Origin of the sequence: Stenotrophomonas sp. CFBP 13724 (genome assembly GCF_014841975.1) — a bacterium.
Taxonomy (GTDB): domain Bacteria; phylum Pseudomonadota; class Gammaproteobacteria; order Xanthomonadales; family Xanthomonadaceae; genus Stenotrophomonas; species Stenotrophomonas lacuserhaii.
In genome coordinates, this window is sequence record NZ_JACYUW010000001.1 from 917,583 (window position 1) to 973,675 (window position 56,093).

The window sequence follows — 56,093 nt, forward strand, 5'->3', positions numbered from 1 at the left end:
CCCAGATGGTCCACCAGTGATTTGTCCATCTTGATGGTGGAAATCGGCAGCCGCGAGAGATAGCCGAAGTTGCTGTAACCGCTGCCGAAGTCATCGATCGCCACGCGTACGCCCACTCCGGCCAGGCGCGCCAGCTGGTCACCGGCGACGGTATTGGCACGCAGCCATTCGCCCTCGGTGATCTCGATTTCCAGCAGGGTCGGGGGCAGGTCACGCGCGGCCAGCTTCTGCAGCAGGCGCTCGGCCATGCCGTCGGTGGACAGATCGGACGCGGCCAGGTTGATCGACATGCCCAACGAAAGGCCGTCGCGCTGCCACGCCGCCAGCTGATCCAGCGCCGCGTCCACCACCCAGTCGCTGACCGCCGGCATCAGCGCAGTGCGTTCGAACACCGGAATGAACTCGCCCGGCCCGACGGGACCCAGCCGTGGATGGTTCCAGCGGATCAGCGCCTCGGCCGACACCACCGCGCCGGTCAGCGTGTCCACGCGCGGCTGGAACAGCAGGTAGAACTCTTCGCGGCGCAGGCCGCGTTCGGCATCGGCGGCCAGCCGGTAACCACGCCGAAGCAGTTCGTCGCGGCGCTCGGAGTACCAGCAGAAATCGCGGCGGCTGCTGATCGCCGCCTGCACGCCCACCAGCAGCTTGCGCAGCACGTCATTACTGCTGTCGGTGGTGGGATCGAAGGCGCAGATGCCGGCATGGAACTGCGGCGACATCGGCACCGCGGCGGCCATCACCGGGCGGATCACGCGCTGCTTCAATTCCAGCAGCAGCGCCTCCACGTCGTCGGGCGTGGGCAGGTCGATCAGGAACGCAAAACGGCTCACGCCGACGTGATAGACATCGGTGATGTCTTCGAGCGCCACGCGCAGGCGTACGCCGGAGCGATGCAGCATCGCTTCCAGTGGGGGCATCCCGAGCGCTTGGCCGGCTTCGTCCAGGCGCGGCACGTCCAGCACGTCCAGCATGACGGCGTACATCATTCCGGCGGTGGCGCGCGCTACCAGCCCGTCATAGTCGATATGGAACTGATGGCGGTTGGACAGGCCGCTGACCGGATCCTGGCGGCCGGACAGGCGCCGCAGTTCCAGCTGGCTCATCGCCATGGCGGCCAGCGTTTTCAGGTGCTGGCGTTCGTCTTCGCCGAGCTCGCGCGGTTCGGCGCCCATGACGCAGATGGCGCCGATTGCCACGCCGTTCTTGGCGATCAACGGCGCGCCTGCATAGAAGCGAAGATGCGGTGGACCGCAGACCAGGCCGTTTTCCGCGAATCGCGGATCGGCGCGCAGGTCGCTGACCACCATCACGTCAGGTGAGGTGATGGTATAGGAGCAGACAGAGGAACGGATGTCGGTTCCGCTGATCTCCAGCCCGACCCGTGAGATGAAGCGCTGATTATCCACGCCGACGATGGAGACGAAGGCGACCGGTGCGTTGAATGCGAAGGCCGCCAGCTGCGTGATGCGGTCCAATGACGCTCCCGCTGCCGCATCCAGCACCTGGAGGGCGCCTACGGCGGTCATCCTTTCCTGGACTTTCAATTCCTCTGACAGCTGCGGCATGGGAAGAGGTGCTCGGCGCACTCACGCGCTGGTAACGAATGACAGGATGCGCCCGACCGCATCAACGTGGTGTCCACGACCTGCACCGTCGCGCATTCAGCGAAAAGTCGCAGGTCGTGGGAGCAGGCGACCCGTAAACGCCATAGCCCGAAGGTGTAACGGTGTTTCACGTCATCCTCAGGTAAGGTACTTGCCTCGGCATCCCTGCCTACTACGCCATGGCGCGTCGTCGGCGGCTGCCGGATCCAATGCCCCTGCCGTGGGCTCAACCTGAGGGCCGTTTTCCCCCATGAGTATTTCCCAATCCACCGCGGCATCGCCCGTTTCGGAGCGCGCTGCGCTGAAACGTTCGGTGTCCAACACGCTGAAAGGCTCGGCCGGCAACCTGGTCGAGTGGTACGACGTCTACGTTTACTCGGTGTTCGCCAAGTACTTCGAATCGCAGTTCTTCTCGGCCGACGACAAGAACTCCACGATGTACATCTGGGGAATCTTCGCTGCCACCTTCCTGATGCGCCCGATCGGCGCATGGTACTTCGGCCGCTTTGCCGACCGTTACGGCCGTCGCCTGGCGCTCACCGTGTCGGTCAGCGTGATGGCCGCCTGTTCCTTCCTGATCGCCATCGCGCCCACCGCGGCGTCCATCGGCATATGGGCGGCGGTGATCCTGCTGTTCGCACGCCTGCTGCAGGGCTTTGCCACCGGCGGTGAGTACGGCGCCAGTGCCACCTACATGTCCGAAGCGGCCGTGCCCGGCTGGCGCGGTTTCCTGTCCTCGTTCCATTACGTCACCCTGGTGGGTGGGCACGTCCTGGCGCAGGCCGTGCTGCTGGTGATGCTGCTGTCCTGGGACACCTCGCACGTGTCCGAATGGGGCTGGCGCGTGGCCTTCGGCATCGGCGGCATCGGGGCGCTGGTGGTGTTCTGGCTGCGTCGGACGATGGATGAATCGCTGAGCGCGGAATCGATCGAAGCGGCGAAGGATGGCAAGGCCAAGGCCAGCGGGTCGATGCGCGAACTGTTCGTCAACCAGTGGCGCCCGCTGCTGCTGTGCTTCCTGATCACTGCCGGCGGTACGGTGGCGTTCTACACCTACACCATCAACGGCCCGAAGATGATCCAGACCGCCTTCGCCGGTGACGACGTGATCACCGGCACGCTGATCAACCTGGGTGTGTTGACCTTCCTGATGCTGTTGCAGCCGCTGGGTGGCCTGTTGTCCGACCGCATCGGCCGCAAGAGCCTGCTGGTGTTCTTCGGTGTCGGTGGCGTGCTGTACACCTGGTACCTGGTCACCGCATTACCGCAGCAGACCTCGGCGCTGTCGGCGTTCCTGATCCTGGCCACCGGTTTCGTCATCCTGACCGGTTATACGTCGATCAACGCGGTGGTGAAGGCTGAACTGTTCCCGGCGCACATCCGCGCACTGGGCGTCGGCCTGGGCTACGCGCTGGCCAACTCACTGTTCGGCGGCACCGCGCCGCTGCTGTACCAGGGCGCGCTGAAGGCTGGTCGCGTCAATGAGTTCGTCATCTACATCACCGCGGTGATTGCGGTGTCGTTGGTGGTCTATATCTTCTTCCTGAAGAACAAGGGACCGAACTGGCTGGACGGCACCCGCAGGTAACGCCGCACTGAGGCAGGAACGAGAGGCCCGCGCCGTGAAGCGCGGGCCTTTTTCGTGCAGGCCGGGGACGCATGATGCTGACGCGGCCTGCACGCGGCGTGCACTTCGCCGATGCCGGATGTAACGCACTCTGTGGGGGTAAGCCAACGCATTGGAGCACTACCCATGAATACCCCTGGAAAACCGAAACCCTCCTGGCGCCAGAGCCATTACCTGATGATCGCGTTGGCCGTGGTGCTGGTGATCGTAGGGGTCACCATGTTCGCACCGTGGTAAAGCCTGCCTGACGTGCTGATCCTCGTCGGTACGCTTAGTCGAAGTACGCGGAAATCCCGAGCCCGGCCTGCAGGTCCGGGCTGTGGGCGTCCAGACCGGCATCAAACGACGCATCCAACTGGACCCGATCGGTCCACATCCAGGTCACCCCGCCACCGGCCACCGTTTCCCGTGGCTCGCCGTGTTCCTTGGTCACCCCAGCCTCCACGAATGCAGACAGCCGGGGCGTGAGGGCCAGCGATACGCTGGGCGACCACACCGTGCTGCGCTCGCCGTCACCGCGGCTGTGGCTGGCATACAGTGCACCGGTCCACTGGTCGCTGAAGTCATGCTCATAACTGCCTGCCAGCGCGTACTGGCGCCCCTCGCTGAATGCTGCGTCGCCGCGTGCCACCGTGGCCGACCCCAGCAGTGCCCAGCGGTCGGTCTCGCTACCGGTCGGCGGTGCCCACTTCAGGGCGAGTTGTGCATCGCCGCCGCCTTGTGCGCGCGTGCTGGCCATGCCGGATAAACGGCTGCGCTGGCGCTGCCAGGGCGATCCGGAAAACTGCAGTTCCCAGCGTTCAAACAGGCCGGTGCGCAGCGTCACCTCGCCGGAGAGCTGTTCGGTGCGAAGACCATCGGCATCGCGATCGCGTTCATGGGAGGGAAGTCCCAGCTCCAGTGCCAGCGCGCCGCGCGGCACGATGCCGGTGCCCAGGCCGATGCCGGGGCGATCAAACGACGGCGGTTCGTCGGCCTGTTGTGCCTGCACGGCGCCACTGACGAAGAGCGTGGAACAAACCATCAGGGCCAGGCACGCGTTACGCATCGGGACATCCGCCGGGAGATGCACCGATCATGCGGCGGTGTCGGCCTGACGGTCAATCGTCGAGGCGGGCGAAACGCGGCTGGCTACCGTCCGCGCGGTCCACCTGTTCCACGAACATCGCATAGGGGCGCACCCACAGGCCGCCTTCGCCATACAGTGCGCGGTAAAGCACCATCGGCTGCAGGGTCTCGCTGCTGCGGACCACGTCCAGGACTTCGTACAGGCCGCCTTTGAAATGGCGGTAGCGGCCGGGTTGCAGGACGGGCAGGGCAGGCAGGTCGGACATGGAACACTCACGCAGGCATTGGAGCCAGTGATTGTTCAATGCGCCGGGCGCGGCGTCCACCGGCGTGTCAGAACAGCGATGCGCGGATCAGCTCCTCGACGAGGATCACATAGCTGGCGCCGAAGTAGAACTTGAGCAGGGAAGGACGCTGGTACAGAAAGGTGCGCATGTGGAAGGGGCCCCCTAAGGTGTACGTAGTGTGAAATGGTTAAAGCGCCGTGACAAGCATCACGGAATCGGGCTCGTGAACAGCGTCAGTCATGTGAGGGCAGGGCAATTCAGACCGGAACGATGGGTCTCCCAGGGGCGGCGACCTAGGCTGCATGCATGGCGCTGTCGCTTATGGCGCCCCCGCTGCAATCCGGAGAGCCCGTCCATGGTCATCGTCGTCCAGAACATCAGCCGCCACTGGCGTGTCGTGCATCCCAGCTGGGAGCGTTCCCGGAATTTCATCTGCGGAAAAGAGGCTTTCGATGCCGCCGCAGCGCTGGCCCTGGCTCATCACGGCCACACCGGCACAGCGGTGACGGTGCAGGTGGCTGCCTTTGGCACGGTCGTGGAGGCCCTCCGCTTCGGTTGAAATTTCAGAAAACCCTGATGCCGTGCGACTGGAATCTGCCCTAGCCTCCGTAACTGGCGGGGGCCATTGGTGTCATGGATCAGGCGAAGCACAGCGGTAGCAAGGTAGCTGCCCGCGATCGTCGGCCTTCATGGCAACCCGTCCGATCATGGAGAGAGACCTTATGTTGATCCGCGTCCAGAACGAGCAGCGCCATTGGCGCGTGCTGCATCCGCAGAAGCCGGAAGCCATTTCCTTCCACGAGGGCAGTGCGGCGTTCGATTTCGCCGATGCGCTGGCCCGTGAGCTGCACACCCGTACCGGGCAGGCCTGCTCGGTGCGCGTGGAGGTCAGCGACGCCTTCGTCGATACCGTCAGTTACGGCTGACACCGCGCGCCGGGTCCGAAATCGGATGAACTCGTTCAGCTTCCGCTCGCCTACTTGAATGGGCAGCGACCGAGGGTGTGCGGGCTGTCTTTGCGCGGCCTTCCGGTTGCGCCATGCTCGGCTCATTCCGCCACACCAGGACGCACCACGATGACCCAGGAACTGTCTGTTTCGCGCCGCCCTTCGATGCTGTGGGCCGTCTGTCTCCCCTTGCTGGTGGGCGCGGGCATTGCCGGCTCCGCGCAGGCGCAGTATCGCGACAACGATCGCTATGGCTACAGCGGGGGCAACACGATCCGCTGTGAGTCGATCAAGAACCGCAATCAGGAATGCCGTCTGGACGGCCGCGCACGGCTGGTCCGCCAGCTGTCAGGTGCCGCCTGCGTTGAAGGCCGCAGCTGGGGCCAGTCACGCGGCGGCGTGTGGGTCAGCAACGGCTGCCGCGCGGAGTTTGTCGGTGAACGTGGGCGTCCGTCGCGACCCGGCCACGGTGGGGGCAACTGGGGCGGCGGCAATGGCAACGGCAATGGCTGGGGTTCGTCCGGCCAGGTGATCGACTGCGATTCCAATGACCGTCGCCAGCGCCGCTGCAACGTCACCATCCGCCAGGATGCCCGCCTGGTGAAGCAGAAGTCCGGCACGGCCTGCATCGAGGGCCAGAGCTGGGGCTGGGATCGCAACGGCGTATGGGTCAGCAACGGCTGCCGTGGGCAGTTCATGGTGCGTTGACCGCGCGTGTCATCCGGCCGTGGGTAGCGCCGCAGGCAGCGGCAGGAGCCGCTGCCAACGTCGCTTGCGACGGCCCGGAGGGTGCCGGTCAGGACGACCGGCATAGCCATGCTCGGCGAGCGCAGCGGCCGGAGCGTGACGACCAACGGTCCTCACCCACGCCGGCAACAGCTGACGGCCAGCGGCCGTCACTACCGCGGTAGCGCCGAGCCATGCTCGGCGAGCGCAGCGGCCAGAGCGTGACGACCAACGGTCGTCCCCACCCCGGCAACAGCTGACGGCCAGCGGCCGTCAGTCCCGGGTTCAGCCCGCCGCGCTCAGCGGCGCGCTGCCGGCCTGCAAGGTCGGCCAGCGCTTCAGCACGGCTGCACGGATACCCGCCGCATCGATGCCTGCTTCGCCCAGCAGGTCTTCGCGGCTGGCATGATGCTGGAAGCTGTCGGGCAGGCCCAGGTGCAGGATCGACTTCAGCACGTCCTCGGCGCTCAGCAGTTCGGCCACGGCCGAGCCGGCACCGCCGGCCACCACGTTGTCTTCGATGGTGACGAAGCCGTCGTGGCGTGCGGCCAGCTGCAGCACCAGCTCGCGATCCAGCGGCTTGATGAAGCGCATGTTGACCACGGTCAAGCCGAGTGCACGGCCCACTTCCTCGGCCGCCGGCACGGTGCTGCCGAAGGCCAGCAGGACCACGCGACTGCCTTCCACACGGATCTCGCCCTTGCCGATCGGCAGGGTGGACAGATCGCTGCCAGCGTCCACGCCGGTGCCGCTGCCGCGCGGATAGCGCACCGCGGCCGGGCCGGCGTACTGCAGGCCGGTGCTCAGCATCTGCCGGCATTCGGCCTCGTTGGATGGGGCCATCACCACCATGTTCGGCACGCAGCGCAGGAAGCTCAGGTCCAGGTTGCCAGCATGGGTGGCGCCGTCCGGGCCGACCACGCCGGCGCGGTCGATGGCGAACAGCACGTCCAGCTTCTGGATCGCCACGTCGTGCACCAGCTGGTCATAGGCGCGCTGCAGGAAGGTGGAGTAGATCGCCACCACCGGCTTGGCACCCTGGGTCGCCATGCCGGCGGCCAGGGTCACGGCGTGTTGTTCGGCAATGGCCACGTCGAAGTAGCGTTCTGGATACTCGCGGCTGAAGCGCACCAGGCCGGAGCCCTCGCGCATTGCCGGGGTGATGGCGTGCATGCGTGGGTCGGCCGCAGCGGCGTCGCACAGCCAGTCACTGAACACATCGGTATAGGTCGGCTTCTTCGCCCCGCCCTTGGCCACCAGGCCCTTGACCGGATCGAACGGACCCACCGCGTGGTAGCCGATCTGGTCGCCTTCGGCCGGCTCGTAGCCCTTGCCCTTGGTGGTCAGCACGTGCAGCAGCTTCGGGCCTTTCAGCGTCCGCAGCGTCTTCAGCGTGGACAGCAGCGCAGGCATGTCATGGCCGTCGATCGGGCCGGTGTAGTGGAAGCCCATCTCTTCGAACATGGTGGAGGGCACGAACATGCCCTTCCAGTGTTCTTCCCAGCGCTTGACGAAGCGCGCCGGGTTGTTGCGCTTGTCACCGAGGATCTTCTTGCCGCCTTCGCGCAGCGCATTGAGCGTGCGGCTGCCGGTGGCGCGGCCGAGCACCTTGGTCAGCCCGCCGACGGCCTCGGAGATCGACATGTTGTTGTCGTTGAGAATCACCAGGAGGTTCGGCTCAGGTTCCATGCCGCCGGCGTGCATCAGCGCTTCGAACGCCATGCCGGCGGTCATCGCGCCATCGCCGATGACCGCCACCACGCGACGGTCATCGCCTTCGCGCTGGCGTGCGATCGCCATGCCCAGCGCGGCGGAAATGGAGGTCGACGAATGGCCGACGCCAAAGGTGTCGAACTCGCTTTCCTCGCGCTTCGGGAACGGCGCCACGCCGTCCTTCTGCTTGACCGTGTGGATCTGGTCGCGACGGCCGGTGAGGATCTTGTGCGGATAGGTCTGGTGGCCTACATCCCAGACCAGCTGGTCATGCGGCGTCTGGTACAGGTAGTGCAGCGCCACGGTGAGTTCGATGACGCCCAGGCCGGCAGCAAAGTGCCCCCCGCTGCGGCCAACCGATTCGATCAGGTAGGCGCGCAATTCGTCGGCGATGGCCCTCAGTTCGGATTCGTCGAACGTGCGCAGTTCTTCCGGTGTCTGGATGCGCGAGAGGCGGGGATAGCGGGCAGAGTCGATCATCATGTTCGTACTTGTGCTGACCGGCTATTTTCGCGCTCAAACCGGGGTGGAGCAAGCAGACCCCGACATGCGTGAGCGCGCAGTGAGTTTGGCCGCGCGTGGCTTCACGCGGAAAGCTTGGACTTCTTCGGCAGCTGTGCCTTCAGGAACGTCATCTGATCGGCCAGGATGTTGCGGTTGGAGAGGATCAGGTGTTCGATCCAGCTCGGCCGGAAAGGCACGGCCAGCAAGGGCATGCCCGCCTGCTGCGGGGTCCGGTTGCTCTTGCGCGAGTTGCAGTGGAAGCAGGCGGTGACCACGTTTTCCCAGACGTCCAGGCCGCCCTTGGACAGGGGCATCACATGGTCGCGGGTGAGAACGGGACGCGAATGCTGTTGGCCGCAGTACAGGCAAAGATGCGCATCGCGCGCGAAGAGCGCGGCATTGGTGAGGTTGGGGGTGGGGTCGGGGGCGCGGGAACGCGCATGGCCACGGGTGGCGATGATCGGATGCAGGTCCAGGCCGCTGCGCAGCCCGCTTAGCCGGTTGGTCCCGCCGTGGATGTGCAGGCAGGGGTCGCCGAGGGTCCAGGCCACCGCGCCACGTGCATACAGACACGAGGCATCCTGCCAGTTGATCCAGTCAAGGACACGACCGTGGGCATCAAGGGAGAGCAGGCGGACACTGCCGGGGCGGTGCAGGGGGCTGGGCCCGGGCGATGACCCGGCGTCCGGAGCGGGAAAGGCAGCTCCGGTAGTGATCAGACCCAAGCGTGTAGTGTCTGTCTCCATCGGGATAACAGCTTATACCCGAATGTTTGCATTTTGTGTATTCCCCTGAGCTTGCAGCGCGGGGGAGTACACAAAATGCCCGCGCATTCTTCCTCTACCCCCGCCTGTCGGCGCGCCCCCTTCAACAGAAGGGGGCTTTTCTCCAGAGGAATGCAGGCCACGGCCCGGTAGTGACGGCCGCTGGCCGTCATGCTTCGGCCGTTGCCCTGTCTCAGGCGCCGAAGCGCGCGTCGTCCATCGCCATCAGCGAATCCGCACCGGCCTGGATGGCGGCAGCATGGCCCAGCGTGCGCGGCAGCACGCGCGCGAAGTAGAACCGCGCGGTCTCCCGCTTGGCCAGTTTGAACGCCGCCGTCTGGCCGCTGGCATCGGCCGCGGCCACGCTGCGGGCCCACCAGTAAGCCAGCACCACATACCCGGAATAGAACAGGTAATCGTGGCTGGCGGCACCCAGCTCATCCGGGCTGGCAGCCGCGCGCTTCAGCACGTCCATCGTCAGCCCACCCCATTCGGCGGCCTTCGCCCGCAGCGGTGCGATGAACTCCGCCAGCGCCTCATCACCTTCATGCGCCTTGGCGAACGTCTCGATCTCAGCCAGGAACAGCTTCAGGCCCGCGCCCTGGCTGGAGGCGGTCTTTCGGCCGATCAGGTCCAGCGCCTGGATGCCGGTGGTGCCTTCATACAACGTGGTGATGCGCGCATCGCGGGCCAGCTGCTCCATGCCGTGTTCGCGGATGTACCCATGGCCACCAAAGCACTGCAGCGCGTTGTAGGTGTTCTCGATGCCCCATTCGGTCTGGCATGCCTTGGAAATCGGGGTCAGGAAGCTCACCAGGGTGTCTGCGCGTTCGCGCTCGGCCGGGTCCTGCGCGCTGTGCGCCACATCGATCAGGGTCGCCGCGTGCAGTGCCAGCAGGCGGCTGCCTTCCACCAACGATTTGATCGTCAGCAACATGCGGCGGACGTCCGGGTGCACCAGGATCGGGTCCGCCGGCTTGTCCGGGAACTTGGCCCCGCTCAGCGAACGCGACTGCAGGCGCTCGCGCGAATACTTCAGCGCGTTCTGGTAGGCACGCTCGGACAGGCCAATGCCCTGCAGGCCCACCCCCAGGCGTGCGGTGTTCATCATGGTGAACATTGCCTGCAGGCCCTTGTGCGGCTGGCCGACCAGGTAGCCTTCGGCGCCGTCGAAGTTCATCACGCAGGTGACCGATCCCTTGATGCCCATCTTGTGCTCGATGGAACCGCAGCGCAGTGCGTTGCGCTCGCCGACGTTCCCGTCGCGGTCGACCTTGAACTTCGGGGTGACGAACAGCGAAATGCCCTTCGCCCCCGGGGGCGCATCGGGCAGCTTGGCCAGCACCAGATGCACGATGTTGTCGGTCAGGTCGTGCTCGCCGGCGGTGATGAAGATCTTGGTGCCGGTGATGCGGTAGCTGCCGTCCGGGTTCGGCTCGGCCTTGGTCTTCAGCAGGCCCAGGTCGGTGCCGCAATGCGGTTCGGTCAGGCACATGGTGCCGGTCCAGCGGCCTTCGATCAGCGGCTTCAGGAAGGCGTCGTGCTGCCACGCTTCGCCATGCTGCTTCAGCGCCTCGATCGCACCGTGCGACAGCAACGGGAAGTTGCCCCACGCCAGGTTGGCGCCGTTGATCATCTCGTTGAGCGGCACGCCCAGGGTGTGCGGCAGGCCCTGTCCACCGACCTCCGGCGAGGCGGTCAGGCCGGTCCAGCCGCCTTCCACGAACTGGTCATAGGCCGCCTTGAAACCGGGCGGGGTGGTGACCTCGCCGCTGGCCTGGTCGAGCACGCAGCCCACTTCATCGCCCACGCTGTTCAGCGGTGCCAGCACCGAAGCGCTGAAGCGGCCGGCTTCTTCCAGCACGGCATCCACTACGTCGGCGGTGGCGTCGGTGAAGCCCAGGCGGGCGAACAGCGGCTCTACCTTGAGCACGTCATGCAGGGCGAAACGCAGGTCGGAAAGCGGGGCGGTATAGCTGCTCATCGTTGAAGCATCTCGATCAGGGGGCGGGGGCGTGGCGCGGCGATGAAAGTGCGTCGCCTCAGCGCAGCACGCCGGGCAGGCCCGGGGCGTGGTTGAGGGTGCTGCGGTTGTTGATCTGGAACGTGCGTTGTTTCTTTTCTTCCGGCGTGGCCGACACCGACCCTTCCAGCGTGTAGGCCAGCGTGTGGTTGCTGGCCAGCGCGTCGGCCACTATCAGGCGGGCCTGGGCGGCCGGCTGCAGCTGCAGTTCGATCACATCGGCCGATGCGCCGCCGATCGATACGCCGGGCTTGGCACTCAGGGTGCCGGCCTCGGCATCGCCGACCGAAAGCTTCAGGGCAACGTCATCGAAGCGCATGGGCATGGAGCTGAAGTTCTGCAGGCGCAGGGCCACCTTCCAGCTGCCATCGACGTTGACGGTCAGTTGCTGCAGGCTGCTGGCCGGTTCGGAAACGCGTTTGACCACCTTCTCGCCACAGGCGGCAAGGGCGAGGACGGACAGGACGATCAGGATGAAACGGAAGCGGTGGAGCATGGCGCAGGTCCTCGCGGAAGGGGTGCGTGGAGAGAAAGATACTACGGCGTATGGTGGCGTGCACAGGCACTCACCTGAACGCAAGAGATTAACGCGCACCGCTGCCAGTGGCAGCGGGCGGGCACGGGGGCGTCAGGTGGGGTTGGGCAGCACGCGGCGCGGCCGGCGGATCAGCGCAGTGGCGCGAGAACCTTCAACGGAGCCAGGTCGTAGCCCATCGCTTCGGCCCGGGCCTTGAGCGCTTCGAACTGCCCGCGTTCCATGCTCGGCGAGCGCGACAGGATCCACAGGTACTTGCGGTCCGGCTCGCCGACCACCGCCCATTGGTAGTCCGGATCCAGCGCGATCACCCAGTAATCGGCCCAGACCAGCGGCACCCAGGACAGCCAGTCGGGGGCAAAACGGACCTCCAGTTGACCCGGTTCGCCCTTGACCGGGCGTGCGACACCTTCGGCCTGTATTCGGGTGCCGTCCTCGACCCGGCAGCCGTTGAGTACCGAAATGCGGCCATCGCTGCGCAGCCCGTAGGTGGCCGTGATGTCCCCGACGCATTTCTTCTGGAAGGACACCGGCAGATGGGCGATTTCGTGCCACTGCCCGGCATAGCGGTCGATATCCAGCGTATCCACCGCGCGCACCGGTTCGGCGGCGTGTGCGAGGCTGGCCAGGGGCAGCAGCAGGGCAAGCGCACAGGCACGGCGCAGGGAAGGCAGGGTTGGCATCGGCATGGCTCGTGTGGCGACCGCCCGAGCTTAGCGGTTGCCGCGTCGAGGGTGACGTGAAGCACGTCGCGAAAGGCGTCCGACGCCTTGGCGGCTGGCAGATGTGGCATGCTCGCGCCGTCGCTACCGACAAAAGGATTACCGCAATGAGCAAGGGTCTGGACAAGAAGAAAGAGCAGAAGAAGAAACCTGCCAAGACCGCCAAGGAAAAGAAGGCGGAAAAGAGCGAAAAGAAGACCACCCGCGGGTTCGGTCCGGCCTGACCCAGGGCTGCTGCGTGTCGTCGCCTCGGGCGGGGACACGCGGGAAAACGGCGCGGGGCGGCGCTGTCTTGTACAGGAGTTACTTCGGCGCGCGCTCGCCCTTGCGCAACGTCAGCACGCGCACGCCGGCGGAAGTAACCGCCACCGTGTGTTCGAACTGGGCGGAGAGTTTGCCGTCGCGGGTATGCACCGGCCACGCGTCGGGCTGGTGGCGGATCGCCGCCTTGCCCTGGTTGAGCATCGGTTCGATGGTGAACACCATGCCTTCCTGCAGCTCCACGCCGGTGCCGCGATGGCCGTAATGCAGGATCTGCGGTTCTTCGTGCATTTCACGGCCAATGCCATGGCCGCAGTATTCCTTGACCACGGTATAGCCCTGTCCGCGCGCGAAGCGGGCGATGGCATGGCCGATGTCACCGGTATGCGCGCCGGGACGTACCGCAGCGATACCTTTCCACATGGCCTGATACGTGGCCTGCACCAGTCGCCGGGCCGGGTAGGGCACCTCGCCAACCAGATAGGTGGTGCTGGAATCGGTGATGAACCCGTTCTTCTCCAGTGTGATGTCCAGGTTGACGATCTGCCCTTCGCGCAGCACGTCGTCGGCGGAGGGCATGCCGTGGCAGACCACGTCATCGATCGAGGTATTGAGCACGAACGGGAAGTCGTACTGGCCCTTGCTGGCCGGACGCGCGTGCAGCTCTTCAACGATCATCCGCTCGACCAGATTGTTGATGTCCATCGTGCTGCGGCCGCGCAGGTCCAGCGTGTCCAGGTGGTCGAACACCTGGGCCAGCAGCGCGCCGGATTGCGCCATCAGTTCGATTTCCCGGGCGCTCTTGATCATGTGTGGCGCTCGGCCAACCGCGGTGTCTGCACGCCGGCGCTGCGCAGCTGCTCGGCGACGATCTGCTGGTAGCTCAGTTCCGGGTGCAGTTCGCAGAGCATGCCGATCTTGATCCAGAAGTTGGCTTGGGCGTTGATCGAGCGATGGCTGACGGTGCAGGCGCGGCGAAGCTGGTCGTGCAGTTCGTCGTCGATGTTGACGATGCCCATGGGGGGGACTCTTTGTGGAATATACGAATCGTATATGTTGCGTATAAGGCTTGCAAGGGCGACGCCTGCAGGCCTGAAGGGCGGTGTGCGGTGCTCGCATCACGACGCTTTTTCACAACTCGAACGACGGATGAGTTGATGCGAAAGCCCGCCCACCAACCGACACCGGGTGATGCATCTGTCGCTTACGTGGAAGATCGCCTGCAGATGATCCGCTGCGATGACGAATACGGACTGAGCGACGATGCCATGCGACGGCAGTTGATTGGCTCGCGCCCGTTGCACTACGACAACGTGCTGGGCGTGACGCGCGTGCTGGACATCCGGCCGCAGTTGGAGCCGATTCAACGCGGCTCTGCCTGGCGATCTGGCTGGGTAGGGCAGGTCGCGCGGCCCATCCGCGCAGACCCGCACAATAGGCGAAAAAAAAGGCCTGCATTTCTGCAGACCCTTCAAAAACAATGGTGGCCGAGGACGGAATCGAACCGCCGACACGGGGATTTTCAATCCCCTGCTCTACCAACTGAGCTACTCGGCCACTTGTTTCGTTGACAGCGATGTCGCTGCCGAGGAGGCGCATATTACGGAGGTCACGCGGTTTCGGCAAGCTTTTTGAATAAAAAACTTCACAATGGTGTCTCCGCATCGCTCATGCGCGCGCAAGTGCTTGATCCTTCGTCGCCGATAGCGTGCACGGCACTGGGATGCTGATTTTTCAGGCATCTCATCCCGTCTGGTTGCGCGTACCGTCGAAGGCCACTTCCACTACCGACGCTGGCCGTTACCGGAAATGACGGCCAGCGGCCGTCACTACCCTCAGATCTCGGCGTGGGCCACCGCGTGCAGTTTGCTTTCGCGCAGTTCCAGTGCTGGGCGACGGGCGCATCCCGTGCCGCGAAGACACCGTGGATGGACTGCCGCCGTTCTTCTGCTTGCCGCAGGGATACAACTTCTGCAAGCGGAAGGTCAAGCTGGAGTGAGCGCTTTCAGGGCGCGAAGCGGACCTGGCGCGGGTCGTTCAGCCGCAGCTGGGTCTGGTAGTAATACTTGTCGCTGGGGATGCCATCTGTGCTGAAGACGATCTTCTGGCGCCGCGCAGTGCCCTGTACCAGCAGGCGGCGGTTGACCAGGCGTTCCAGCGGCAGGTTGTCCAGCTGCGCGCGCAGCGTATCGGCCTGGCCGGGTGCCAGCCACACGGTGAGGTTGGCCTGGTGGCGGTAGTCGGCTTCGCTGTTGAGGTACAGCCCGTGCTCGGTGAGGTCCACATTGCGCACGGTGACCAGGAAGGTGCCACTGATGCCGTAGCGCGGGTCATCATTGGCGGCATGCACCGCTTCGGCCGGGGTGATCAGGCCGGCGGCCGTCATCGGCGGGGCGACGACGCTGCGGTGGGCACAGCCCACGCTGAGCAGCAGGGCAGGGAGCAGCAGGGCCAGGCGCATGGGACATCCTTGTTCCAGTGTGGGCCGCCATTGTGCCGCGCCCAGGTGACCGCGCCAACCGTGCTGAACGGTCGGTCGCCGCCTCGTGATCTGTACATCACGGCGGCGCCGATAGCGTGGAGTGCCCCGACACACTACAACGAGCAGGCACGCAGAATGGGTACCGAAAAGAACGAGCAGGAAGACCGGGCCGGCGTACAGGAAAGCCAGCAGGACCAGCGCCAGGACGACGTGGCGAAGCAGCGCCAGGGACAGCAGGACCAGAAGGTCCGTGATGACCACACCAAGAAGCCCGATCGGAAGGATGGCAGCGGTGAGCCGGCCTGAACGAGAAAAGCCCCGGGAGCGATCCCGGGGCTTTCCGTTTCAATTCGTGGTGGAGCCAAGGAGGATCGAACTCCTGACCTCGTCGATGCGAACGACGCGCTCTCCCAGCTGAGCTATGGCCCCACAGTGGAACTGAGTCTATCCAACTGCCGGATGCTTGCCAAGCCCGCACGTGCGGACAGAAAGTGGGACATCGACGCGCCTGTGCCGCCACCGTTGGAAGAAACCGATGGAACCTTACCGCCCGATTTCGTGTGACCTGCACGACCATCTGGAGATCGCCTGCCTGCGCCGCCTTCGCCTCCGGGTGGAGCTGGCCGATGGCACGCAGGTGGAGGGGCGCGCGCTGACCACCGTGAGTACAGCGGCCAAGGAAGAATTCCTACGTTTGGATTGCACCGATGGGGTGCGTGACTTCCGGTTGGATCAGCTGCACACGGTCAGCGCGCTGGACGACGAGAGCGGTTTTGGGCGGGTCGTACTCTCGGAGTGAGCTCGACCCCATGTAACCGATTCCAGCGCCCTTCCCGCGGCAAATCAATTGCTTGGATGCTGAACGGTGGCGGAAATTTGGTCGTTCGGGAGCTAAAGAGGACCAGAATGGTGCCGATAAAAGTGTGACGCCCAGCGCGACCCCCTTCCTATCAAGTGCCTCTCGATGACGACTTCTGCCGCCACCGGTTCCACGCTGTCCATTTCTTCCCGTCTGGCGATCCTGCTTGCAGCCATCACCGCCGCTGCCTTCGTGCTGCTTGCCCTGCTCATCTACCGGCAGACCGCCGCCAGCTACCAGACGCGCGTGCAGGCCGGGCTGGACACCTCGGCCAGCCTGATGCGGGATTCGGTGGCGCTGTACGACCGCAGCCTCAGCCAGAGCACCGCGCACATGGCCGAACTGTTCCGCGCCTCGCTGCCGGCCGGCGATGCCGCCGTGGATACCGCGCGCAGCGTGGAGGTGGCCGGCCAGGTCGCGCCCCAGCTGATGTTCGGTGGCAGCCCGCTGGCGCTGGATGACCCGGCGGTGGATCGTTTCGCCGCCTCCACCGACGGTGTGGCGACGGTGTTCGTGCGCGATGGCGACGACTTCGTGCGGGTGGCGACCTCGTTGCGCAATGCCGCCGGCGAACGCGTATTGGGCACCAAGCTGGACCATGCCCACCTGGCGTACCCGAAGATGATGGCCGGCGAAGCCTTCAGTGGCCCGGCGCATCTGTTCGGCACGGACTACATGACCCACTACATGCCGCTGAAGGATGCGGCCGGTGCGGTGGTCGGCATCGCCTTCGTCGGCCAGGACCAGTCCGCCGGCCTGGCCGCCCTGAAGGCCAGCCTGCGCGATTCCACGCTGGGCAAGGACGGCTACTTCATGGCCATCGACACGCGCCCGGGCGAGGGCTTCGGCAAGGTGATCGCCGCGCCCACCGGTGAAGGCGGCAAGATCAGCGAGCACGTAGTGGCCGAAGACCTGCCGCTGCTGCAGGCGCTGCTGGAAGGGCGCCAGGCATCGGCCACGCTGCAGGTGCGCAGCGCCGATGGCAAGGACACCCGCGGCTATTTCGTTTCCGCACAGGCGCATGCGCCGTGGCGCTGGATGGTGCTGGGCATGGAGCCGGTGTCGGTACTGCAGGATGTGCTGCACACGCTGCTGCTGCAGATCGCCGGCATCTCCGCGCTGGCCCTGCTGGCGGTGATCGGTGCGACCGTGCTGGCCATGCGCCGGTTGCTGGCTCGCCCCTTGCAGCAGGCCGAACAGGTGGCCCTGGACGTGGCAGCGGGCCGGCTGGACCGCGAGATCCCGCAGCGCCGCCCGGATGAAGTGGGGCGACTGTTGTCGTCCATGCGCCAGATGCAGTCCACCCTGCGCAGCGTCACTGCCGCACAGGACCGCATGGCCCAGCACCACGCCGAAGGCACCATCAGCCACCGCATCGATGCCGACGCGTTCCAGGGTGCATTCCGCGGCATGGTGGAAGGCACCAACGCGCTGGTGGATGCCCACGTGCGCACCACGCTGGAGATGGTCGAGCTGGTGCAGGAGTACGCCGCCGGTGACCTGTCCGCTTCGATGCAGGAACTGCCGGGCGAGAAGGCCCGGATCAGTGCGTCGGTCAACGGCGTGCGCGCCCGCCTGCAGGCCATCAACGGTGAGATCAAGCGGCTGGTCGCGGCCGCTGCGGCCGGTGACTTCAGCGCGCGCGGTGACGCTGAAGCGTTCGACAATGATTTCCGGGTCATGGTGGAAGGGCTGAACACCCTGATGACCACGGCCGACCACAACCTGGCGGCGCTGTCCGACCTGCTGCGCAACCTGGCGCGGGGCGACCTGCGCAGCCGTATCGAAGGTGATTTCCAGGGCGTGTTCGCCGAAATGCGCGACGACGCCAACCAGACCGTGACCAGCCTGGGCAGCATCATCGCCGGCATCCAGCGATCGGCCGATGGCGTGTCGGCGGCGGCGGCGGAAATCGCCTCGGCAAGCGAAGACCTGTCACGCCGGACCGAACAGCAGGCAGCGAACCTGGAAGAGTCGGCCGCATCGATGGAAGAAATGACCGCGGCGGTGCGCCAGAGCGCGGACCACGCGGTACGTGCGGACAAGCTGGCAGTGCAGGCCACCGGCGTGGCATCGCAGGGCGGTGAGGCGGTGGCCGAGGTGGAGCGCACCATGCGCCTGATCGAAGCGTCCTCGCGGCGCATCGCCGACATCACCACGGTGATCGACGGCATCGCTTTCCAGACCAATATCCTTGCGCTGAACGCGGCGGTGGAAGCGGCTCGTGCCGGTGAAGAAGGGCGCGGTTTTGCCGTGGTGGCCAGCGAGGTGCGCACGCTGGCGCAGCGCTCGGCGCAGGCGGCGCGCGAGATCAAGGGGCTGATCGACGAATCGGTGGAGCAGGTCGGCGCCGGCAGTGCGCTGGCCGCGCAGGCTGGCGAGACGATCCAGCAGGTGGTGACCGCGGTGGGTGAGCTGGGTGCGGCGATTGGCGGCATTGCGCTGGCATCGCGCGAGCAGGCCGCCGGCATCGAGCTGGTCAACCAGAGCATCGTGCAGATGGACGGAGTCACCCAGCAGAACGCGGCGCTGGTGGAGGAGACCTCCGCCTCGGCGCAGTCGATGACCGCACAGGCGGCGTCGCTGCGCGAAGCGGCGGCGCGCTTCGTGCTGGCGCGTGGGACGGTGGTAACGGCGTAATCGCGGCGGTAAGGAGCGGGGGCTGCCACGGGATTGAAACGTGGCCGCCATACTGTGCGCCTGCGCGCTTTGATTTCCTCATCCGCCCGGCTCGCGCAGGCCGCACGGACGCTCCCTCGAGTCCCGTACATGCATCTGAACCACCGAATCTTCCGTCGTCATCCGTTGGCGCTGGCATGCGCCGCATTGTCCGTGGGCCTGGTCGCCCCGGCCTTCGCGCAGCAGGCTGCCGCCCCGACCAGCGCCACTGCGCTGGATGCCATCACCGTGACCGCCGAACGCCGCGAGCAGAACCTGCAGGACGTGCCGGTGTCGGTCGGCGTAGTGCAGGGCGAGCAGCTGCGCGACTACACCGCCGGCGGCGATGACACCCTGCTGGCGCTGTCCGGCCGGGTGCCGGGTTTCTACGCCGAGACCACCACCGGGCGCATCTTCCCGCGCTTCTACATCCGTGGCCTGGGCAACATCGATTTCTACCTGGGTGCCTCGCAGCCGGTGTCCATCATCCAGGACGACGTGGTGCTGGAACATGTGGTGCTCAAGTCCAACCCGGTCTACGACGTGGACCAGATCGAAGTGCTGCGTGGCCCGCAGGGCACGCTGTTCGGTCGCAACACCACCGCCGGCATCGTCAAGTTCGACAGCATCAAGCCGAGCCAGGACGCCAGCGGCCGGGTCAATGCCAGCTACGGAACGAACAACAGCGTCGCGGTGGATGCTGGCCTGGGCGGCCCGATCAACGAGGTGGCGGCGTTCCGCGTTTCGGCGCTGTACCAGCACCGCGATGATTACGTGGACAATACCTATGCCGGTCCCAGCGCCGATGGCACGATGGCGCCGCGCAAAGATGCAATGGGCGGCTTCGACGACCGCAACGTGCGCGCCCAGCTGCTGCTGACCCCCACCGAGAACTTCTCCGTGCTGGCTTCGGCGCATGCGCGGGACTACGAAGGTACCTCCACGCTGTTCCTGCGCGGTGGCATGGTCAAGGGCTCCAACCAGCCGATCGCCGCGCGCGACCGCGTAGCCTACGACGAGGCCGCCAACAACCCGCAGGCCTACAAGACCTATGGTGGCTCGCTCAAGGCGACCTACGATTTCGGCGCGGTCGAACTGACCTCGATCACCGCCTACGAAACCACGTCCGGCTACAGCCGCGGTGACACCGACGGCGGCGCGGCGGCCAACTTCCCGGTCAACGGCGTGGCCAATGGCTTCGGCCAGTCGATGGGCCAGGTGCGCGATCTCGACCAGTGGACCCAGGAAGTCCGCCTGGCCAGCATGGGCGATGATCGTTTGAGCTGGCAGGCAGGCCTGTTCTACTTCGATGGCCGCGATATCACCGACTTCTACCAGCGCGGTTGGTTCCTGCAGGGCGCCGCGCGCAATCCCAACAACTGGGTGCGCCTGCGTAATACCAATACCTCTGTTGCCGGCTTCGGCCAGCTGAGCTACAAGGCCACCGACCAGCTGACGCTGACCGCGGGCCTGCGCCAGACCCGCGATGAGAAGCGCACCCGCCTGCTGAAGACCGCCGACACCGCAGCCGGTGCGGTGACCTACCGCGGTCGCACTGACGTGGAGATGAGCGACACCACGCCGAGCTGGGACCTGAGCGCGATGTACCAGATCAACGACCAGGTGGGCGTGTATGCCAAGGTCGCGCGCGGCTTCCGCGGACCGACCATCCAGGGCCGTTCGGCGGTGTTCAACTCGGACTTCACCACGGCTGATTCGGAGACGATCCTGTCCTGGGAAGCCGGCGTCAAAAGCACGCTGTGGGACAATCGCCTGCGCCTGAACGCGACCGCCTTCACCTACCAGGTCAACGACATCCAGCTCAACGGCAATGATTCGGATGGCAATGGCGTGCTGTTCAACGCGGACAAGGCGCGCGCCTACGGCCTGGAAGCGGATATGGAACTGCGTCCGATTCCGAACCTGACCCTGAGTGCGGGCGTCAGTCTGCTGCACAGCGAAGTCCAGGATGACCGGGTGTACGCGCAGGTGTGTGCGCTGAACGGCGTGGTGGTGTGCACCGTGAACGACCCGACCATCAAGGTCGGTGCCAATACCTTCGCGCAGATCGACGGCAACCCGCTGCCGAACGCGCCGAAGTACGGCATCAACCTGGCCGCCCGCTACGATTTCCCGGTGAGCGATGCCGGCACCGTGTTCGTATCCACGGACTGGAACAAGCAGGGCTACACCAGCTTCGTGCTGTACGACACGGCCGAATTCAACTCCAAGGGTGATTTCGAAGGCGGCCTGAAGCTGGGTTACTCCGGCGGCTACGGCGCCTACGAAGTGGCACTGTTCGCGCGCAACATCACCAATGAGAAGAACCTCAGGGGCGTGATCGAGAACTACATGGCAGCGGTGTACAACGAACCGCGCACAGTGGGTGTTTCGCTGAACATGAACTGGTAACGCGGCAGCCGGCCGGTGGGTGACGGGCAATCGGTGGGTGACGACCGTTGGTCGTCACCGCTTTGGATCTGGCGCGGAAAGCGTGACGACCAACGGTCGTCACCCACCGGGGACCGTCCTTCAGGGCAGCAGCGGCTGCAGCTTCGGCTCCAGCACCTGCTGCCGCCAGCCGGCCAGCGGGGCCGGCCAGGTGCGGCTTCCCAGATAGCTTTCCAGGTGCTTGCGCGAAGCCAGCACGCCATCGGGCAGGCCCAGCGACTGGCTCACCTGCGCTACCGCTTCCTGCAGTTTCTTCAACGCCTGCTTGTTGGCATCGGTGGCCTGCAGCAGCTGCGGCGCATCGGCCTCATCGTCCAACGGCGTGGTCAACGCCTGCCACACCGCACCTGCCAGCTTGCGCGGCGCCTTCGGGAACTGGTCGAACACTTTGCCCAGCGCCGCTTCGTCCACCGGCGGGACGCGGGCGAGGGTGGCGGCCAGTTCGTTGTCCAGGATCCAGCTGCGCGGGCGGTCGCTGGCACGTGCCTGCTGGTCGCGCCAGCGCAGCAGGCGCAGCAGCCGGCGCTGTGCCGGTGCATCCAGGAACTGCGCCGAGCGCATGCCCAGGTGGGGCCAGCGCTCTTCGTCATGCTCCACGCTGGCCAGCAGACGCTCGGCATCGTCAGCCAGCCACTGCTGGCGACCCTGCGCTTCCAGCTTCGCCACGATGGCATCGTGCAGCGCAAACAGGTGCTCGACGTCGTCGGCGGCATACTGCAGCTGCGCATCCGATAGCGGCCTGCGCATCCAGTCCGAGCGCGTTTCGCCCTTCGCCAGTGCCACCCCGGTGATTTCCTGCACCAGCTTCTGGTAGCCCATACCCCCGCCGATTCCCGCCAGCGAAGCACCGATCTGGGTATCGAACAGTGGCCGCGGCAGCACGCCGCAGGTGTGTTTGAACGCCACAAGGTCTTCGCTGGCGCTGTGCATCACCTTGATGATGGAGGAATCGGTCAGCCACGGCGCCAGTGCCTCGGGCATGCCCGGGATCAGCGGATCGATGAGCAGGACTTCATCGCCGACGGCCATCTGCACCAAGGCCAGTTGCGGCCAGAAGGTGCGCTCGCGGATGAACTCGGTGTCCAGGCCGATGCGGGAGGGACGCAGCTGTTGCCGCGCCTGCAGTTCTGCGGGGGTGTTGATCCAGATTGCCACGGGGCGTTCGACTTCTCGCGTTTGCTCAGGAAGGGGAGAATAGCCTAACGTCGGCCCGCACCCCCGGCCTGAAGGAGTTGGTTTTGCGTCTGCTGCGCCCGTACCTGCTGTTGCCCGCCCTGTGCCTGCTGGGGGTGACCGGCTGCGGTGAGCCGTCGCCGGCGCCACGCGCGCCCGCTGCCACATCGGCCGAATCGACGCCGCGCGCGCGCGATGCCCAGGCCGGCGGCGAAGCCACGGTGACCATCGGCGGCCAGGACGAAGCCGAAACAGTGCAGCGCTGGACGCCGCCGCCGGTGGCCATCGACCCCGACAAGCGGGCCGAGGCGCGCCGCCGCGCCGAGCAGGCCCAGCGTGACGGCCAGTTGTTCGAAACCAGCGAGTCGGCCATTCCGCTGTGGCTGGCCCTGCTGGAGCAGGATCCGCAGGATCGCCGTGCCCGTGATGGCCTGCAGCGGGCGCAGCGCCAGCTGCTGGTGCAGGCCAAGGCGTTGCTGGCGCAACCGCAGCAGCAGCGCATGGCACTGGCCGAAGCGGCCCAGATCGCACTGGTGTTGCTGACCATTGCCCCGGACAACGAGCAGGCGCGTGTATTGCAGCGGCAGGTGGAAGTGGCCCAGCGCACGGTAGCGTTCAACCGTGCCGGCGAAGACGACCTGCGCGCCGGGCGGATCGGCGAGGATGGCGACGGCGCGCTGGTCAACTTCCGCGAAGCGCTCGCCCTGGATCCCGACAACGTGCGTGCGCGACAGGGCCTGGCAGCAGCGGAAAGTGGGCTGATCGGGCGGGCCGAGATTGCCGCACGGGCCGGGGATTTCGCCGCCGCCGGCACTTGGCTGGCCGAAGCCAGCAAGGTGCGCGATGCCGCGACGACCATCGCCGATGCCTTCGAGCGGATCGAGGCGATCCGTGCAGCCACCCTGGCCAGCCTGCGTGCGCAGGGACTGCGGGATCTGGCCACCCCGCAGGGTCTGAAAGCGGCCGGCGAGAAGCTGGAGCAGGCCATGCGCATCGCCCTGCCGGGCAATGCCGACGTGGCGCTGTTGCGCGAGCGCATCGAGCTGGCCACGCACTACGGCAGCTTCCGCCCCGGCCAGGTGTTCAGTGATCCGCTGCGCGATGGTGGACGCGGACCCCGGATGAAAGTGGTGCCGCATGGTGGCTTCCAGATGGGCGCCGGGCTGCACGAACCCGGTGCCAGCGACGCCGAGCGACCGTCCCACTACGTGCGCTTCGAGCGCGGCTTCGCGATGGCCATGACCGAGGTGACCGTGGCCGATTTCGCCCGTTTCGTGAAGGCCGCCAATGCCCGCCCGCGGGCTACCCGGCGAGGCCATTCCATCGTCTATGACGAGCGCAGCGGCAACTTCATCCGCCGCAGCGGGGTCGACTGGCAATCGGACTATGACGGCGGCCGTGCGCTGGCCAACCAGCCGGTGATGCATGTCAGCGTGCGTGACGCCGAAGCCTATGCGAACTGGTTGTCCGAACAGACCGGACGCTCTTACCGCCTGCCGAGCGAGGCCGAGTTCGAATACGCGGCGCGCGCGGGGGCGTCGGGCCGTTATCCGTGGGGCGATGCCGGGGTGCCGCCGCCGGACTCGGGCAACTTCACCGGCAGCCTTGACGTTTCGCCCACCGGGCGGCGCTGGGCCAACGCCTTCATCGGCTATGGCGACGGCTACTGGGGCGCCGCGCCGGTGGGTATGTTCAAGCCCAATGCCTGGGGCCTGCATGACATGGGCGGCAATCTCAGTGAATGGGTCGCCGACTGCTGGCACGCGAGCTATCGGCGTGCGCCATCCGATGGCGCGGCCTGGTTCAATCCGGGCTGCCGCGCGCGGGTGATCCGCGGCGGCAACTGGGCCAATGCCCCCGAACAGACCCGCGCGGCGTGGCGGCAATCGCAGGATTCGGACACCACCAGCGGGCGGATCGGCTTCCGGCTGGTGCGCGGCATCTGAGCTGCACGCCATCTGGGCTAGGATGAGCCGTTACCCGCCGGCCCCGGCGGGCCTGGCCAGGACGCATGTCGATGCGCAACGATCCGTTCTCCCGTTCTTCGCAGCAGGGCCCTCGCCGCGGCGGCCTGTTCGGCAATGTCCGTTGGCTGGTGCTGCTGGCCTTCGCTGGCTACGCCGCGTTCTACTGGTTTTCCAACCGGTCGGTGGATCCGTACACCGGCGAGTCGGTGCTGATCGACAGCACCCTGGACGTGGACCAGGAAAAGGCGCTGGGCCTGCAGGCCTACCAGGAGATCCTGGCGCAGGAGCGGCCGCTGGACCCGAATGCGCAGGTATCGCGCGACGTGCGTGAGATCGCCCAGCGGCTGATTGCCAAGGTCGACGTGGTGGAAACCGCGCTGGCTGAAGAACATGGGCTGAAGCCTGGACACTTCTCGCGCGGGTTCGATTGGGAAGTCAACGTGATCCAGTCCGACCAGGCCAATGCGTTCTGCCTGCCGGGTGGCAAGATGGCGGTGTACACCGGGCTGGTGCCCGTGGCGCAGACGCGCGATGCGATGGCCGTGGTAATGGGGCATGAAATCGCCCATGCGTTGTTGCGCCATGGTGCGCAGCGCATGGCCCAGCAGAAGCTGACCCAGATCGGCCAGATGGCCGGCGCGGCCAGTGGCATGGACCCGCAACAGCAGCAGATGGTGATGGCGGCGATGGGCTACGGCTACCTGCTGCCGTATGCACGCGGGCATGAAACGCAGGCCGATGAAGTGGGCCTGATGCTGGCCGCGGCGGCGTGTTTTGATCCGCGCGAGGCGGTGCCGCTGTGGGAGCGCATGGGCCAGGCCAGCGGCGGGCAGTCGCAGCCGGAGTTCTCTTCAACCCACCCCAATCCAGGCACGCGCATCCAGAACCTGCAGGCGTTGATGCCCAAGGCGCTGGAATACCGCCAGCGGTTCTGCGAACAGGCGCGGCAGTAGGGCGGAGGACCGCCAGCGGCCGTCAGGACCGGGTGCGGGTGACCTGCAGGTCGATGACCCCATCGCCGACCTTGGCCTGCACGGCATCGCCGGGCTGGACCTGGCTCACGCTGCGGACCAGCTGGCCATCGTCGGTGCGGGTCAGGATGCTGTAGCCACGGGCCACCGTCGCCAGCGGGCTGACCGCTTCCATGGAACGGGCCAGTCCACGCAGCCGCAGCGCGTCGTTCTGCAGTTGGCGCTGCATTGCGGCCTGCGGGCGTCCGCGCAGGGCCAGCAGGCGGCGCCGCAGGCCTTCCAGCTGGCGCTGCGGATGGAACCCGCGCAGCACCGCCGCCGCATGCCGCAGGCGCGCCGTACGTTGCTGCCCCTGCTGCTGGCGTACCGCCTGCAGGCGCCGGCCGAGGTCGGCATGGCGCCGTTGCAGCAGCTGCAGCCGGGCCTGTGGGCTGCAGGCATTGAGCCGCAGCAGCAGGCGGTCCGCGCGCTGCATCGCCTGGCCCAGCGCATGCCGGTGCAGCTGCTGCAGGCGCGCTGCGTCACGGCGCAGGCGGCGAGCTAGGTCCTGCTGGTCGGGCACCAGCAGTTCGGCGGCCACCGACGGGGTCGGCGCGCGCAGGTCTGCTGCGAAATCAGTGAGGCTGAAGTCGGTTTCGTGACCCACCGCAGACACCACCGGCGTGCGGCTGCCGGCCACCGCACGGGTGAGTGCTTCATCGTTGAACGCCCACAGGTCTTCCAGCGAGCCGCCACCGCGGGTCAGCAGGATCACGTCGTAGCGGCCGCTGGCGTCAGCGGCCTGCAGCAGGCGGGTGATCTGCGGCGCCGCCGAATCGCCCTGTACCAGCGACGGCAGCAGGTCGACTTCCAGCAGCGGGAAGCGCCGGGCGAGCACGCTCAATACGTCTCGCACCGCCGCACCGGTAGGCGAGGTGATCACCGCCAGGCGCTGGACGTGGGCGGGCAGCGGGCGCTTTCGTGCCGGGTCGAACAGGCCTTCGGCTTCCAGCCGTGCCTTCAGCTCCTCGAAGGCGCGGCGCAGTGCCCCTTCGCCGGCTTCTTCCATATGGTCGATCACCATCTGGTATTCGCCACGTGCGTCGTACAGCGTGACCCGGCCGCGCACCAGCACGCGCATCCCTTCGCGGGGCACGAAGCGCAGCGTGGACGCCTTCATCCGGAACATCGCCGCGCGCAGCTGTGCGCGTGCGTCCTTCAGGGTGAAGTACATATGGCCCGACGAGGGACGCGCCACGCTGCCCAGTTCGGCCTCCACCCAGATGGCCGGGAAACTGCCTTCCAGCAGGTCACGCGCCAGCGTGTTGAGCTGGCTGGGGGTGAGGACATCGATGCTGCGCTGCTGCATGGGCACTCAACGGGTCTTTCTGGATCAGGCCACCATGGTCGCACGTCGGACGCGAGCGATCACGCCGCGCCGTGCTGCCCCAGCGCCCATTGCACGTGTTCGCGCACCAGCGCCGAATCGTGCGTGCTGCGGGTAAACAGCGCCTCTACCACCTGCGGTGAGGTCGGTGCGTTGCCCAGCGCCACGGCGATGTTGCGCAGCCAGCGCTCATGGCCACTGCGGCGGATCGGGCTGCCTTCGGTGCGCTGCAGGAACTCCGCTTCGTCCCAGCTGAACAACTCGTCCAGGCGCGCGCGGTCCAGGTTGTTGCGGGCGCGGAAATCGGCTTCGTCGGTGCGCTTTGCAAACTTGTTCCAGGGGCATACCAGCTGGCAGTCATCGCAGCCGTAGATGCGGTTGCCGATCAGCGCACGCATCGGCTCGGGGATGGCACCGTCGTGTTCGATGGTCAGGTAGGAAATGCAGCGCCGCGCATCCAGCCGCTGTGGGGCGATGATGGCCTGGGTGGGGCACACCTCGATGCAGCGGGTGCAGGTGCCGCAGTGCGCGCTGGCAGGCTGGTCGATCGGCAATGGCAGGTCTATGTAGATCTCGCCAAGGAAAAACCAGGAGCCGCCGTGGCGATCGATCAGGCAGGTGTGCTTGCCGATCCAGCCCAGGCCGGCATCGCGGCCGAGCGCGCGTTCCAGCACCGGCGCGGAGTCGACGAACACGCGGAAACCCAATGGCGCCACTTCATCGCTGATCTGCGCGGCCAGCTTCTGCAGCCGGTTGCGCATCAGCTTGTGGTAATCGCGGCCCAGCGCGTAGCGTGCGACGTAGGCACGGCCCGGATCGGCCAGCGTGGCCCAGGCTTCGGTGTCGTCCTTGTGGCTGTAGTCCATGCCCAGCGAGATAACCCGCACGGTGCCGGGCAGCAGTTCGGCCGGCCGCGCGCGCAGCGTGCCGTGCCGCGCCATCCAGTCCATCGTGCCGTACAGGCCCTGGCTCAGCCAGTCGGCCAGGTGCGCCTCGTCTTCGGCCAGGTCCACCCCGGCGATGCCGCAGCGCTGGAAGCCATGCGCACGGGCCAGGGCACGGATGCGCTGGACGGCGAGTGCCGGATCCAGGCCGGCGGGCAGGGGGGGGGAATCGGGATGCATGCCCGCAAGTATAGAATCCCTGCATGCTGGACCCTTCCGCTCTGTTCGATTCCGCTGCCGCCCGTTCATTGGATGCGCGTGCTTCCGCGCTGGCCGGTGATGGCGGCTGGTCGTTGATGGCTGCCGCCGGCAAGGCCGCGTGGCAGTGCCTGCTGCAGCACTGGCCCGATGCCCGGCACATCGCGGTGATGGTGGGGGCGGGCAACAATGGCGGCGATGGCTGCGTGCTGGCCCTGCATGCGCTGCAGGCAGGGCGCCAGGTCAGCATCGTGACCCTGCCCGATAGCGCGCCGGGCACGGCGCTGTGTAAACGCGCTGCCGCCGAGCTGGAGCGCGCCGGCGGAAAGGGCACCGCATTCGATGGCCTGCTGCCCCGCGCCGATGTCGTGGTCGACGCGCTGTTCGGACTGGGCTTGCGGCAGGCGCCGCGCGCTTCGGCGCAGGCCGTCATCGAAGCGATCAACGCGCAGGCTGCGCCCGTGTTCGCGCTGGATGTGCCCAGTGGCATCGACGCCGACCGCGGCAGTGCGCCGGGTGTGGCGGTGCGCGCCACGCTGACGCTGCAGTTCATCGTGGCCCATCGCGGACTGCATACCGGCGAGGGACTGGAACATGCCGGCCAGTGCGAGCTGGCGACCTTGCCGGTGCCTGCGGATGCATGGGGCGGTGTGCACGCGCCCGCCGACTACTGGCAGCGCGACCGCCTGCCTGGATTGCTGCCGCCGCGTCGCCGCAACGCTCACAAAGGGACCTCCGGACACGTGCTGTGCGTGGGCGGCAACCATGGCAGCGGCGGTGCCTTGCTGATGACCGCGCACGCGGCGCTGCGGGCCGGTGCCGGTCTGGCCAGCCTGGCCACGCGCGCCGGACATATTGGCGCGGCGCTGGCACGGCTGCCCGAAGCGATGAGCCACGCGGTGGACTGCAACGCGGGCCTGCAGGCGCTGCTGCAGCGGGCCAGCGTCGTCGCCATCGGGCCGGGGCTGGGGCAGGACGACTGGGCGCAGGCACTATGGCGTGACGCCCGCGACAGCGGCAAGCCGCTGGTGGTGGACGCCGATGCGCTGAATCTGCTGGCGCGCGATCCGCAGGCCCTCCCGCAGGCGATCCTCACCCCCCATCCCGGCGAGGCCGCGCGGCTGCTGGAGACCACCACCGCTGCGGTGCAGGCCGACCGCTTCGCCGCGGCCACTGCACTGGCCGAGCGCTTCCATGCGGTAGTGGTGTTGAAGGGTGCCGGCAGCCTGGTGGCGGCGCCGGGCCGGCGTACCGCCGTGATCGGCGCGGGCAATCCCGGCATGGCGGTCGGCGGCATGGGCGACCTGCTCACGGGCATCATTGCCGCCCTGCGTGCGCAGGGCCTGGCGCCGTTCGAGGCCGCGGCCGGCGGCGCCCTGCTGCATGGGCTGGCCGGCGATGTCGCCGCTGCCGACGGCCAGCGCGGCCTGCTTCCCACCGACCTGCTGGCGCCGTTGCGCCGGCTCTGCAATCCGGATCCTGTCCATGCTTGAACTGCATCTCCCCACTCCCGAGCACACCGACCTGCTGGGCCAGGCACTGGCGGCGACCCGCCCGTCGCAGGCCTTGCTTGAACTGCAGGGTGACCTCGGCGCGGGCAAATCGACCACCGCACGCGCGCTGTTGCGGGCGCTGGGCGTGACCGGTGCCATCCGCAGCCCCACTTACACGCTGGTGGAGCGCTATCCGCTGGCCGATGGCAGCGAGGCCTGGCACATGGACCTGTACCGGATCGGGGGCGCGGCCGAACTGGACTTCCTGGGCCTGGACGAAGGCACCGCCTCGCTGTGGCTGGTGGAATGGCCGGAGCGCGGGGCAGGCGCATTGCCGCCGACGGATCTGCGGCTCGAGCTGGAGATGGCAGGCACGGGCCGACGCGCCAATCTCATTCCGTTGAGCGATTCAGGTGAAGCCTGGGTGAAGCAACTGTCTGAAGGAAGCGAGTTAGCTTCGCTTTCTGTATATCGACCATAACAAACTCATGAAAGTTACGGATTATTAAGGGAAAAGGTTTGCAATCTGTTCAGCGCAGTGATTGAATCCTGAGCCATGCGCTTTCCCTTTCGAACCCTTGCTCTCTGTGCTGCTGCCGGACTCGCCCTGGCGGGTGCCGACGCGTGGGCGGGTGAGATCAACCAGGTGCGCCTGGATACCGGTGCGACCGGCACCCGCGCCGAGATTTCGCTGGCCGGCTCTGGTGGCTACAAGACCATCGCGCTGTCCGGTCCGAACCGGCTGGTAGTGGATTTCCCGGACTCCTCCGCGGTGCGCGGACTGAAGCTGCCGGCCGCGCAGGGCGTGGTCACGGCGGTGCGTACCGGTCAGCCGGTGCCCGGCACCTTCCGCGTCGTGTTCGACCTTGCCGACAACGTGGCCCCGTTCAAGCCGCAGATGCAGCAGCAGGGCGGACAGTCCAGGCTGGTCATTGAATGGCCCGGCGATGCGCCGGCCACGGCAGCCCACGTGTCACCGCCTGCGAGCGCGGCGATCCCTGCGACAGCTACGGCAGCGGCCAGCCCGCCGCCGGCCACGGCGGTGAACGCCGCGCAGACCCGCAGCGATGCCGCCCGGGCCACGGCGCTGCTCACCGCACAAGTCCAGCAGCAGGCCACGGCTGTCGCCGTTGCGCCGGCCGCACCGGCAACGTTGCCCAGCACCACCACGGCCACCGTCGTCGGAACCGGCGCCGGTACCGACGCCGCCACGCCTTCGCCGGCCGCCATCCTGGCCGGCCAGCCGACCCAGACGCCGGTGCGTACCACCATCGCCGGCACCATGCCGACCCGTACCGGCGCTGCGGCCGCGCCTTCGGGCCCTACCTCGCAGCCGCCGGAAACCGCGCCGATCGCGCCGCGTCCGAGCATGCCCAGCGACGTGGCGCGGGTAAGCATGAAGCCGGGCATGCGTCCGCTGGTGGTGGCCATCGATCCCGGCCATGGCGGGCAGGATCCGGGTGCCGTGGGCCCCAGCGGCAAGCGTGAGAAAGACATCACCCTGGCCGTTGGACGCGAGCTTGCCCGCCAGGTCAATGCGATGCCGGGCCTGAAGGCGTACATGACGCGCGACAGCGACGTGTTCATTCCGCTGCCGATGCGCGCACAGAAAGCGCGTGCGGCGAAGGCGGACATCTTCATTTCGATCCACGCCGATGCCGCGGAAAACCGTGCTGCGCGAGGCTCCTCGGTCTACGTGCTGTCCACCAAGGGCGCTTCATCGCAGCGCGCCCGTTGGCTGGCGGACAAGGAAAACGCGGCCGACCTGATCGGTGGCGTCAGCCTGCAGCGCACCGAGGGTACGCTGGCCAACGTGCTGTTGGACCTGGCGCAGAGCGGCTACATGAAGGCCTCCGAAGATGCTGCCAGCCATGTGCTGGGCGGACTGAAACGGATCGGTAACAACCACAAGCCGAACATCGAACGCGCGAACTTCGCCGTGCTGCGCACCTCGGACATGCCGGCGATGCTGGTGGAAACCGCCTTCATCTCCAATCCGGATGAAGAGCGCCGCCTGATGGACCCGGCGTACCAGCGCAAGATCGCCGCTGCCGTGCTGGATGGCGTCAATGTGTTCTTTACCCGCCAGCCGCCCCCGGGAACCCTGTACGCCGCGCGTGCGCAGGCGGAGATGGAAGCGGCCAGCACCGTAGCCGGCGGCAGCAAGTAGTCCGAGGTAGCGCCGAGCCATGCTCGGCGAGCGCAGCGGCGAGGGGTGACGACCAACGGTCGTCACCCACCAGGGCGAAGATCACCCACTCGGGCAGAGGCTTACGGCCAGCGGCCGTCACTACCAGAGCGGGCAGCGCCACCCATCCGCTATCATCGGCGGATGAAGTCAGCCTCCGTTTCCTTCCCCATCCGCCCTGCGTTCCATGCCTGCAGACAGGTACGCGCATGAGCGCCACCATTCGTCCGCTGCCGGAGATCCTGATCAACCAGATCGCCGCCGGCGAAGTCGTCGAGCGGCCGGCGTCGGTGGTCAAGGAACTGGTCGAGAACGCGATCGATGCCGGCGCCACCCGCGTCGATATCGAACTGGAAGAAGGCGGCGTGCGCCTGATCCGGATCCGCGACAACGGCAGTGGCATCGCCGCCGAGCAGTTGCCGCTTGCGGTGTCCCGCCACGCCACCAGCAAGATCGCCAGCCTGGACGACCTCGAAGCGGTGGCCACGCTCGGTTTCCGCGGTGAAGCCTTGCCCTCCATCGCATCGGTCAGCCGCTTCACGCTCGCCTCGCGACGCGCGCAGGACGAACATGGCTCAGCGCTGCAGATCGAAGGCGGAAAGCTGGGCGAGGTGCTGCCGCGCGCGCATGCGCCGGGCACCACCGTGGAAGTCCGCGAACTGTTCTACAACGTGCCGGCGCGGCGCAAGTTCCTGCGCGCAGAGCGTACCGAACTGGGGCACATCGAAGAGTGGCTGCGCTCGTTGGCGCTGGCGCGCCCGGATGTGGAACTACGCGTTTCGCATAACGGCAAAGCCTCGCGCCGCTATAAACCCGGCGACCTCTACTCCGATGCGCGCCTGGGAGAAACGCTGGGCGAGGATTTCGCCAACCAGGCCGTGCGGGTGGACCACAGCGGTGCCGGACTGCGCCTGCACGGCTGGATCGCACAGCCGCACTATTCGCGCGCCAGCACCGATCAGCAGTACCTGTACGTCAACGGCCGCTCGGTGCGTGATCGCAGCGTGGCGCACGCAGTGAAGATGGCTTACGGCGACGTGTTGTTCCATGGCCGGCAGCCGGCGTATGTGCTGTTCCTGGAACTGGATCCGACGCGGGTGGATGTCAACGTGCACCCGGCCAAGCACGAGGTGCGCTTCCGCGACTCGCGCCTGGTGCATGACTTCGTCTACCGCACCCTGAAGGATGCACTGGCCGATACCCGCGCCGGCGTGGCCGCACATGAGATCGGCGCCGGTGTCGAAGCGCAGGCCCTTCCGCAGGCGACGACGCCATGGTCAAACGGCCAGCCCGGTGGCGGTGGTGGCGGCTACGGTAACTGGGGCGCGCAGCAATCGCCGCTGGGCCTGCAGGTGGCCGATGCGCCGGCGGCTTACGCCGCGCTGTACGCCGGGCCTGCAGGCAGCCAGCAGTCGCTGCCGCCGGTGCCGTCCGAACGTGGGTTGCCGGTGACCAGCGCCGATGCCGGGGTGCCACCGTTGGGCTACGCGGTGGCACAGCTGCATGGCATCTACATCCTGGCCGAAAATGCCGAAGGCCTGATCGTGGTGGACATGCACGCCGCGCATGAGCGCATCGGCTACGAGCGGCTGAAGAATGCCCACGATGGCATCGGCCTGCATGCGCAGCCACTGCTGGTACCGATCACCCTGGCGGTGGGCGAACGTGAGGCCGACACCGCCGAACGCGAAGCGGAGACCTTGATCGCACTGGGCTTCGACGTGACCCGTGCCGGCCCCGGCGCACTGCATGTGCGCAGCATCCCGGCGCTGCTGGCCAACGCCGAACCGGAAGGCCTGCTGCGCGACGTGCTGGGCGACCTGCGCGAACACGGCCAGTCGCGGCGCGTGGCGACCGCGCGCGACGAACTGTTGTCCACCATGGCCTGCCACGGCGCGGTGCGCGCCAACCGGCGCTTGACGGTGCCTGAAATGAACGCGTTGCTGCGCGACATGGAAATCACCGAACGCTCCGGTCAGTGCAACCACGGACGCCCGACCTGGGCACGTTTTTCGCTGGCGGAGATCGACCGCTGGTTCCTGCGCGGACGGTGAGGGGGATGATCATGGGGAAGGGGTACAGCAGCGCCGGACTGATGCTGGCACTGGCACTGGCGATGAGCGGCTGTGGCGGCAAGGCGCCGGAAGCGGCGCCGGCCGTGCAGGAAGATCCGGCTTTCGCGCAGCAACAGCAGCAGTGGCGGATGCAGCGTTACCAGGACCTGACCGCGCCGGATGGCTGGACCACGCTGGTCGGCCTGCATTGGCTGGAGCACAAAGCGCATTACATCGGGCGTGGGCCGGGCAGTGGCATCCGCCTGGCGGTCGGGCCGGACAAGCTGGGCATGGTCAGCCGGCAGGGGCGGCGCTGGTCGTTCACTCCCGAACGCGGCGTGCCGCTGAGCGTGGACGGGGCGGCGGTGACCGGACCGATCGCGTTCAACAGCGACCACGACCCGCAGCCAACCCGCATTGCCTTTGATGACGGCAAGGGGCAGCTCAGCCTGCTGCAACGTGGACAGCGCTTTGCGTTGCGCATCAAGCATGCCGACGCCACCTCGCGCAGCGGGTTCACCGGGCTGGACTACTGGCCGGGAGGACCGCAGTGGCAAGTGCGCGCGCGCTTCCTGCCGCACCCGGCGGGCAAGACCCTGCCGATCGTGGACATCACCGGCCTGACCACGCCGATGCCCAACGCCGGTGTCGTCGAGTTCCAGCAGGACGGCACGACCTACCGGATCGAGGCCATCGCCGAACCCGGTGAGCCGTTGTTCCTGATCTTCGCCGACCGCACCAGCGGCCACGGCAGCTACCCGGCCGGACGCTACCTGGACACCGACGCGCCCGGCGCGGACGGCCATGTGCTGGTGGATTTCAACCACGCCTACAATCCTCCCTGCGCGTTCACTCCGTTCGCGACCTGCCCGCTTTCACCGCCGGAAAACCGGCTGGACCTGCGCATCGAGGCCGGTGAACGCGCCTACCACCCACCCAAGGAAAGTGCGCCATGAAGCGTTCCGTCACCCGCTGGATGATCGCCCCGCTGCTGCTGCTCGGCGCAGCCTTCAGCACCGTCGCGGCAACGCCAGCTGCCGCGCCCAAGCCGGCGGCGACGCGCACCGCACCGGTGCCGCTGCTGTGGAAGGTGACCGGCGCCGGTGATGCCCGCGTCTACCTGTTGGGTTCGTTCCACCTGCTGCGGCCGGAGGATTACCCGCTGGCCGCGGAGGCTGAAAAGGCCTTCGATGCAGCGCAGCGCGTGGTGTTCGAACTGTCGGCGCAGGACATGGAATCACCGGAGCTGGCCGGCAAGATGGTGCAGGCGGCGATGCGCACCGATGGCAGCGAACTGCGCCGCGACCTCGGCGATGCCACCTGGGCCCGGCTGCAGGATTACGCCACGAAGAATCCGCTGCCGCTGGCGCAGATGCAGGGTCTCAAACCGTGGTTCGTCGGCCTGAGCATCAGCATCGCGCAGATGCAGAAGATGGGGCTGGACCCCGCGCTCGGGTTGGACAAGCACTTCATGGACCGGGCCGCCAAGGCGGGCAAGCCGATCCTGGGCCTGGAGACCATCGATACGCAGATCGGCGTGCTGGCTGGCATGAGCATCGCCGAACAGCGGCAGATGGTGGAAGAGGCGCTGGAACAATCCGACAAGGGCGATGCGGAAATCCGCGCGCTGCACGATGCATGGCGGCGCGGCGACGACGTGCTGATGTGGAACCGCATGGCGGTGGACATGAAGCGCCAATATCCGCAGCTCTACCAGCGCATCAACAGCGATCGCAATGATGACTGGCTGCCGAAGCTGGAGCCGCACCTGCAGGCCGGGCAGGGTGGCACGCTGGTGGTGGTGGGCGCGCTGCACCTGCTGGGCAGCGATGGCGTGGTGGAGAAGTTGAAGGCCAAGGGTTACAAGGTGGAGCGGGTGCGCGCCAAGCGCTGAGCGCCTGCCTGCCGTTGCCGCAACGAAAAACGGCGCGTCCGCAAGGGCGCGCCGTTCTGCATCAGGCCAGTGGCCGCGCCGGGATCAGCGCGTGCGGCCCTTGCCGCCGGTGCCGCCGGCGGTTTCGGTCGGTTTGTGCGCAGCGCCGGGCCCGGTGCCCGAACGGGGCGCGGGACCGCCCGGCGCGCTGCCCGGTCGCGGGCCGGTACCGGTGGACGTACCGCCCGGGCGCGGACCGAAGCCACTGCCCATGCTGCGCTGGAACTCCTGCCAGAGCTCCATGTTGCGTTCGGTCAGCTGGTTCATCATCGCCCACGGCGTCTGCCCGAGCAGGTTGCCCATCTGCTGGCGGAACTGCTGCTGCTGGTCCAGGAACACCTGCATGCTGCGCTCCAGGTAGTTGCCCATGAAGCCCTGCAGGGAATCGCCATAGAAGCGGATCAGCTGGCTGAGCAGCTGGGTGGAGAGCATCGGCTCGCCGTCCTGTTCCTGGTCGGCAATGATCTGCAGCAGGACCGAGCGGGTCAGGTCATCGCCGCTCTTGGCGTCGCGGACCTCGAAGTCTTCGCCGTCCAGGATCAACTGGCGCACATCCTCTATCGTGATGTAGCTGGAAATCTCGGTGTCGTACAGACGGCGGTTGGGATACTTCTTGATGATGCGGGTAGCAGCCATGAAGCAAGCACTCGTCACAGTAGACGCCCAGCATGGCGCAGCGCAGCACCCGTTGCAACGCCCAGAAGCCCGTGTGGCGGGCCCTGCGGGGCCGATCATGTTGCGCAGCAAGGCTTTTCATGTTGCGCAGCATTTTCGCATCGGTTCAGCCTGTCGGGGCCCGCGCGTGCGGCGAGCGCCACACTGCGCGGGCGGTCGGGGCGGCGGTCACCAGCCCATGTGATGGCCGCCGTTGATGTCCAGGTTGCTGCCGGTGATCCAGGCCGCTTCGTCGTTGACCAGGAAGGACACGCCGTAAGCGATTTCCTCCGGCTTGCCGAGCCGCCCGGTCGGGATATCGGCGATGATCTTGGCGCGTACTTCCTCCGGCACCGCCATGACCATGTCGGTGGCCACGTAACCGGGGGAAATAGTGTTGACGGTAATCCCGAAGCCGGCGTTCTCGCGCGCCAGGGAGATGGTGAAGCCGTGCATGCCGGCCTTGGCCGCCGCATAGTTGGCCTGCCCGTACTGGCCCTTCAGGCCGTTGATCGAGCTGATCTGGATCACCCGCCCCCAGCCGCGGCGACGCATGCCCTCGATCACCGGACGGGTCACGTTGAAGACCGAATTGAGGTTGGTGTTGATCACCTCATGCCATTGTTCGGCGCGCATACGATGGAAGGTGGTGTCGCGGGTGATGCCGGCGTTGTTGACCAGGATCTCCACCGGTCCCAGCTCGGCTTCCACGGCACGCACCATCGCCTCGGCACTTTCCGGGCTGGACACATCGCCGGGGAAGATCGCGATCGCCAGGCCGCGAACTGCCATGGCCTGCTGCCAGGCCAACGCCTTGGCGTGGTCACGGTAGTTGGTGGCAACCCGGTGACCCTGGTCGGCCAGGCGTTGGCAGATGGCGGTACCGATGCCGCCGGTGCCGCCGGTGACCAGTGCGACGCGTGGAGTCATGCTGCGTTTCCGTAAATGTGGAGGGGAAGGGGGATTCTGCAACATCACGGGCTGCTGTGCGCCTGCCGCGATGAAATGTCGTGCAGGGGCACTCTGCTGCGATCAAAGGCCACCGCAGCCCGTTGCAGCAGCTCGGCATGCGTGGCCGCGCCGGCCAGTGCAGCGGCGGGCTGTCCCAGCAGTTGCCAGAGCTGCCGCAGCACGGCCATCGGGTCGCCTTCGTCCACCGCCTGCGCCGCTTCGGACTTGGACAGTTTGCGGCCGTCGGCACCCAGCAGCAGGGGCAGGTGGGTATAGGTCGGGGTGGGCAGCCCGAGCGCGCGCTGCAGCAGGATCTGCCGCGCGGTCGAATCGAGCAGGTCCGCTCCGCGCACCACGTCGGTGATGCCCTGCGCCGCATCGTCCACCACCACGGCCATTTGATACGCCCAGCAGCCATCGGCACGGCGCAGGACGAAATCACCGACTACGGCATGGACGTCCTGTCGCTGTGGGCCGCGCAGCGTGTCGTCGAACGACACCACGCTGGCGGGTGCTACGCGAAGGCGGATGGCAGGATCCGGGCGCGCGTGGCGTGCAATGCAGCGGTGGTGGATGCCGCCGCTGGCGGCCAGCTCACTTCGGCTGCAGTGGCAGGCGAACGCCTGGCCGCTGGCCAGCAGGGCATCCAGCGCGTGTTGGTAGACCTCGTCGCGCTGGCTCTGCCACAGCACCGGGCCATCCGGGTGCAGGCCCAGGTGGCGCAGCAGGGTGAGCTGTGACTGCGCTGCGCCGGGGACGGTGCGCGGCGGATCCACGTCCTCCACGCGCAGCAGCCAGCGCCCGCCCTGGTGATGGGCGGACAGCCAACTCGCGAAAGCGGCGAGCAGGGAGCCAGCGTGCAGCGGACCGGTGGGCGAGGGCGCGAATCGGCCGCAATGAATGGGGGACGTCATGCTGGCTGAATCGTCGGTCAGGTTGGCGCTTGAATTCAAGCTGAAGTCACCGCAGATTTAGCACCGTTACCCTCTCCAGAGCCAACTTTCCCCATGTTCAGTCGCATAGCCCTGTTCCTTCTTACCAACCTTGCGGTGCTGGTCCTCGCCGGTATCGTGATGTCGGTGCTGGGGGTCAATCCCGGCCAGATGAGCGGCCTGCTGGTCATGGCGGCGATCTTCGGTTTCGGTGGTTCTTTCATCTCGCTGCTGCTGTCCAAGTGGATGGCCAAGCGTTCCACCGGCGCGGTGGTGATCACCGAGCCGCGCAACGACACCGAGCGCTGGTTGCTGAAGACCGTGGAGCGACAGGCGCGCGAAGCCGGCATCGGCATGCCGGAAGTGGCGGTGTATGACGGCCCGGAAATCAACGCCTTCGCCACCGGTGCCAACCGCAACAAGGCGCTGGTCGCGGTGTCCACCGGCCTGTTGCACCACATGAGCGAAGACGAGGCCGAAGCGGTGCTGGGCCACGAAATCGCCCACGTCGCCAACGGTGACATGATCACCATGGCGCTGCTGCAGGGCGTGCTGAATACCTTCGTCATCGTGCTGGCCCGGGTGGTCGGTGGGGTGATCGACAGCGCGATGTCCGGCAATCGCGAGGGCGGCGGGCGCGGCATCGGTTATTTCGTGATCGTGTTCGTGCTGGAAATGGTGTTCGGTATCTTCGCCACCATGATCGCGATGTGGTTCTCGCGCCACCGTGAGTTCCGCGCAGATACCGGCGGTGCGCAGCTTGCCGGGCGGCAGAAGATGATCGCCGCGCTGGAGCGGCTGAAGGTCAACCATGGGCAGAGCACGCTGCCGAGCCAGGTCGCTGCGTTCGGTATTGCCGGCGGCATGGGGCAGGGCCTGCGCAAGCTGATGATGAGTCATCCGCCGCTGGATGAGCGGATTGCCGCGCTGCGTTCTTCTACGGTGGTCTGAGTCGGGTTGCTCGAACGGGTGGGACCCCCTCGCGGGTGGCTTTCAGAGCTGCAGCTGGGGGTGGGCCGGGCGGTGGGGCTGGTCGGGGGACGGCAAAAACTGCGTCCATGCGGGCCTCGTTTCGCGCCATCCATGGCGCTCAACGCCCCCGCCCAGCCCCACCGCCCGACCCCCTGACAGGTTCCTGGTGCCGCCACCCGCGCAAGAAAAAGAATAAAGGCAGGGGTCAGAGTCCTTTCGCTGCGCGAAAGGACTCTGACCCCATTTTCTCCCACCCTTCCAACCCCTGCCTTGTCCATGGCCGCCATGGACCTGTCGAAGGTGGGGCGGGGTGGGTTGGCGGGGGCGTTGAGCGCCATGGATGGCGCGAAACGAGGCCCGCAGGAGCGGCTCTTGCCGTCCCCCGCCAAGCCACCCCGTCCCGCCTACACCCAGCCCTGCAGCCTTTGACGTTGACCTTGACGTTGCTCCAGAAAGCAGAACGGCGCCCGCAGGCGCCGTCCGCTCAACCTGATTCAAGCGAAATCAGAACTTCGCGTCGAACTCGGCGGCGTAGCCGGTGTTGACCAGGACCTTCTGCAGCGACTCGGCCACCTTCAGGTTGCCGGCCACCACCTGGTGGTTTTCCGGGCCGCGGTTGTCCATCCGGCCCAGCGTGGCGCCCTTGTAATCGCAGACCTTGCCGCCGGCTTCGCGCACCAGCAGGATGCCAGCGGCGATGTCCCAGGACTTCACCCCGGCCTCGAAGTAGGCGTCGGCGCGACCACAGGCCACGTAGGCCAGGTCCAGCGCGGCCGAGCCGGTGCGACGCACGTCTTCAGCCTGCACCAGCAGCGTATCCACCGCCTTCAACTGGCCGCTGGCGCGGGCGCGCTCGCGCGGGGCGAAGCCGGTGTGGATCATCGTGCCTTCCAGGTCCTTGCGGTCCGACACGCGGATGCGGCGGTCGTTGAACACCGCGCCGGCACCGCGGCTGGCGGTGAACAGTTCATTGCGCAGCGGATCGAAGATCACCGCATCGGTCGGCTCGCCGTTCTCCACCAGCGCGATGGATACGCAGTAGTGCGGGAAACCGCGCAGGTAGTTGCTGGTGCCGTCCAGCGGATCGATGACCCACATGTAGCGGTTGGCACCCTGGGTGCCGCCTTCTTCGCCGATCACCCCGTATTCCGGGTAGGCGCGCTTGAGTTCCTTGACGATGACTTTTTCCGCGTCCGCATCGACCTCGCTCGCATAGTCCATGCGGCCCTTCTGCACCACGTTGAGCGCCTCGAGCTTGTTGATGTTGCGCAACAACACGTTGCCGGCGAGGCGGGCGGCCTTGACCATGACGGTGACGGCGGGTTTCTGCATGGCGGTAGCTCCCGAGAGGGCAGAGGGGGGATCGGCGGGGGAAAAGAGCAGGTCCGGCGCAGTGGCCGGCCGCACAGTTTACCATTGCAGGCCGTCCAGCTCGACTACCGCGTTCATGTCCGATCCATCCATTGCTTCCCGTATCCGTTTCGTCCTGGTCGGGACCCAGCATCCCGGCAACATGGGCGCCGCCGCGCGTGCCATGAAAACCATGGGCCTGGCCCGGCTGGTGCTGGTCGCCCCGGAAAAGCCGCTGGACGAAGACGCGTTCCGGCGTTCGGCCGGCGCCGAAGACGTCCTGGGCGACGCGCCGGTGGTGGCGACCCTGGCCGATGCCGTCGCCGACTGCACCCTCGTGCTGGGCTGCACCGCGCGTGCGCGCCGGGTGCAGCTGGAAGAACTGCTGCCCACCGTGGCCGCCACCCGGGTCGCGGCCAAGGCGGCCGAAGGCGCTGAAGTGGCGATCGTGTTCGGTCGTGAGCGCACCGGCCTGACCAACGAAGAGCTGCAGCTGTGCCATGCCGCGGTGCATATCCCGTCCGATCCGGCTTTCAGCTCGTTGAACCTGGCCGCAGCGGTGCAGGTGCTCGCTTACGAGGTGCGCATGCGCCTGCTCGGCGATGCGGCCACGCCGGTGGCCGAGCCGGGGCTGCGTGAACAGCCGGCCAGCCATGAGCAGATGGAAAGCTTCTTCGGGCAGCTGGGCGAGACCCTGGACGAGATCGAATTCCACAAGGGCCGGGCGCCGGAATCGGCGATGCGCAAACTGCGCCGGCTGTTCCTGCGCAGCGAACCCAGCGAGCAGGAAGTGCGGCTGCTGCGTGGGATCCTGGCCGACGCCCAGCGGATGGCCAGGATTGCGCACGGCGACAAAAAATAGCCTGACGCAGTTCTCATTTTTTCGGGTAGTCTTTCCCTTACATGACGGGGGAACATCGTGAACGCTTGGCTGGGACGCATGCAGTGGGGACTGCTGGGCCTGGCGTGCCTGCTGATGGCAGGTGCGTGCATGGCGGCGTCGCCGGCGTCCAGCAGTGGACGCCCGGACCAGCGTCACGTGCTGGTGCTCGGCCGCATCAGCGATGACCCCAAGGCCCATCATGCGCAGCTGCAGCCGTTGCTCGACTATGTCGTGGCCCACATGCATGACCTGGGGATCACCGAAGGCCGCGTGTTGATGGCGCGCGATGCGCAGCAGATGGCCAGCTACCTGCGGCGCGGGCGCGTTGACTGGGTCACCGAAACGGCCAGCACCGCGGTGGCGCTGGGCCAGCGCGCCGATGCGCGCCCGCTGCTGCTGACCGAACGCAGCGGGGTGCGCGAATACCACAGCGTGTTCTTCGTGCGCCGCGAGAGCCAGCTGCACCAGTTGGCCGACCTGCGCGGGCACACCCTGGCCCTGCAGAATTCGGCCTCCACCAGCGCCTATCTGGTGCCGGCCATGACCCTGCTGGAGAACGGCCTGGTGCCGCAGATCCTGCAGGAACCCGATGACACGCCGACCGCCGATGCGGTCGGTTACGTATTCGCGCGCACCGAACTGAACATCGCCACCTTCGTGCAGAAGGGCATGGTCGATGCGGGCGCGGTGAGCAGCGTGGACTGGGACGACGAACGCCGGGTGCCGCCTTCATTCAAGCATGATCTGCGGGTCATCCATCGCACTGCGCCGTATCCGCGTGCAGTGGAGGTGGTGCGCCCGGACCTGGATCGGCGCGTGCGCGATCGCCTGCAGCAGGTGCTGCTGGATGCCGCACGGGATCCGCAGGCGAAGGATGCGTTGGCACGCTTTTTTGGTACATCCGGCTTCCATCGCGTTGATGCGCGGATGCTGCAGCGGCTGGATGATTTGAAACGAGGACTGGTACGCGTGCGGATGGAAGTGGAATGAAGGGCCTGGGCTTGGGATCGGGAATGCAGGCGCGCTTCGTGCTGGCGATGGGCGGGGCGATGCTGGTGGTGGTGGCCATCCTGGCGGTGCTGCTGGGGCGGCAGGCGGCGACGCAGCGGGAAGTGACCCGCCTCAGTGGCACGGTGATCCACGAACTGTTCGACCGCAGCATGCGCAGCCGCGGTGAAACGATGGCCCGTGAGCTGGCCGATGCGCTGTCCAATCCGCTGTACTACAACGATCTGGAGCAGGTCGGGTCGCTGGTGCGCAACGTGTCGCGGCAACGTGCGGTGGGTTACGTGCTGGTGTTCGATGCCAAGGGCCGCCTGCTGCACGACGGGTCGGTCGGGGTGCCGGACTACGGGCGTGCGATGACCGATCCGCTCGCTGCCAGGGCGGTGGCCGCCAAGGGTGCGCTGGTGCAGGAATCGCCCAAGGTGCTTGAGAACAGCATGCCGATCATGGTCGGCAACCAGCGCCTGGGCGGCGTGCGCGTCGGCATCTCGTTGAAGGACGTGCAGGTGCTGGAGGCACAGGCCAGCCAGACCCTGGCGCAGCGGCTGGAACAGGTCGGCACCCGCCACCTTGGCTGGTTGCTGCTGATGCTGGCCTTGCTGGCGGCGATCGGCGTGGCGGTGGTGTTGTACGTGCAGCGCACCCTGGTCACGCCGATCCGTGGGCTGGCGATGGCGGCGCGGCAGATCGAGGCCGGCGACTACCAGGTGCCGCTGCGCGAGAACCACCGCGATGACGAAGTCGGCGAGCTGGTGCGTGCCTTCGCGCGGATGCGCGATGCCATCGCCCGGCATGATCGCGAAGTGCGGCACATGGCCTACACCGATGCGCTGACCGGCTTGACCAATCGGCTGGCGTTCCGCGAGGCGCTCGACCATCGGCTGATGGCGGCGCGCGCTTCGGGTCACCAGTTGGCGTTGCTGTTTGCCGACATGGATGATTTCAAGCGGGTCAACGACACACTGGGCCACGAAGCCGGCGATGAAGCGCTGCTGCAGTTCGTGCAGCGCATCAGCGAGGCGGTGTCCACGGCGGGCGGCGACGAGGCCCTGCTGGCGCGTTTCGGCGGCGACGAATTCGTGATCCTGCTGGCTGAAGGCGATGTCGCCGCGCAGGCGCGCGAGCTGGCCGACCTGCTGGTGCGCGAGCTGGGCAAGCCGCTGCGCGTGCAGGGCCGCGAGCTGTTCCTCGGCGCGTCGATCGGCGTCACCCTGTTCCCCGATGATGCCGCCGATGCGACCACCCTGCTGAAGAACGGCGACATCGCCATGTACCAGGCCAAGATGGCCGGCAAGAACTGCCATCGTTATTACAGCCGGGCCATGGACCACGCCGTGGAGCGCCGCGTGCACATGGAGCAGGAGCTGCGCGGTGCCTGGGAACGCGGCGAGCTGCGGCTGGCCTACCAGCCGATCTTCCGCACCCGCGACCGGCGCATGGTCGGGGTGGAAGTGCTGCTGCGCTGGCAGCACCCCACGCTGGGCACGATCCCGCCATCGGTGTTCATCGAAGTGGCCGAGCAGAGTGGGTTGATCGAAGTGATCGGCCCCAAGGTGCTGCGCGCGGCCTGCATGGAGGCGGCGCAGTGGCCGCGCAATGTCGACGGCGAGGGCCTGTTCGTGTCGGTCAACGTGTCATCCCGGCAGCTGCGCGGCGGGGAACTGCCGGACCTGGTGGCGCAGTGCCTGCACCAGTCCGGGCTACCGGCTTCGCGCCTGCACCTGGAGCTGACCGAAACCGCAGTGATCGGCGATGAGATGCTCGCTGCGCAGTTGCTGGACAAGTTGCACCGCACCGGCGTGAAGGTCTGGCTGGATGACTTCGGTACCGGGTTCTCCGGGCTCAGCCACCTGCGCCAGGTCCCGGTGGACGGGGTGAAGATCGACAAGAGTTTCGTCGCCGACATGCAACGCGACCCGGACGACCTGGCCTTGACCACCGCGATCATCGCCATGGCCCACGCGCTGGGGATCACCGTGGTGGCCGAAGGCATCGAACAGGAAGTGCAGTTCGACCTGCTCAGCCAGCGCGGCTGTGACCTGGCCCAGGGCTACTGGCTGAGCCACCCGGTCACCGCCACCGCGGTGGTGCAGATGATCGAATCCGGCGCCTGATTTCCCGCTACACAGGACGCTTGCTGGGGTCGCCGGGCAGTTCGCGGACCAGCTTGGGGACCAGGTAGCCGGACAGGCGTGCGGTCAGTGCGGCGATCAGGGCCTTGGCCGTTGCATCGTCCACTTCAAAGTGGGCCACGCCCTCCACGCGATCCAGCTGGTAGAGGTAGTAGGGCATCACGCCGGCGGCGAAGCTGCGTTCGCTCAGCGCGGCCAGGGCGTCTTCGCTGTCGTTGACCCCGCGCAGCAGCACGGCCTGGTTCAGCAGGTGCGCGCCGGCCGCGCGCAGGCGCGCCAATGCGGCATCCACGCTGGCATCGAACTCATTGGCATGGTTGGCGTGGATCACGAAGGCCAGCGGCCACGGCAGGCTGCCCAGCCAGGCCACCAGTTCATCGTCAACGCGCTCGGGCAGCACCACCGGAAGGCGGCTGTGGATGCGCAGTCGGCGCAGGTGCGGGATGGCGCGCAGGGCGTCGGTCAGCTCTACCAGCTTGTGCGTGCCCAGTGACAGGGGATCCCCGCCGGACAGGATCACTTCGTCGATGCCCGGGTCTTCGGCGATTGCCCGCACCGCGTCCTGCCAGCCCCCCTTGGCGGCGTTTTCGGTGCCGTAATCGAAGTGGCGGCGGAAGCAGTAACGACAGTTGATCGCGCAGCTGCCGGTGGTCACCAGCAGCGCGCGGCCACGGTACTTCTGGATGACCCCGGTGGCCTTCTTTGCCGCGCCGTCGCCGACCGCATCCAGGCTGAAGCCGGGCACCTGGCGCATTTCGGCGTCGATCGGGAGTACCTGGCGCAGCAGCGGATCGTGCGGGTCGCCATGCCGCATGCGGGCCACGAACCCTTCCGGGACGCGCTGTGCGAACTGCTGCAGGGCCGCCTCCGAAACGCCCAGCGCGGCAGGCTCCAGCCCGAGCCGTGACAGCAGTTCGGCCGGGTCGCGTATCGCCTGGCGCCAGAGCTGCTGCCAGCGGGCGGAAACGGGGCGGTGAGCGGCGGAGAGCTGCATGGACAGGGGGCCTGCGGTTATCATGGGGGCATAAATCAGTGCCCACCGTCCTGCGGTGGGCTTTCCATTCTATCCGGCTCGCCGCGCATGCGGCGGTTTCGCCATTTGAGGAGCTTGAGCATGGCCACTGCGGGCATGAACGATGTCAAGAACGGGATGAAGATCCTGGTCAACAATGAACCGGCCGTCATCTCGGAAACCGAGTTCATCAAGCCGGGCAAGGGCCAGGCCTTCACCCGCGTGCGCTACCGCTTCATCAAGTCCGGCCGTACCGTGGAAATGACCATGAAGGCCACCGATGACGTCGAAGTGGCCGACGTTGTCGACACCAACATGGACTACATGTACAGCGACGGCGAGTACTGGCACTTCATGGACCCGGAAACCTTCGAGCAGGTGCAGGCCGACAAGGCCGGCATGGGCGGCGCGGAGAAGTGGCTGAAGGGTGAAGAATCCTGCATCGTGACCCTGTGGAACGGCTCGCCGATCTTCGTGCAGCCGCCGAACTTCGTTGAGCTGAAGATCACCGAAACCGATCCGGGCGTGCGCGGTGACACCTCCGGCGGCGGCGGCAAGCCGGCCACGCTGGAAACCGGCGCGGTGGTCCGCGTTCCACTGTTCGTGAACCAGGACGAGACCATCAAGGTCGACACCCGCTCGGGCGAATACTCCGCGCGCGTAAAGTAATCCGGCGCAGCCGGATTACGGTAGGGACGGCCGCTGGCCGTCTGCTCCACACGGTAGGGACGGCCGCTGGCCGTCCGCTCCCGGCGTTACGTGGGGCGGCCACTGGCCGTCACCACGGCCGACCCGCCGCCCCCGCCAAGTGAGTCCGCATGACCGACACCGCACGCACCCCCGAAGCCTGTGACCTGCTGATCGAAGCCGGCTACGTGGTCCCGATCGAGCCGCATGCGGTGGTGCTGGAAGACCATGCCGTGGCCGTGCGCAATGGCGGGATCATCGCGGTCCTGCCGCGCAGCCAGGCGCGCGAGCGCTTCAATGCCGCCCAGGTGGTCAGCCGACCCGAGGCCGCGCTGATGCCGGGCCTGGTCAATGCCCACACCCACAACCCGATGACCCTGCTGCGCGGGGTGGCCGACGACCTGCCGCTGATGACGTGGCTGCAGCAGCACATCTGGCCGGTGGAAGCGGCGGTGATCGGGCCGGAGTTCGTGGCCGACGGCACCACCCTGGCGATCGCCGAGATGCTGCGTGGTGGCACCACCTGCGCCAACGAAAACTATTTCTTCGGCGACGTGCAGGCAGCGGTCTACAAGAAGCACGGTTTCCGCGCGCTGGTCGGCGCGGTCATCATCGATTTCCCCACCGCCTGGGCGAAGAGTGATGACGAGTACTTCGCCAAGGCCGGCGAGCTGCACGACCAGTGGCGCAACGACCCGCTGATCGGCACCGCGTTCGCCCCGCATGCGCCGTATACGGTCAACGATGCGAACTTCGAGCGCGTGCGCATGCTGTCCGACCAGCTGGACATGCAGGTGCACCTGCACACGCACGAGACCGCGCAGGAAATCAGCGATTCGATCACCCTGCACGGGCAACGTCCGCTGGCTCGGCTGGATCGTCTGGGCCTGGTCAACGACCGCCTGATCGCCGTGCACATGACCCAGCTGACCGAGGCGGAGATCCACTTGTGCGCCGAGCGCGGCGTCAGCGTGGTGCATTGCCCGGAATCCAACCTCAAGCTGGCGTCCGGCTTTTGCCCGGCCTGCGCGCTGCAGCGCGCCGGGGTGAACCTGGCCATCGGTACCGATGGCTGCGCCAGCAACAACGACCTGGACATGTTCAGCGAGAACCGCACTGCGGCGATCCTGGCCAAGGCCGTGGCCAATGATGCCACCGCGCTGGATGCGGCCAGCACACTGCGCGCGTCCACGCTGGGCGGCGCACGCGCGCTGGGCTTCGGCGAGCGCATCGGTTCGATCGAAGTCGGCAAGCAGGCCGACCTGGTCTGCGTGGACCTGTCCGCGCTGGAGACCCAGCCGCTGCACAACGTGCTGTCGCAGCTGGTGTATGCCACCGGTCGCCAGCAGGTCAGCGATGTGTGGATCGCCGGCCAGCCCAAGCTGGTGCAGCGCGAACTGGTCGGCATGGACCTGCCGGGCATCATCGCCAACGCGCGCCAGTGGCGCGAGCGCATCCGCCACGTGCGTGCCTGATCCATCCCATCCGCGCGCCCCCCGGCGCCGCAAGGACACCCCATGAACGCCCCGAATGCCTCTTCCAATTTCGACCAGGCCGAGCTGGACAAATTCGCCGCCCTGGCCAACCGCTGGTGGGATGCCGACGGTCCGCAGAAGCCGCTGCATGCGCTCAACCCGGTGCGCCTGAAGTACGTCGCCGACCGGGCACCACTGCGCGGACTGCGCGTGCTGGACATCGGCTGCGGTGGCGGCCTGCTCAGCGAGGCGCTGGCCCAGGCCGGTGCCGAAGTGACTGCCATCGACCTGGCACCGGAACTGGTCAAAGTGGCGCGCCTGCACGCGCTGGAAAGCGGCGTGAGCGTGGACTACCGGGTACAGGCTGCCGAGGACCTGGCCGCCGATCAGCCGGAAAGCTACGACGTGGTGACCTGCATGGAAATGCTGGAACACGTGCCGGACCCCGGTGCGATCATCGAAGCCTGCAAGCGGCTGCTCAAGCCCGGCGGCCAGCTGTTCCTGTCCACCATCAACCGCACCGCCGCCGCCTTCGCGGTGGCGATCGTGGGCGCCGAGTACGTGGCGCGGCTGCTGCCCAAGGGCACCCACCACTACCAGGAATTCATCACCCCGGCCGAGCTGTCGCGCTGGCTGCGCGAGGCTGACCTGCAGCTGCAGGACGTCAGCGGCGTGGCCTACGAGCCATGGCGCAACCGTGCACGGCTATCCAGCCGGACCGACATCAACTACCTGGCCCACGCGACCAAGCCGGCATGAGTGCAGTGCGCTTCCCGCCAGCGGTGCTGTTCGACCTGGACGGTACCCTGCTGGACAGCGCGCCGGATTTCGTCGCCACCGCCGGCGACATGCTGGCCGCCCGCAGTCGCCCGCCGGTGTCCCTTGAAGTGCTTCGCCCGGTGGTGTCCAAGGGCTCGCGCGCGATGCTGGGCGCCGCCTTCCCGGACCTGCCCGGCGACCAGCGCGATGCGCTGGTTCCGGAGTTCCTGCAGCGCTACGAAGCGCTGATCGGCCGGCATGCAACGCTGTTCGACGGCGTGGCGGGCATGCTTGCTGCGCTGGACGCCGCGGGCGTGCGCTGGGGCATCGTCACCAACAAGCCCGAATACCTGGCGCGGCTGATCCTGCCGCAGCATGGCTGGCAGGCACGTTGTGCGGTGCTGGTGGGCGGCGATTCGCTGCCTGAGCGCAAGCCGCACCCGCTGCCGCTGCTGCATGCCGCGCAGGCGATCGGCGTCGCACCGTCGCAGTGTGTGTACGTCGGCGATGACGAGCGCGACATCATCGCCGCGCGCGCTGCCGGAATGCCTTCGGTCGCCGCGTTGTGGGGCTATCGCCTGGCCGATGATGACCCGGCCAGCTGGAACGCCGATGTCGCGCTGGACGATGCGCATGCGCTGCAGCAGGCCAGCCAGTGGCCGACCCTCCCGGCACCGCCGGCCAAGAATTGAAGGATACGTAGTGAACAGCAGTGCGTTGGACAGCTTCCTGGACAAGTGGCGTGCGCGTTGGCCGGAATGGTCGGTGGCCGAGCCGTTCGTGGCGCCGGAGCAGCGTGCGCGTGCGGTGGCGTGGTTTTCGCTGCTGCAGGAATTCGATGACATGCTCAACACCAGCGGCGACCCGCTGCCGGCCGATGCCAAGCTGGCCTGGTGGGGCGAAGAGCTGCGCAGCTGGGCGGGGCAGCGCTCACGTCATCCGCTGGGCCGCGTGCTGGAGCCGATCCGCGCGCCGTGGACGGTACTGGCCGATGCGCTGCCGACCCTGGCGGAGGCGCGTGCGGTGGCCGTGGATGCGGCAGCCGCGCAGCGCGCCTTGATGGCGTTCGCCGAAGCGGTGGCGGCGGTGGAAGCGGTATTGTTCGACGACCGCCCGCGCAATGGTGCTGGTCAGGCGGTGCTGCTGCAGACGTTGGCGCAGCGGCTTTACGACGCGGGCGTGGCCGGCGTGCCGCGTTCGCTGCTGGACCAGGAGACCGATGGCGCTTCGCAGCGCTGGGCCGGCGAACTGCTGAAGGACTGGAAGCTGCGCGTTGCCGGCCCCCGCCCGCGACGGATATGGGCAGCGCTGGCGCGTGCACGGCTGCAGGCGCAGGCCAGCGGCAAGCCGATAGAAGCAACGCCGGTGCGCACCTTGTTGCGTGTGTGGTGGGCCGCGCGCGGGTGAGGGGTGTTGCGCTGCGTTCCCTGATACCGACACGGGCTACTTGGGCGCGCGCAGGGCAGGCCTCGGGGAGCGCTGATCAGTGAGCGAGGGCCGTTTCTCGACGGCCATCGCCACCTGGTGGTCCAGATCGTCCGCAGGATCCTATGCGTCCCGGGAAGTGACGAGAGAGTGGCCATTTTCGGCCATCATTTGCTCAATGCGGTGCAGGTACTCCTTCATCCAAATTCTCTGATTTTCAGTGACCTGGGTAATTCTGCTCTCAGCTTCCGCATGACGCCGGTGGACATCCTTGATAGCAGCGACGCCGCGGGTATCTTGACTTCCAAGCTCATGGACCAGATTCAATCCCAGCAGGCGACGGAGTTCGCTGTCGCCGTTTCCAACCGAATTGAGGCGCTCAGAGAGATGGTCGTGGACTGCCTGAAGTTCCGTCATCAGTGTGCGGACCGCTATTTCGTCAACCCTGCGGCCCATTCGCCCACTGGTGTCTGATAATGCGAAGAGAGCCTGGCTTGGCAAGTACTTCGCAATTTCCGCCAGCATTTCCTGGGGCAATGCCTCCAGCTGCGAATGCGGCCCTGAGGGCGTATTCGCTACATCATCCAAGCGGAATGGGGTGTCGTTGGCCTGATGACTGGCAGCGTGCGCGGCCATGCGAATTTTGGCTGGAACAGCGAGGGCGGCAGCGGGAGTTGTGTGGGTGGAGAGCGACTGCACTGTTGCCTCTACAGATTAATGGTCAGGCAGTCAGCTTCGCCCCGGGATGGCAGACGGGCTTTCAAAAAAGCTCCCGCCGAGCATGGCTCGGCGCCACCCGCTGGTCCGGGCTGTCGGTAGCGCCGACCCATGGTCGGCGAGCGCAGCGGGTGGTAGGTGACGACCGTTGGTCGTCACGTCCTCACTTGCGTTCCAGCACCAGCAGCGGATCGATGCGGGTGTCGAACCAGTTCATGCCCCAATGCAGGTGCGGGCCGGTCGCGCGGCCGGTGGCGCCGACGGCGGCAATCACCTGGCCCTGTTCGACCCGGTCGCCGACCTTCACGTCGATGCGCGACAGATGCAGGAAGTTCGAGCTCACCCCAAAGCCGTGGTCCAGCAGCAGCGTGCCGCCGGTGAGGTACAGGTCCGGTGCGGCGAAGGTCACCACCCCGGCCGCAGGTGCCTTGACCGGCGTGCCGGTGGGCACCGCGATGTCCATCCCGGAATGGCCTGATCCGGGTTGCCCGTTGTAGACACGTGCATTGCCGAAGCGGCCGCTGATGCGACCCTGCACCGGCCACACGAAAGGCTGGGCGAAGTCGGCGCGGTTGTCATCGCGTGCGCGCGCGACGGTCACCTGGGCCTGCTCGCGCTTGATCCGTTCGGCGATCGCCGGCGGCGGGTTGACCGTCTTCGGCGGCACGCCGTTGACCCGCTCCACCGGCCAGTCACGCGGCGTCACCGCGATGGCGACGCGCTCGCTGCCGCCGTCGGGACGCTGCACATCAATCTGCAGGGGACCCTTCTCGTCGCGACCGATGCCGAACACCACGCTGCCGTAGCCACTCACCCGCAGCGTGCGTCCGGCGTAGCGCACGCTGCTACCCGCCGGCACCTTGCCGATCACCATCGCGCCCTGCGAGGCGCTGGCGGGAAACACCACGCGGCTGTCGGTGGCCTGGGCGGTGGCAGGCGCCGCCGCAGACAGCAGCATGGGCAGGGCGCCGGCGAGTACCGAGCCCAGCAACAGCGCGCGCATCAGCGGTTGAACGCCAGGCGCTGGCCGTTGGCAGCGCCCACGATCTGCGTGCCGTCCCAGGCCAGCTGGCCGTTGATCCAGGTCGAGGCGATCCGCGACTGGAACGTGGTGCCTTCGAAGGGTGACCAGCCACACTTGGACAGCACGTCTTCGCGCTTGACGGTGAACGGCTTGCCCTCCACCAGCACCAGGTCGGCGAAGTAGCCCTCACGCAGGAAGCCGCGTTCGGCCACGTCGAACAACTGCGCAGGCGCGTGGGCGAACTTCTGCACCACGCGGGCGATATCCATCTTGCCTTCGTGCACCAGTTCCAGCGCCGCGGTCAGGGCGTACTGCACCAGCGGCAGGCCGGACGGCGCCTGCGCGTAGGGCTTCTGCTTTTCTTCCCAGGTGTGCGGGGCATGGTCGGTGGCGAGCACGTCGATGATGTCTTCCACCAGCGCGGCGGTCAGCGCCTCGCGGTCGGCGACGTCCTTGATTGCCGGGTTGCACTTGATCAGGTTGCCCAGGCGCGCGTAATCGTCGCGGTCGAAGCGCAGGAAATGGATGCAGGTTTCGGCGGTGATCTGCTTGCGGCTGCCGTCGGCACGGATCAGCGGGCCACGCTCGAACAGGGCCAGCTCGTCGGCGGTGGAAATGTGCAGCACGTGCAGGCGGGTGCCGTGCCTGCGGGCCAGCGAGACGGCCAGTTCGGACGACTTCAGGCAGGCCTGGCGCGAGCGGATGTCCGGGTGCTGTTCGGCGCTCAGGGTGTCGCCGTACTGGGCCTGGTACTCCTTCATCAGCGCGTCGATCATCGGCGTGTCTTCGCAGTGGGTGATGATCGGGGTCGGGGCGTCGCGGAAGATCGCGTCCAGTGTGTCCGGGTTATCGACCAGCATGTTGCCGGTGGAGGCGCCCATGAACACCTTGATGCCAGGCGCGGTCTTCGGATCAAGGCGCTGGATGTGTTCGAGGTTGTCGTTGCTGGCGCCCATGTAGAAGCCGTAATTCGCACGCGCACGGCCAGCGGCGGAATCGTACTTGGCCTGCAGCGCGTCGGCATTCAGCGTCGGCGGATTGGTGTTGGGCATATCCATGAAGGTGGTCAGGCCCCCGGCCACGGCGGCCGCCGATTCGGTGGCGATGTCGCCCTTCTGGGTCAGGCCGGGTTCGCGGAAGTGCACCTGGTCATCGATCATGCCGGGCAACAGCCAGCGCCCTGCGGCATCGACCACCTGCTCGCCATCGCGCGCGGCCAGGCCGCTCTCGATGCGGGCGATGCGGCCGTTCTCGATGCGCAGGTCGGCATCGAAGACGCGTCCTTCGTTGACCAGGCGGGCGTTGGTAATCAGCGTGGAAGGCATGTCAGTGGTTTCCTTTGCAGCGGCAGGCGGGATCTTCGGTGCGCTCGGGCACCGGATCGAATCCGCCAGGATGGAAGGGATGGCAGCGGCCGATACGGCGCACGGCGAGCCAGCTGCCACGCAGCGGACCGTGGCCGGCGATGGCCTGCATGGCATATTCGGAACAGCTGGGGACAAAGCGGCAGCGTGGCCCGAGCAGCGGGCTGATGAAGCGCTTGTAGAAGCGCAGCAGGGCGATGAGCAGGTGGGAGATCACCCGTTCATAGTAAAACGAGTGCCCGCGGTTGGGGTGAATCGCGGCGGCATGGCAGCGCTGCCGGTAAATCCCGACGGAACGGCGGTTGCCCATTCAGTGGGAGCCGGTGGGATACATGGTTGGCAGCGGCGCATATTTGTCGCAGGATGGGGCGTTGGCTGCCGCACGCGTCCTGCGCCGCAGCCATGTCGGCGGCATGGCTGCCGACCAGGTTCCGTGCCGCGCAGCAGATGATGCGGGTTCCGGGCAACCCACAGCCCCGTGTTGCGAGGGCCGTGTGTGCGTCCTGTCACGCGGTTGCTGCAGTCGGCCGGGTAGGCTATAAAGGCCCGCTTTCCCGGGCCCCGGGGAATCCAAGGAAGAGCGTTTCGTGGCTGCTAAAAAATCTGCAAAAAAGGCCGTCAAGGCCGCCAAGAAGTCCGCCAGCCCTGTTGCGAAGAAGACGGCGGCCAAGTCTGTAGCCAGCAAGCCGGCAAAGCCGGTGGCCAAGGCAACGGGGAAGACAACGGCCAGGACGGCCACGGCGAACAAGGCGCCGGCAGCGAAAGCGCCCGCGAAGAAAACGCCGGTGAAGAAGGTCGCGGCCAAGAAGGTCGCAGTGACCAAGGCACCGGCGAAAAAGGTCGTGGCCAAGAAGACGGCGGTGACCAAGGCAGTGGCGAAGAAAGCGCCGGCCAAGGTCGCCAGCAAGCCGGCCAAGGGCGCTGCGAAGCCCGCCAAGCCGGTTGCCAAACCGGCCGGCAAGGTCGCAAAGAAGCCCGTGGCCAAGCCGGCCCCGGCAAAGAAGGTTTCCACGGTCGCCAAGGCGGCCAAGGCCGCCAAGCCGGTTTCCGGCAAGGCGTCCGCAAGCAAGCCGTCGGCCCGTCCGGCGGTGAACAAGACCGCCACGGCAAAGCCCGCGGTCGGCAAAGCCACCGGCAAGCCGGTGGCGGCGCCCGCAGTGAAGTCCGTACCGAAGCCGGCCCCGCCGGTTCCGGCCACGTCTGTCCCGGCCAGCAACGCCGGCACCAAGGCACCTGAAAAGGTGGCCAAGGCGCCAGCCAAGCAGGCCCCGCAAATCAAGAATCCCGTGCCCGTTTCGAAATCGTCCGCGAAAACCCCTGTGAAATCCGATGCCGCCCCGAAGACCGTTGCCCGCCCGGTGGGCAAGGTCGCCGTGGCAGTGACCGCACGCTCGACCGCTCCGGCGCCGCGCAGCAAGTACAAGGTGGTCGAGTACAAGACCGACGAAGCCACCGGCCGTCCGATCCTGCCTGCCGGCTACAAGCCGGGCGCAGAAGAGGAATACATGAGCCCGCTGCAGCAGGAGTACTTCCGCAAGCGCCTGCAGGACTGGCGCGCCGATCTGGTGGAAGAATCCAAGCAGACCATCGAGAACCTGCGCGAGGAAGTGCGTGATATCGGCGATGAAGCCGAGCGCGCGACCCGCGAAACCGAGAACTCGCTGGAGCTGCGCACCCGCGACCGTTACCGCAAGCTGATCGGCAAGATCGACAGCACGCTCAAGCGCCTGGAAGCAGGTGATTACGGCTACTGCGTCGATACCGGCGAAGAGATCGGCCTGGATCGCCTGGAAGCGCGCCTGACCGCCGAGCGCACCATCGATGCGCAGGAGCGCTGGGAACACATGCAGAAGCAGCAGGGCGACTAAGCCTGGTGTTCTGAGGCACTACCGAAAAGCCCGGCTCGCGCCGGGCTTTTTCGTTGCTGCGTCCGCCGGGCATGCGCAGGCCATGTAGCGCCGACCCATGGTCGGCGAGCGCAGCGGTCCGTGCTCGGCAGGATTCCGCCGAGCATGGCTCGGCGCTACCAAGGCAGGTCGGTAGCGCCGACCCATGGTCGGCGAGCGCAGCGGCCCGTGAGCGGCAGGATTCCGCCGAGCATGGCTCGGCGCTACCAAGGCAGGTCGGTAGCGCCGACCCATGGTCGGCGAGCGCAGCGGACCACGGCCTGACGGCCTTACCGCAGCTGCAGCTCCAGCTCGCCAGTCTGCGGCATCTGCACCGTCACCGGCTCGCTTTCCAGATCGCCCTCGGCGTGCGACGCCGTGCCGGTGCGTGACAGTCGCGCCAGCACCTCTACCTGTGCGTGGGAAGACAGCGGCTGGGTCGGCATCGGGCTGTCGGCGTCGCTGAGGGTGACCCTCGCAGGCAGCGCCTGCAGTGGATAGCGGCGCACCGCCACCGGCATCGGCGGGCCTGCCGGTGCACGTGCCAGCACAAACAGCGCCGCGCCCTGCGGCCACTGCGCGGGATCGAAACCGGGCGGTAGCGCGATGCGGATGCTCAGCAGGGGCGTCGCGTTTTCCTGCACCGCGCCTGCTGAAGCGGCGGGCGTTCCGGCACCCGCCGCAGTGCGTGCGATGACCAGCTGTTGTTGCAGCGCAGCCGCCGCCCCGGGCTGCAGGCGCGGCAGCAGCGCTGACCACACGGCCACCGCTTCCGCATCGCGGCCGCGCTGGCGCAGCGCGATACCCAGCAGCCAGGCCGCGCGTTCGGCATCGGGCTGCACCTGCAGCGCATGCTGCAGCCAGCCCAGCGCCCGGTCATCGAAATGTTTTTCCGGATCAGCCTGGGCACGCGCCTGGGCGGCTTCCACCAGCACGCCGGCGTCGTCCGGCGCCAGCGCCGCAGCCCGGCTGTACGCAGCAGCAGCGGCATCAAGCTGGCCGAGTTCGCCGCGCGAGCGGCCCAGCAGCACCCAGCCATCGGCGCGCTGCGGTTCCTGCTCAAGTGCCTGTTCCAGCGCCTGCACGCCATCGCGCAGCTCCGCCAGCGAGGGGGCGCCCGGTGCCTGCGCGGCGCGCGGATCGCCCACCAGCAGGTACAGGCTGGCGCTGGCCAGGCCGATGCTCAGGCAGGCAATGAGGAATCCCACCCGCCCACGCGCGCGCAGCGGCCACAGCACCGCCAGCGCCAGCAGCACGCCAGCAACGCCGGCAAGCGCGGCCAAGCCGGCCGTCACCAGCCGTCACCGCGGGTTTCGTCCACCACCACCGTGCCACCGCGGCGGCGCA

The 56,093-nt window shown here is 67.1% G+C and carries 50 protein-coding genes, 2 tRNA genes and 1 pseudogene (2 of these 53 cut by a window edge); 26 read left to right on the top strand and 27 right to left on the bottom strand.

Annotated features, from left to right (window positions below):
- On the bottom strand, positions 1-1,526 hold the 5' portion of the coding sequence (locus IFT63_RS03980; RefSeq protein WP_197974212.1) for a sensor domain-containing phosphodiesterase. 199 nt of this gene lie to the left of the window's left edge; 1,526 of the gene's 1,725 nt are visible here — the first part of the coding sequence; its start codon is at positions 1,524-1,526; the stop codon falls past the left edge of the window.
- A gap of 328 nt (positions 1,527-1,854) precedes the next feature.
- Between IFT63_RS03980 and IFT63_RS03985 the strand changes: the two genes are divergently transcribed.
- On the top strand, positions 1,855-3,192 hold the full coding sequence (locus IFT63_RS03985; protein ID WP_101100744.1) for an MFS transporter: 1,338 nt from the start codon (positions 1,855-1,857) through the stop codon (positions 3,190-3,192).
- Positions 3,193-3,502: 310 nt separating this feature from the next.
- Here IFT63_RS03985 and IFT63_RS03990 read toward each other — a convergent pair whose 3' ends face one another.
- Together IFT63_RS03990 and IFT63_RS03995 are read right to left on the bottom strand one after the other, a co-directional pair.
- Positions 3,503-4,279: a transporter gene (locus IFT63_RS03990; protein WP_192083305.1), complete on the bottom strand. Its 777-nt coding sequence runs from the start codon at positions 4,277-4,279 to the stop codon at positions 3,503-3,505.
- A gap of 52 nt (positions 4,280-4,331) precedes the next feature.
- Positions 4,332-4,565 carry a DUF1653 domain-containing protein gene (locus tag IFT63_RS03995; RefSeq protein WP_192083306.1) on the bottom strand — a complete coding sequence of 78 codons (234 nt, stop codon included), beginning with the start codon at positions 4,563-4,565 and terminating at the stop codon, positions 4,332-4,334.
- Positions 4,566-4,941: 376 nt separating this feature from the next.
- Between IFT63_RS03995 and IFT63_RS04000 the strand changes: the two genes are divergently transcribed.
- The 3 genes from IFT63_RS04000 to IFT63_RS04010 all read left to right on the top strand — a co-directional run bounded on the left by IFT63_RS04000 (position 4,942) and on the right by IFT63_RS04010 (position 6,241).
- Complete coding sequence (locus IFT63_RS04000; protein ID WP_192083307.1) at positions 4,942-5,145, top strand: hypothetical protein; 204 nt, start codon at positions 4,942-4,944, stop codon at positions 5,143-5,145.
- Between the two features lie 163 nt (positions 5,146-5,308).
- Positions 5,309-5,512: a hypothetical protein gene (locus IFT63_RS04005; protein ID WP_042612980.1), complete on the top strand. Its 204-nt coding sequence runs from the start codon at positions 5,309-5,311 to the stop codon at positions 5,510-5,512.
- A 150-nt stretch (positions 5,513-5,662) separates the two neighbouring features.
- Positions 5,663-6,241 (top strand): DUF3011 domain-containing protein, encoded by a 579-nt coding sequence (locus IFT63_RS04010; protein WP_235306017.1) that lies wholly within the window; start codon positions 5,663-5,665, stop codon positions 6,239-6,241.
- A 303-nt stretch (positions 6,242-6,544) separates the two neighbouring features.
- Here IFT63_RS04010 and dxs read toward each other — a convergent pair whose 3' ends face one another.
- The 9 genes from dxs to IFT63_RS04055 form a co-directional block, all read right to left on the bottom strand.
- Positions 6,545-8,452, bottom strand: coding sequence for a 1-deoxy-D-xylulose-5-phosphate synthase (gene dxs / locus IFT63_RS04015; RefSeq protein WP_192084123.1), 1,908 nt, complete (start codon positions 8,450-8,452; stop codon positions 6,545-6,547).
- 104 nt (positions 8,453-8,556) lie between these two features.
- On the bottom strand, positions 8,557-9,222 hold the full coding sequence (locus IFT63_RS04020) for an HNH endonuclease (RefSeq protein ID WP_080335007.1): 666 nt from the start codon (positions 9,220-9,222) through the stop codon (positions 8,557-8,559).
- Between the two features lie 211 nt (positions 9,223-9,433).
- A complete protein-coding gene (locus IFT63_RS04025) occupies positions 9,434-11,224 on the bottom strand; it encodes an acyl-CoA dehydrogenase C-terminal domain-containing protein (RefSeq protein WP_192083308.1) in 1,791 nt (596 codons plus the stop codon).
- A gap of 58 nt (positions 11,225-11,282) precedes the next feature.
- Positions 11,283-11,759 (bottom strand): LEA type 2 family protein, encoded by a 477-nt coding sequence (locus tag IFT63_RS04030; RefSeq protein WP_192083309.1) that lies wholly within the window; start codon positions 11,757-11,759, stop codon positions 11,283-11,285.
- Between the two features lie 170 nt (positions 11,760-11,929).
- Entirely contained in the window at positions 11,930-12,481 is a 552-nt protein-coding gene (locus tag IFT63_RS04035; protein ID WP_152620516.1) for a lipocalin family protein, read from the bottom strand.
- Between the two features lie 342 nt (positions 12,482-12,823).
- Positions 12,824-13,591 (bottom strand): type I methionyl aminopeptidase, encoded by a 768-nt coding sequence (map, locus tag IFT63_RS04040; protein WP_192083310.1) that lies wholly within the window; start codon positions 13,589-13,591, stop codon positions 12,824-12,826.
- On the bottom strand, positions 13,588-13,800 hold the full coding sequence (locus IFT63_RS04045) for a ParD-like family protein (RefSeq protein ID WP_042612050.1): 213 nt from the start codon (positions 13,798-13,800) through the stop codon (positions 13,588-13,590). The genes map and IFT63_RS04045 overlap by 4 nt, the downstream gene beginning before the upstream one ends.
- A 462-nt stretch (positions 13,801-14,262) precedes the next feature.
- Positions 14,263-14,338 (bottom strand) — tRNA-Phe (locus IFT63_RS04050).
- A gap of 448 nt (positions 14,339-14,786) precedes the next feature.
- Positions 14,787-15,242, bottom strand: coding sequence for a hypothetical protein (locus IFT63_RS04055; protein WP_052811737.1), 456 nt, complete (start codon positions 15,240-15,242; stop codon positions 14,787-14,789).
- Positions 15,243-15,398: 156 nt separating this feature from the next.
- Here IFT63_RS04055 and IFT63_RS04060 point away from each other — a divergent pair, with 156 nt between their 5' ends.
- Positions 15,399-15,569 (top strand): hypothetical protein, encoded by a 171-nt coding sequence (locus IFT63_RS04060; protein WP_191771707.1) that lies wholly within the window; start codon positions 15,399-15,401, stop codon positions 15,567-15,569.
- 47 nt (positions 15,570-15,616) lie between these two features.
- Here IFT63_RS04060 and IFT63_RS04065 read toward each other — a convergent pair.
- Positions 15,617-15,692 (bottom strand) — tRNA-Ala (locus IFT63_RS04065).
- A 106-nt stretch (positions 15,693-15,798) separates the two neighbouring features.
- Between IFT63_RS04065 and IFT63_RS04070 the strand changes: the two genes are divergently transcribed.
- The 3 genes from IFT63_RS04070 (at position 15,799) to IFT63_RS04080 (ending at position 21,192) form a co-directional block, all read left to right on the top strand.
- On the top strand, positions 15,799-16,062 hold the full coding sequence (locus IFT63_RS04070) for a Rho-binding antiterminator (RefSeq protein ID WP_042612051.1): 264 nt from the start codon (positions 15,799-15,801) through the stop codon (positions 16,060-16,062).
- Between the two features lie 165 nt (positions 16,063-16,227).
- Positions 16,228-18,762: a Cache 3/Cache 2 fusion domain-containing protein gene (locus tag IFT63_RS17495; RefSeq protein ID WP_249404328.1), complete on the top strand. Its 2,535-nt coding sequence runs from the start codon at positions 16,228-16,230 to the stop codon at positions 18,760-18,762.
- A gap of 129 nt (positions 18,763-18,891) precedes the next feature.
- Positions 18,892-21,192 (top strand): TonB-dependent receptor, encoded by a 2,301-nt coding sequence (locus IFT63_RS04080; RefSeq protein WP_192083311.1) that lies wholly within the window; start codon positions 18,892-18,894, stop codon positions 21,190-21,192.
- 120 nt (positions 21,193-21,312) lie between these two features.
- Here the strand turns inward: IFT63_RS04080 and rnd are convergent, their stop codons facing one another.
- Positions 21,313-22,386: a ribonuclease D gene (gene rnd, locus IFT63_RS04085; RefSeq protein WP_192083312.1), complete on the bottom strand. Its 1,074-nt coding sequence runs from the start codon at positions 22,384-22,386 to the stop codon at positions 21,313-21,315.
- An 83-nt stretch (positions 22,387-22,469) separates the two neighbouring features.
- Here rnd and IFT63_RS04090 point away from each other — a divergent pair, with 83 nt between their 5' ends.
- Both IFT63_RS04090 and IFT63_RS04095 read left to right on the top strand, forming a co-directional pair.
- A complete protein-coding gene (locus IFT63_RS04090; RefSeq protein ID WP_192083313.1) occupies positions 22,470-24,350 on the top strand; it encodes a formylglycine-generating enzyme family protein in 1,881 nt (626 codons plus the stop codon).
- Positions 24,351-24,421: 71 nt separating this feature from the next.
- Complete coding sequence (locus tag IFT63_RS04095) at positions 24,422-25,324, top strand: M48 family metallopeptidase (RefSeq protein ID WP_192084125.1); 903 nt, start codon at positions 24,422-24,424, stop codon at positions 25,322-25,324.
- 22 nt (positions 25,325-25,346) lie between these two features.
- On the opposite strand, the gene xseA is transcribed toward IFT63_RS04095, so the two are convergent.
- Positions 25,347-26,690, bottom strand: coding sequence for an exodeoxyribonuclease VII large subunit (gene xseA / locus IFT63_RS04100; protein ID WP_192083314.1), 1,344 nt, complete (start codon positions 26,688-26,690; stop codon positions 25,347-25,349).
- 59 nt (positions 26,691-26,749) lie between these two features.
- The gene (gene queG, locus IFT63_RS04105) at positions 26,750-27,832 is read right to left on the bottom strand and encodes a tRNA epoxyqueuosine(34) reductase QueG (protein WP_192083315.1); all 1,083 of its coding nucleotides are present in this window, start codon (positions 27,830-27,832) and stop codon (positions 26,750-26,752) included.
- 23 nt (positions 27,833-27,855) lie between these two features.
- On the opposite strand from queG, the gene IFT63_RS04110 reads away from it, so the two are divergent.
- From IFT63_RS04110 to IFT63_RS04135, 6 genes are all read left to right on the top strand, one after another.
- Positions 27,856-29,343, top strand: coding sequence for an NAD(P)H-hydrate dehydratase (locus IFT63_RS04110; protein WP_192083316.1), 1,488 nt, complete (start codon positions 27,856-27,858; stop codon positions 29,341-29,343).
- A complete protein-coding gene (tsaE, locus tag IFT63_RS04115) occupies positions 29,336-29,824 on the top strand; it encodes a tRNA (adenosine(37)-N6)-threonylcarbamoyltransferase complex ATPase subunit type 1 TsaE (protein WP_192083317.1) in 489 nt (162 codons plus the stop codon). The genes IFT63_RS04110 and tsaE overlap by 8 nt, the downstream gene beginning before the upstream one ends.
- A gap of 75 nt (positions 29,825-29,899) precedes the next feature.
- Complete coding sequence (locus IFT63_RS04120) at positions 29,900-31,513, top strand: N-acetylmuramoyl-L-alanine amidase (protein WP_192083318.1); 1,614 nt, start codon at positions 29,900-29,902, stop codon at positions 31,511-31,513.
- Positions 31,514-31,740: 227 nt separating this feature from the next.
- On the top strand, positions 31,741-33,585 hold the full coding sequence (mutL, locus tag IFT63_RS04125) for a DNA mismatch repair endonuclease MutL (RefSeq protein WP_192083319.1): 1,845 nt from the start codon (positions 31,741-31,743) through the stop codon (positions 33,583-33,585).
- Between the two features lie 11 nt (positions 33,586-33,596).
- The gene (locus IFT63_RS04130) at positions 33,597-34,541 is read left to right on the top strand and encodes a DUF1684 domain-containing protein (protein WP_192084126.1); all 945 of its coding nucleotides are present in this window, start codon (positions 33,597-33,599) and stop codon (positions 34,539-34,541) included.
- A 20-nt stretch (positions 34,542-34,561) separates the two neighbouring features.
- Positions 34,562-35,479 carry a TraB/GumN family protein gene (locus IFT63_RS04135; protein WP_192084127.1) on the top strand — a complete coding sequence of 306 codons (918 nt, stop codon included), beginning with the start codon at positions 34,562-34,564 and terminating at the stop codon, positions 35,477-35,479.
- 84 nt (positions 35,480-35,563) lie between these two features.
- Here IFT63_RS04135 and phaR read toward each other — a convergent pair whose 3' ends face one another.
- The 3 genes and pseudogenes from phaR to gluQRS form a co-directional block, all read right to left on the bottom strand.
- The gene (gene phaR, locus IFT63_RS04140; RefSeq protein ID WP_042612064.1) at positions 35,564-36,154 is read right to left on the bottom strand and encodes a polyhydroxyalkanoate synthesis repressor PhaR; all 591 of its coding nucleotides are present in this window, start codon (positions 36,152-36,154) and stop codon (positions 35,564-35,566) included.
- A 207-nt stretch (positions 36,155-36,361) separates the two neighbouring features.
- Positions 36,362-37,102: a beta-ketoacyl-ACP reductase gene (locus tag IFT63_RS04145; RefSeq protein WP_042612065.1), complete on the bottom strand. Its 741-nt coding sequence runs from the start codon at positions 37,100-37,102 to the stop codon at positions 36,362-36,364.
- Between the two features lie 21 nt (positions 37,103-37,123).
- Positions 37,124-38,037 (bottom strand): annotated as a pseudogene (gene gluQRS, locus IFT63_RS04150) (tRNA glutamyl-Q(34) synthetase GluQRS); the annotation flags it as partial.
- Positions 38,038-38,130: 93 nt separating this feature from the next.
- Between gluQRS and htpX the strand changes: the two are divergent.
- Positions 38,131-39,006, top strand: a complete 876-nt coding sequence (gene htpX, locus IFT63_RS04155; protein ID WP_042612066.1) for a protease HtpX — start codon at positions 38,131-38,133, stop codon at positions 39,004-39,006.
- Between the two features lie 525 nt (positions 39,007-39,531).
- On the opposite strand, the gene IFT63_RS04160 is transcribed toward htpX, so the two are convergent.
- Positions 39,532-40,359 (bottom strand): inositol monophosphatase family protein, encoded by an 828-nt coding sequence (locus IFT63_RS04160; protein WP_192083321.1) that lies wholly within the window; start codon positions 40,357-40,359, stop codon positions 39,532-39,534.
- Between the two features lie 115 nt (positions 40,360-40,474).
- Here IFT63_RS04160 and IFT63_RS04165 point away from each other — a divergent pair, with 115 nt between their 5' ends.
- The 3 genes from IFT63_RS04165 (at position 40,475) to IFT63_RS04175 (ending at position 44,379) form a co-directional block, all read left to right on the top strand.
- Complete coding sequence (locus IFT63_RS04165) at positions 40,475-41,239, top strand: RNA methyltransferase (RefSeq protein ID WP_192083322.1); 765 nt, start codon at positions 40,475-40,477, stop codon at positions 41,237-41,239.
- Positions 41,240-41,368: 129 nt separating this feature from the next.
- Complete coding sequence (locus IFT63_RS04170) at positions 41,369-42,250, top strand: phosphate/phosphite/phosphonate ABC transporter substrate-binding protein (protein ID WP_249404390.1); 882 nt, start codon at positions 41,369-41,371, stop codon at positions 42,248-42,250.
- Complete coding sequence (locus IFT63_RS04175; RefSeq protein ID WP_192083323.1) at positions 42,247-44,379, top strand: GGDEF domain-containing phosphodiesterase; 2,133 nt, start codon at positions 42,247-42,249, stop codon at positions 44,377-44,379. The genes IFT63_RS04170 and IFT63_RS04175 overlap by 4 nt, the downstream gene beginning before the upstream one ends.
- Before the next feature lie 7 nt (positions 44,380-44,386).
- Here the strand turns inward: IFT63_RS04175 and epmB are convergent, their stop codons facing one another.
- Positions 44,387-45,391, bottom strand: a complete 1,005-nt coding sequence (epmB, locus tag IFT63_RS04180) for an EF-P beta-lysylation protein EpmB (protein ID WP_192083324.1) — start codon at positions 45,389-45,391, stop codon at positions 44,387-44,389.
- Positions 45,392-45,511: 120 nt separating this feature from the next.
- Here epmB and efp point away from each other — a divergent pair, with 120 nt between their 5' ends.
- From efp to IFT63_RS04205, 5 genes are all read left to right on the top strand, one after another.
- Positions 45,512-46,078, top strand: coding sequence for an elongation factor P (gene efp / locus IFT63_RS04185; protein ID WP_042615225.1), 567 nt, complete (start codon positions 45,512-45,514; stop codon positions 46,076-46,078).
- Between the two features lie 149 nt (positions 46,079-46,227).
- The gene (locus IFT63_RS04190; RefSeq protein WP_192083325.1) at positions 46,228-47,571 is read left to right on the top strand and encodes a TRZ/ATZ family hydrolase; all 1,344 of its coding nucleotides are present in this window, start codon (positions 46,228-46,230) and stop codon (positions 47,569-47,571) included.
- Between the two features lie 42 nt (positions 47,572-47,613).
- Positions 47,614-48,330 carry a bifunctional 2-polyprenyl-6-hydroxyphenol methylase/3-demethylubiquinol 3-O-methyltransferase UbiG gene (gene ubiG / locus IFT63_RS04195; RefSeq protein WP_192083326.1) on the top strand — a complete coding sequence of 239 codons (717 nt, stop codon included), beginning with the start codon at positions 47,614-47,616 and terminating at the stop codon, positions 48,328-48,330.
- The gene (locus tag IFT63_RS04200) at positions 48,327-49,022 is read left to right on the top strand and encodes a phosphoglycolate phosphatase (RefSeq protein ID WP_192083327.1); all 696 of its coding nucleotides are present in this window, start codon (positions 48,327-48,329) and stop codon (positions 49,020-49,022) included. Before ubiG ends, IFT63_RS04200 begins: the two co-directional genes overlap by 4 nt.
- A 10-nt stretch (positions 49,023-49,032) precedes the next feature.
- Positions 49,033-49,737 carry a phytoene/squalene synthase family protein gene (locus IFT63_RS04205; RefSeq protein WP_192083328.1) on the top strand — a complete coding sequence of 235 codons (705 nt, stop codon included), beginning with the start codon at positions 49,033-49,035 and terminating at the stop codon, positions 49,735-49,737.
- 141 nt (positions 49,738-49,878) lie between these two features.
- On the opposite strand, the gene IFT63_RS04210 is transcribed toward IFT63_RS04205, so the two are convergent.
- From IFT63_RS04210 to yidD, 4 genes are all read right to left on the bottom strand, one after another.
- Entirely contained in the window at positions 49,879-50,454 is a 576-nt protein-coding gene (locus IFT63_RS04210) for a hypothetical protein (RefSeq protein ID WP_192083329.1), read from the bottom strand.
- A 181-nt stretch (positions 50,455-50,635) separates the two neighbouring features.
- Positions 50,636-51,475 (bottom strand): M23 family metallopeptidase, encoded by an 840-nt coding sequence (locus tag IFT63_RS04215; protein ID WP_192083330.1) that lies wholly within the window; start codon positions 51,473-51,475, stop codon positions 50,636-50,638.
- Positions 51,475-52,821 (bottom strand): dihydroorotase, encoded by a 1,347-nt coding sequence (locus tag IFT63_RS04220; protein ID WP_192083331.1) that lies wholly within the window; start codon positions 52,819-52,821, stop codon positions 51,475-51,477. The genes IFT63_RS04215 and IFT63_RS04220 overlap by 1 nt, the downstream gene beginning before the upstream one ends.
- A 1-nt stretch (position 52,822) precedes the next feature.
- Complete coding sequence (gene yidD, locus IFT63_RS04225) at positions 52,823-53,077, bottom strand: membrane protein insertion efficiency factor YidD (RefSeq protein ID WP_042615209.1); 255 nt, start codon at positions 53,075-53,077, stop codon at positions 52,823-52,825.
- Between the two features lie 370 nt (positions 53,078-53,447).
- Between yidD and dksA the strand changes: the two genes are divergently transcribed.
- Positions 53,448-54,728 (top strand): RNA polymerase-binding protein DksA, encoded by a 1,281-nt coding sequence (gene dksA / locus IFT63_RS04230; protein ID WP_192083332.1) that lies wholly within the window; start codon positions 53,448-53,450, stop codon positions 54,726-54,728.
- Between the two features lie 308 nt (positions 54,729-55,036).
- Here the strand turns inward: dksA and IFT63_RS04235 are convergent, their stop codons facing one another.
- Positions 55,037-56,029, bottom strand: a complete 993-nt coding sequence (locus IFT63_RS04235; RefSeq protein WP_249404329.1) for a cytochrome C biogenesis protein — start codon at positions 56,027-56,029, stop codon at positions 55,037-55,039.
- An 8-nt stretch (positions 56,030-56,037) separates the two neighbouring features.
- Positions 56,038-56,093: the 3' portion of a cytochrome c-type biogenesis protein gene (locus IFT63_RS04240; protein ID WP_249404391.1), read on the bottom strand. The gene runs 376 nt beyond the window's last position; the window shows 56 of its 432 coding nt (coding positions 377-432); its start codon lies off the right edge, out of view — the gene reads right to left on this strand; its stop codon occupies positions 56,038-56,040.

Excerpts from the sequence above, each read along its gene's own strand:
- IFT63_RS03985 (WP_101100744.1), top strand. The coding sequence starts at position 1,855 with ATGAGTATTTCCCAATCCACCGCGGCATCGCCCGTTTCGGAGCGCGCT.
- IFT63_RS03990 (WP_192083305.1), bottom strand. The coding sequence starts at position 4,279 with ATGCGTAACGCGTGCCTGGCCCTGATGGTTTGTTCCACGCTCTTCGTC.
- IFT63_RS03995 (WP_192083306.1), bottom strand. The coding sequence starts at position 4,565 with ATGTCCGACCTGCCTGCCCTGCCCGTCCTGCAACCCGGCCGCTACCGC.
- IFT63_RS04000 (WP_192083307.1), top strand. The coding sequence starts at position 4,942 with ATGGTCATCGTCGTCCAGAACATCAGCCGCCACTGGCGTGTCGTGCAT.
- IFT63_RS04005 (WP_042612980.1), top strand. The coding sequence starts at position 5,309 with ATGTTGATCCGCGTCCAGAACGAGCAGCGCCATTGGCGCGTGCTGCAT.
- IFT63_RS04010 (WP_235306017.1), top strand. The coding sequence starts at position 5,663 with ATGACCCAGGAACTGTCTGTTTCGCGCCGCCCTTCGATGCTGTGGGCC.
- dxs (WP_192084123.1), bottom strand. The coding sequence starts at position 8,452 with ATGATCGACTCTGCCCGCTATCCCCGCCTCTCGCGCATCCAGACACCG.
- IFT63_RS04020 (WP_080335007.1), bottom strand. The coding sequence starts at position 9,222 with ATGGAGACAGACACTACACGCTTGGGTCTGATCACTACCGGAGCTGCC.
- IFT63_RS04025 (WP_192083308.1), bottom strand. The coding sequence starts at position 11,224 with ATGAGCAGCTATACCGCCCCGCTTTCCGACCTGCGTTTCGCCCTGCAT.
- IFT63_RS04030 (WP_192083309.1), bottom strand. The coding sequence starts at position 11,759 with ATGCTCCACCGCTTCCGTTTCATCCTGATCGTCCTGTCCGTCCTCGCC.
- IFT63_RS04035 (WP_152620516.1), bottom strand. The coding sequence starts at position 12,481 with ATGCCAACCCTGCCTTCCCTGCGCCGTGCCTGTGCGCTTGCCCTGCTG.
- map (WP_192083310.1), bottom strand. The coding sequence starts at position 13,591 with ATGATCAAGAGCGCCCGGGAAATCGAACTGATGGCGCAATCCGGCGCG.
- IFT63_RS04045 (WP_042612050.1), bottom strand. The coding sequence starts at position 13,800 with ATGGGCATCGTCAACATCGACGACGAACTGCACGACCAGCTTCGCCGC.
- IFT63_RS04055 (WP_052811737.1), bottom strand. The coding sequence starts at position 15,242 with ATGCGCCTGGCCCTGCTGCTCCCTGCCCTGCTGCTCAGCGTGGGCTGT.
- IFT63_RS04060 (WP_191771707.1), top strand. The coding sequence starts at position 15,399 with ATGGGTACCGAAAAGAACGAGCAGGAAGACCGGGCCGGCGTACAGGAA.
- IFT63_RS04070 (WP_042612051.1), top strand. The coding sequence starts at position 15,799 with ATGGAACCTTACCGCCCGATTTCGTGTGACCTGCACGACCATCTGGAG.
- IFT63_RS17495 (WP_249404328.1), top strand. The coding sequence starts at position 16,228 with ATGACGACTTCTGCCGCCACCGGTTCCACGCTGTCCATTTCTTCCCGT.
- IFT63_RS04080 (WP_192083311.1), top strand. The coding sequence starts at position 18,892 with ATGCATCTGAACCACCGAATCTTCCGTCGTCATCCGTTGGCGCTGGCA.
- IFT63_RS04095 (WP_192084125.1), top strand. The coding sequence starts at position 24,422 with ATGCGCAACGATCCGTTCTCCCGTTCTTCGCAGCAGGGCCCTCGCCGC.
- xseA (WP_192083314.1), bottom strand. The coding sequence starts at position 26,690 with ATGCAGCAGCGCAGCATCGATGTCCTCACCCCCAGCCAGCTCAACACG.
- queG (WP_192083315.1), bottom strand. The coding sequence starts at position 27,832 with ATGCATCCCGATTCCCCCCCCCTGCCCGCCGGCCTGGATCCGGCACTC.
- IFT63_RS04110 (WP_192083316.1), top strand. The coding sequence starts at position 27,856 with ATGCTGGACCCTTCCGCTCTGTTCGATTCCGCTGCCGCCCGTTCATTG.
- tsaE (WP_192083317.1), top strand. The coding sequence starts at position 29,336 with ATGCTTGAACTGCATCTCCCCACTCCCGAGCACACCGACCTGCTGGGC.
- IFT63_RS04120 (WP_192083318.1), top strand. The coding sequence starts at position 29,900 with ATGCGCTTTCCCTTTCGAACCCTTGCTCTCTGTGCTGCTGCCGGACTC.
- mutL (WP_192083319.1), top strand. The coding sequence starts at position 31,741 with ATGAGCGCCACCATTCGTCCGCTGCCGGAGATCCTGATCAACCAGATC.
- IFT63_RS04130 (WP_192084126.1), top strand. The coding sequence starts at position 33,597 with ATGGGGAAGGGGTACAGCAGCGCCGGACTGATGCTGGCACTGGCACTG.
- IFT63_RS04135 (WP_192084127.1), top strand. The coding sequence starts at position 34,562 with ATGATCGCCCCGCTGCTGCTGCTCGGCGCAGCCTTCAGCACCGTCGCG.
- phaR (WP_042612064.1), bottom strand. The coding sequence starts at position 36,154 with ATGGCTGCTACCCGCATCATCAAGAAGTATCCCAACCGCCGTCTGTAC.
- IFT63_RS04145 (WP_042612065.1), bottom strand. The coding sequence starts at position 37,102 with ATGACTCCACGCGTCGCACTGGTCACCGGCGGCACCGGCGGCATCGGT.
- htpX (WP_042612066.1), top strand. The coding sequence starts at position 38,131 with ATGTTCAGTCGCATAGCCCTGTTCCTTCTTACCAACCTTGCGGTGCTG.
- IFT63_RS04160 (WP_192083321.1), bottom strand. The coding sequence starts at position 40,359 with ATGCAGAAACCCGCCGTCACCGTCATGGTCAAGGCCGCCCGCCTCGCC.
- IFT63_RS04165 (WP_192083322.1), top strand. The coding sequence starts at position 40,475 with ATGTCCGATCCATCCATTGCTTCCCGTATCCGTTTCGTCCTGGTCGGG.
- IFT63_RS04170 (WP_249404390.1), top strand. The coding sequence starts at position 41,369 with ATGGCGGCGTCGCCGGCGTCCAGCAGTGGACGCCCGGACCAGCGTCAC.
- IFT63_RS04175 (WP_192083323.1), top strand. The coding sequence starts at position 42,247 with ATGAAGGGCCTGGGCTTGGGATCGGGAATGCAGGCGCGCTTCGTGCTG.
- epmB (WP_192083324.1), bottom strand. The coding sequence starts at position 45,391 with ATGCAGCTCTCCGCCGCTCACCGCCCCGTTTCCGCCCGCTGGCAGCAG.
- efp (WP_042615225.1), top strand. The coding sequence starts at position 45,512 with ATGGCCACTGCGGGCATGAACGATGTCAAGAACGGGATGAAGATCCTG.
- IFT63_RS04190 (WP_192083325.1), top strand. The coding sequence starts at position 46,228 with ATGACCGACACCGCACGCACCCCCGAAGCCTGTGACCTGCTGATCGAA.
- ubiG (WP_192083326.1), top strand. The coding sequence starts at position 47,614 with ATGAACGCCCCGAATGCCTCTTCCAATTTCGACCAGGCCGAGCTGGAC.
- IFT63_RS04200 (WP_192083327.1), top strand. The coding sequence starts at position 48,327 with ATGAGTGCAGTGCGCTTCCCGCCAGCGGTGCTGTTCGACCTGGACGGT.
- IFT63_RS04215 (WP_192083330.1), bottom strand. The coding sequence starts at position 51,475 with ATGCGCGCGCTGTTGCTGGGCTCGGTACTCGCCGGCGCCCTGCCCATG.
- IFT63_RS04220 (WP_192083331.1), bottom strand. The coding sequence starts at position 52,821 with ATGCCTTCCACGCTGATTACCAACGCCCGCCTGGTCAACGAAGGACGC.